Below are 57,671 nucleotides of genomic sequence, written 5' to 3' on the forward strand. Positions count from 1 at the left end.
GCCGTTGGCCACCATGTTCGGCCACTGTTCCGGCTTGATTTCCACGTTGATATTGAGCGGCTTCAGGCTGTCGAGCAGCACGAGGCCGATGCGGCGTGCCTCTTCGAGACCGGCGACATGGACGTAGGGCAGGGTAAGGCCGCCGTTCGGATAGGCGGATTTCGCCAGATATTCCTTGGCCTTGGCAAGATCCTTGCGCGGCATCTCCGGGACGTCGATATGTCCCTTCATACCGCCTGGGATCGGGCTGGTCTCGAGCGTCGCTGCGCCATTGTAGACCTGGATCAGCGCGTCGTAGTCGAGCGCATAGGCGATTGCCTTGCGAAGGTTGATATCGGAGGTCGGACCCTTCTGCGTGTTGAACTTGATGCCGAAGGTCGTCATGCCCTTGTGGTCTTCGATGGCGATGCCGGGCACGCGCTTGATCTGCATGTAATCATCCGGCGTCAGTCCTTCGACGAGATCGGCTTCACCGCGCTGCAGTGCAGCCTTCTGGGCGGCAGGTTCGCGGATGATCTTGTAGATCACGCCGGCGGGGCGGTTTTCCTTGCCCTGCGGCCAGCCCTTCCAATAGTCGTCGACGGCTTCGATTTCATAGAGAACGTTCGGCTCCCAGCGGCCGAGCTTGAACGGACCGGAGCCGGCGGCATGGTCGGTCAGCCACTTCTGGCCGTAGTCACCATCGACCTCGTGCGCCTTCACTTCAGCCGGGTTGACGATGTACCACCAGGGCAGGAAGGAGAGGAACGGCGCGTAGGGCGCCTTGAGGTCGAACTTGACGGTGTAGTTGTCGACGACGCTGATGCCTTCCGGCGCCAGGAAGTCCTTAAGCATCCAGGCCACACCCTTGTTGAGCTTCAGGACACGCTCGAAGGAGTAGCGAACCGCTTCCGCCGTCACCGGATCGCCGTTATGGAACTTGGCATTTTTGGCGAGATGGAAGGTCCAGGTCTTGCCGTCGGCGCTGGTTTCCCACGTCTCGGCAAGCCATGGCTTCAATTCGGCCGGATCGCCTTCATATTTCAGAAGTGCGTCGTAGACCGACTGCTGGATCATACGGGTCGACCAGTCGTAGCGGATATGCGGATCGAGAACCGGGATCGCCTGGCGGCCACCGAAGACGATGACATTGCCCTTGTCGGTGCGCTCGAAGGCGCCAACCGGCGAGACGAGGACCGAAGAGGCCAGCAGCCCTGCGATCGCGACATTCCTGATGATTTTGCCGAACATAGTGTTCCCTCTCGTTTTGAAACGGCGTTGTGATCAGATCATTTGACGGACGACGCCCGCGACGACGCGGCGCGACAGAAGAACGGGGGCATCGACGGCGCGGCGAACCTCGTCGAGCATCTCTGCCGAATACCCCATGCAATGCATGACGATAAGGTCGCAGCCTTGGAGCTGCTTTGCCCGCGCACCGATATTTTCACCGGCGTATGGGGAAGCGGAGACGAGTTTCGGCTCGCCGCTGAAGACATGGCGCTCGCCAAAATCCTTTACCTGCCGTTCGAGCGGCAGGATGACGCCGAGCCTGCGGCAAGATGCGGCCAATGCTTCGACGGTCGAGTCGACGATACGCTGCGCTTCGACAACCAGTGTGTTTTCGAGCGGATCGATCTTCGTACCGGTGCAGAGCAGCACGACGAGATCGAAGCCTTCGGCGTCGATCTGCTTCAGAAGGACGTTGAGCTTTTCTTCCGTGCGGGCCTTGGAGGTGACGATTTCCTCACTGCTCGCAAGCCGCGTCGCGAAGGAATGCTCGCCGTCGCTCGCGCGCATTGCATCGAGTTCGGCCGAGACCATACCGTCGAGCACGCCGAATTCGCGAAATTCGATGCGGCCTTCCGGCAGGCCGAGGCCGATCTCGGCCATCATTTCCGGAACAACGTCCACGCGGGGCGTCTGGCCGATGGTTACGAAGGCGATCTTGGATGTGGAAGGCATGCTTTTTTCAGGTCCCCTGCATGGCTTGATTGACAGGGAGCCTAGCGTCCGGAAGCGCGACTTCACTATAGGGTAATGCCCCTAGAACGACATGAATCTGACATGTTTGAGGCGGTCATTTTTTAGGCAGATACGCGTCTGTGGACAAATTTTCCGCCCATCTTTTTCCACAGCTTCAGGGATGGCCGGCCGCGACCACCATGCGAATAAGGGCGTTGGAAGAGGTGACCTCCATCTTGCTCATGACGTTCGAGCGATGGATTTCCACCGTCTTGGGACTGATGCCGAGCTGGCGGGCGATCGCCTTGTTGGAGAGACCTTCGGCCACCAGCGACAGGACCTGGCGCTCGCGCGGGGTGAGCCGTAGCAACTTTTCCGAAAACTCAGGCGAAACGCCCGGAAGCGTGACGGGATGCGTGCCGTGCAGAAGCAGGCGGATGGCGCTTGCGACGATACGGCGGGCAAGCACGACCGGCTTGCCGCTCGCCTTGGCGACCATCTGCCGGTCGGCCTCCGTGAAGGCCACCGAATTCAGCACGATAATCTCCGCGTCCGCGAGGTCGATCAGGGCACTGGCAAGTAGCTTCTTGTCGCCATCGGCCGCATAGCTGGCGTAGATCTTGTAGGGAGCAAGCGCCGGGATATCGAGCTCCTCGATCTGCTGCTGCAAGGGCTGGATCAGGCCTACGGCCGATCCGTGGGCGGCAAGCGAAATGACGGCCGATTCCATGGCGCGCTGGGCGTTGACCGTCGGGCAGGTGCTCTCGAAATCGCGGAAGAGGCCGGTCGAGAGGATCACCACGAGATCGAACTCGTTTGGCTGAAAGGCGGCGGCGATCTTGGCCATGCGCTCGGCGATCCGCAGCTTGGAAATGACGATATCGCGTCCATCCGCAAGCCGCGTGACGATGCTGAGCTCGCCTGGCCGGACCCTCAGATCATTGATCTCGGCTTCGGACAGCCCGTCCAGGGCGCCGATCTCGCAGGCTTCGATCGGAACGTCGAGGTTCTCCAGCATGTCCCCGATAATGTCGGTGCGCGGCGACTGGCCGACGCTCAGAAACATCACTCTATGGCGGGTTTGCGCTGCTTCCGGTGAGGCCGAAGCCGTGGGATATGGGCTCTTCGTCACTGGCAGGGAATCGGTCCTTTCGATCGTCGCAGCATGATGGCCTCGGGCGTGCCTAAAATCAAGGCAAGCCCATTATAGGGGCAGTCCCCTATAGGCATCCTTCGTCACTCATGGCTAGGTTCTAGCACATTCTTCGGAGGTAAACATGATCCGTGATTTCGAAGCGGGCGAGATCGACCCGCTTGCCGTCGGCGCCTGGATTCTCGGCACCGGCGGTGGCGGCAGCCCCTATTTGGCGCAGCTCAACCTGAAAAAGCTCTACAAGGACGGCAAGCGCGTCAAGCTTATCGATCCGAATGCGCTCGATGATGGCGACGCGGTCGCAGTCGTTTCCAAGATGGGCGCGCCGCTGGTCGGCCAGGAGCGTCTTGTCGACCCGGCACATCTCGCTCGAGCCATGCAGCTCATGGAGGAATATACCGGCCGCAAGTTCCGGGCCGTCATGAGCGTCGAGATCGGCGGCGGCAATGCGCTGTCGCCCTTCCTCGCGGCCGCGATGCTCGACATTCCGGTCGTCGATGCGGATGCCATGGGGCGTGCCTATCCGGAAGCGCAGATGACGAGCTTCGCGATCGGCGACCTGCCGATGTATCCGCTGACGCTGGTCGACTGCCGCGACAACGAAGCAATCGTCGCCAAGGCGGCCTCGTGGAAATGGATGGAACGCATCTCCCGCAAGATCTGCACCGAGGTCGGCTCGACGTCTGCGACATGCAAGGCGCCGCGCACCGGCAAGGAAGTCAAGGAATGGGGCGTGCTCTACACGGTCACCAAGGCGGTCAGCCTCGGTCACGCCGTACTCGATGCCAGGGCGGCCCACACGGACCCGGTCGAGGCGGTGCTTGCCCACGAGGGTGGCAAGGTTCTCTTCAAGGGCAAGATCGCCGATGTCGACCGCACGACAACGGGCGGTTTCCTGCGCGGGTCGGCCATGATCGAAGGTCTTAACGACGATCGCGGCTCGAAGGTCGAGCTCGCCTTCCAGAACGAGTGGGCGGTCGCATTCCGCGACGGCCAGCCGATCGCCATGACGCCGGACCTGATCTGCCTGCTCGACACGGTGTCGGGCGAGGCGATCGGTACCGAGACGGTGCGTTACGGCCAGCGCGTGACCGTGGTGGCCCTGCCGGCGCCCGAAGTGCTCACCAGCCCGAAGGGCCTGGAGCATGTGGGCCCGCGCGCCTTCGGATATGACCTGGATTTCAAATCGGTGTTTGCAGCATGAAGCGGATTGGAATTGACGTCGGCGGCACCAATACGGATGCCGTGCTTATCGATGGCGAGAAGGTGCTCTCGGCCATCAAGTTTCCCACCACCGCCGACGTGATGCAGGGCGTGGTCAACGCGATCGGCCATGTCGTCTCCTCGCAGCCGCCGGGTGCTTCGCCGGTCGATGCGGTGATGATCGGCACGACGCATTTCACCAATGCGGTGGTCGAGCGCGCTCGTCTCGATCGGGTTGCGGCTATCCGCATCGCCATGCCGGCCGGCGCCTCGCTGCCGCCGATGATCGACTGGCCGGACGAACTGCGCGACGCGGTCGATCCGCTCTCCTTCATGGTGCATGGCGGCCACGAATATGACGGCCGTCCGCTCGTGCCGCTCGCCCGCGACGAAGTGCGTGACGCGGCGATGAAGATCCGTGACGCGGGCATCGATTCGATCGGCATCACTGCCCTCTTTTCTCCGCTGACGGCGGAATGCGAGCTGGAAGCCGCCGAAATCGTCCGCTCGGTCATCCCGAACGCGCGGATCACGCTGTCCCATACGCTCGGCCGCATCGGTCTGCTCGAGCGCGAGAACGTCACGCTTCTGAACGCTGCCCTGCAGGGACTTGGCCGCAAGACGATCGATGCCTTCAAGGATGCGTTGCTGCGCGCCGGCGTCAATGCCCCGTTCTACCTGACCCAGAACGACGGCACGGTCGTGCTTGCCGACGTGGCGGCCGCCAATCCCGTCTACAGTTTCGCCTCCGGCCCGACGAACTCGATGCGCGGCGCCGCGTTCCTGACCGGCCTCAAGGAAGCGATGGTGATCGATGTCGGAGGTACGACCTCCGATATCGGCTGCCTGGTCGGAGGTTTTCCACGCGAGGCGAACAATGTCGTCGAAGTCGGCGGCGTTCGCACGCTCTTCCGGATGCCGGACCTGTTGCCGATGGCGCTCGGCGGCGGCACGATCATCGATCCCGAAACCCGCAAGATCGGCCCGCGCTCGGTTGGCTACCGCATCACGGAAAAGGCGCTGGTCTTCGGTGGCGATACACTGACGGCTACGGACGTGGCGGTGGCTGCCGGTCTCGTGGAGATCGGTGACCGGGATCGCGTGAAACACCTCGACAAGGCGATGGTGGCGGATCTTTTGAAACGCATCGAGGCGATGGTGGAAGACGGCGTCGACCGGATGAAGACATCGGCCGAAGGCGTCAAGCTCATCGCCGTTGGCGGCGGCGCCTTCCTGATCCCGGAAAGACTGAAGGGCGCAAGCGACGTGCTGCGCGTCGAGCATGCGGGCGTGGCGAATGCGCTGGGCGCCGCCATGGCACAGGTCTCCGGCGAGGTCGATCAGGTCTTCTCCGGTCTCTCCCGTGACAAGGCGATCGCCGAGGCCGATCGGATTGCTCGCGCCCGGGCGGTGGAAGCCGGCGCGAGCCCCGAGACCATCGTCACGCTCGATACGGAAGATATCCCGATCGCCTACCTGCCGGGCGACGCGCGACGTGTGCGTGTCCGCGTCGTCGGCGATATCGCCTTCATGAAGAACGAAACGAGGCGCGTGGCAGGCGGGCTGAGTTGACCAGGCAAACGAAGGAGATAGGTCGAGCGACCGTCAGGCGACCGACCTTATCTCCGGTGCGGCTTGCTTCAGATAGGCGATCAGATCCTCGATCGTGATCAGGTGAAGATTGTATCGTTCGGCGAAAAGCTTGAGATCGGAAAGGCGCGCCATCGTGCCGTCATCATTGGCGACTTCGCAGATGACGCCCGACGGCACCTTGCCGGCGAGGCGGCAGAGTTCGACTGCCGCTTCGGTATGGCCGGGCCGGGCCAGAACGCCGCCCGGATGGGCACGCAACGGAAATATATGCCCCGGACGGGCAAAATCGCTGGATTGCGATCGTTCGTCGACCAGCGCCCGGACGGTGGCGGCCCGATCCGCGGCAGAGATGCCGGTCGTGGTTCCCGGAATGTAATCGACGGAAACCGTGAACGCGGTTTTATGCGATTCGGTATTTCGGGGAACCATCAGGGGAATGTCGAGCGCGTCGAGATGTTCGCCTTCCATCGCCACGCAGATGAGACCGCGCGCGCGATTCATCATGAAAGCGATCGTCTCTGGCGTCACGGCGTCAGATGCCACTACGATATCGCCCTCGTTCTCCCGATTCTGGTCATCGACCACGACAACCATTTCGCCGCGGGCGATTGCCGTAATCGCATCTTCAATTTTCGAGATCGTCATTTCTTTGCCTTTCAAGGGTTATGCCGACGGTTCGGCATTTTCTTGCGCAACTCAATTCTTTTGAGCGCGCTGACATCCCTTGGGCGAACAAGCACCGGGCGGCTTCACCTGTGAAGGCGCCGACTGCATTGCTCTCTTCCATCCGGACTATACCGTCGGCTCCGGTCTCGCACCGGATCTGCTGACCTCCCGACATGCTGCCGGAAGCGCTCGCGGGCTCCGGGATTTCTCCCAATACCGCCGGTGGGGAATTTCACCCCGCCCTGAGAACAGACTGAACATAAATTCAAGAGGTGCGGAAAAGCAAGAGCACCTGCTTTTCCATCTAATGTGGAGACCGTCGCGTTCTATAAACACAGAGTCTTCAAAAATTGACTGAGGCCTGCCGCGTGGGCGGCCCGCATCAGGACATGATCAGACCGCCATCCACATTGATCGTCTGGCCGGTGATATAGGCCGCATCGTCGCTGGCAAGGAATGTAACGAGACCGGCGACGTCTTCGCCCGAGCCCGCCCGCTTCATCGGGATACCCTCGACCCATTCCTTCATGAGCTCGCCGGGGCCATAATTGCCCAGGAGCTTGCCCCATGCCTGGTCGTTGTAGGCCCACATGTCCGTCTCGATGATGCCGGGGCAGAAGGCGTTGACCGTGATGTTCTCGGTTGCGACTTCCTTTGCGAGGCTTTGCGTGATGCCGACGACGCCCATCTTGGAGGCGGCATAATGGGGAGTATAGATGAAACCGTCGCGGGCCTGGCCGGAGGCGGTGTTGATGATGCGCCCGCCGCGCTTGTGCTTGCGCATCCTCAGGATCGCTTCCTGCGCGCAGAGGAACACGCCTTTCGTGTTGACCGCCATGACCTTGTCCCATTCGCCTTCCGTCAGGTCTTCGACACGGGCGATGGTGATGACGCCTGCATTCTGGATCGAGACATCGACTGAACCGAAAGCCTTTTCGGCGGCATCGTAGAGAGCAACGACGCTTTCCTTATTCGTGACATCGCCCACGAATGAAATCGCCTTGCCGCCGTCGTTGCGGATCTGCTCCGCGACGGCATGAACCGATTCCTCGTTCGCCGAGACAACAAGATTGGCGCCTTCGCGCGCGAAGCGCCTGGCGATCGCGGCCCCGATGCCGCGGCTCGCTCCCGTGATGACGACGGTCTTGTTTTCGAAGCGTTTCATCTTTTTCTCCTAATTCGATGGGCCGACAACGATCGTGTGACCTTAAGTCTGTTTGCGACAGCCTAGTTTCTAGGCGGCTGCAGAGATGATGCCGCCGAAGTCCGACGCCTTTAGGGATGCTCCTCCGACCAGAGCGCCGTTCACATTTCGCACGCCGAAGATTTCGGCCGCGTTGGAGGATTTGACCGAACCGCCATAGAGTATCCTGACCTTTTGCCCGTCTGCGCCCAAACGCTCTTCCAGGATCTGCCTTATCGAGGAATGAACTTCCTCGATCTGCTCCATCGTCGGCACCAGACCGGTTCCGATTGCCCAGACGGGTTCGTAGGCGATCGCCGTATTTGAACTGGTCGTACCTGATGGGAGCGAGCCAAGAAGCTGTTCACGCACGACCTCGAGCGCCTTTCCGTCGTCGCGCTCGCTGCGAGTCTCGCCGACGCATATGATGCTGGTCAGCCCAGCCTTATGAGCCGCCGAGGCCTTGCTGGCCACCAGGGCGTCTGTTTCCCGGTATGCGGCCCGGCGCTCGGAATGACCGAGGATCACGTAACGGGCGCCTGCCTCGACCAACATGCCTGCCGCGACGTCGCCCGTGTAGGCGCCGCACGCTTCCGCGTGGCAGTCTTGCGCGCCTATCGCGATCATTGAACCCTTCGCCATCACGGCGGCCTTCTCAATCAGCGTGAAGGGCGGGCAGACGGCGATATCGCACGCCGCACTGCCCGTTAGTCCCTTCAGCGCCTCGATCTCAGCCAGGGAGGAGGCGAGACCGTTCATTTTCCAGTTGCCTGCGATCAGCTTCCGCATTTGGTCACCAGCAGCAGAAGCCGCCGTCGACAAGCAGGTCGACGCCAGTCACAAAGCTTGCCGCATTCGACAGCAGGAAGACGGCGGGGCCGACCATCTCGTCGACATCAGCCATGCGTTGCATCGGCGTCTGCTCCTCGAACAGCTTCGTCTGATGAACCATCTCCGGACGCGTGTTCATAGGCGTTGCAGTGTATCCGGGCGAGATGCTGTTGACGCGGATCCCGCGGCCGACCCATTCCATCGCCAGGGACTTCGACATGTGGATGACGCCCGCTTTGGAGGCGTTGTAATGGGCCTGGCTGAGCCCGCGGTTGACGATGACCCCTGACATGGAAGCGATGTTCACGATGGATCCGCGGCCATTCTTCAGCATCGCGCGTGCCTGGGCCTGGCAGGACAGGAAGACGCCTTTTAGGTTGATGTCCATCAACGTCTGATACTGATCTTCTTCCATCTCTTCCGCAGGGTTCGCGTTGGCGATACCGGCGGCATTGACCGCGAGGCTCAGCGCTCCGAGTTCGGTCTCGGTGCGCGCGACGGCGTCGGCGAGAGATGACTTGCTGGTGACGTCAGCCGCGATCTGGATGGAGCGACGCCCGGCAGCCTGGATATGCTTGGCCGTATGAGCGAGCCCGTCGTCTGTTCGCCGATCAAGGAGAGCGACATCGGCGCCGCACTGGGCAAGACCGATGGCGATCCGCTGCCCAATTCCGCTGCCAGCGCCGGTAACGATGGCAACTTGACCGGTGAGATCGAAAAGCTCCGGGGCGTTCAGAGTGATGTCGGACACCGCTCTTCCTTTCTGTGTTTATCTAGATTGTCGCCAGTTCCATGACCGAGACGTCGTTTGCCTCGTCACGGTTGAGAATGCCTGCCTGCTTGCCTTGGGCAAGCACGAGAATTCGATTGGATACGCCGAGAACTTCCTCGAGATCGGAACTCACGACGATCACCGCTACGCCCTGCTTGGCAAGGTTGACGATGATGTCGTAGATGCCCGCCCGGGCTCCGACGTCGATGCCTCGCGTCGGCTCGTCGAGCACCACGACCTTGGGATCGCGCATCAGCCACTTTGCGATTACGACCTTCTGCTGATTGCCGCCCGACAGATCCGAGGCATACTGCTCCGCACGGCCCTTCACGCCGAACTTAACGATTGCCCTGTCCGCAAAGGCGCGTTTGACGCCCGATGTGAGCCAGCGTCCTCCGAGCTTGTCGAGATTGGCGTAGACGAGGTTTTCGCTGATGCGATGCGATACCACGATGCCTTGCGCCTTGCGATCTTCGGGGACCATCACGATACCCTTTGCGATCGCGTCGGCGGGATCACGCAGCTTAAGCTCTTCACCTTCGAGCTTGATCGAACCTGCGCTGATCGGATCAGCTCCCGTTATGGCGCGGACAAGTTCGGTCCGGCCGGCGCCGACCAGGCCGGCGATTCCGAGAATTTCCCCGGCTCGAACGTCGAAGGTCACGTCCCGGAAAGAATTCTCCGGCGAGGTCAGGCCGGAAACCTGAAGGACCGGACGGTCGGATGGCTCCGGCAGTGCCGGAAACAATCGGTCAAGAGGCCGTCCTACCATGCTTTCGACAATCGTTCGCACGGGTGTCGCGCTGTCGGCGAATTCCTGTACGCGTTCTCCGTCGCGAAGAACGACGATGCGGTCGGTGATCTGCCTGATCTCCTCCATGCGGTGGGAAATGTAGATGATGCCAACGCCCTCGGAGCGGAGCTTTCTTACCTGTTCGAACAAAGCCTCCGTCTCCGCGCCGCCGAGCGCCGCGGTCGGCTCGTCAAGGATAAGAAGTCTCGCATCGAGCGCCAGGGCCTTGGCGATCTCAATGAGCTGCTGATTGGCGGTCGACAGGCCGGCGACTTTTCGGCTCGCGGGAATATGGAGGTTCAAGCGCGCGAGTTGTTCCTGGGCGCGGCGTATCATCTGAGGACGGTCGACGACCCCGTTCTTCATCGGCCATCTTCCGATGAAGACGTTTTCTGCGATGGAAAGCTGCGGCAGGAGCTGGAGTTCCTGATGAATCAGGACGACGCCCTTGTCGATCGCTTCCCTTGGCGTGGCCGGGGCATAGGGCTGCCCCAGCCACGTCATTGTTCCTTCGGATGGAGTGCGTGACCCGGCGATGATGCCGGAGAGCGTGGACTTGCCCGCTCCGTTCTCGCCGAGAAGTGCCACCACTTCGCCGGAATAAACGTCCAGGCTGACGTTCTTCAGAACCTGAAGCGGTCCGTAGCGCTTGGATATGCCCCTCAGGGAGAGAACCGGCTCGGTCACGACATACCTCCTCGAAACTTAGTGCATTATCACGGATGGTTGGCGATGAAGCCTGCCACGTTATCCTTGGTCGTCAGCGTCGCGTCCATGAGCTGGACCGGAGGCACTTTCTCTCCTGCGACGAGCTTGACGGCGTTCGCGACCGCGTCACGGCCCATCTTTTGCGTCTGCTGGGTCGCCGTCACGTCGAAGACGCCCTTGCTGAGAGCCTCGAGGGCGGCGGTGTCGCCATCGAAGCCACCAACGACGATCGTCTGCGAGGGATTGGCGACCTTGATTGCCTGGGCGGCGCCGAGCGCGAGTGCGTCCGCCTGAGCGAACACGATCGAAACGTCCGGGTTCGCCTGCAGCATGTTCTGCATGATCTGGAAGCCCTCGTCCTGGCTCCAGATGTTCGAATACTGCTCGGCGACCACCTTTACATCAGGGTATGCCTTGAGGGACTCGGCGCATCCCTTCGAGCGGTCGACTTCAGGCGTCGTCCCCTTCTGACCATGAATGATTACCATTTTGCCCTTGCCGCCGGCTTTCTGAAGGATGTGGTCGCAAACGGCCTTGGCGGACGCGACCGAGTCTGTCGCCAGGAAGGTATCGCCCGGTGCGCCGTCGGCATTGCGGTCCACATTGACGACAGGGATACCTGCGCTCTTTGCGAGCTTGACCGGAACGCTCGCGGCTGCCGCGCCGGCCGGGATGTAGATCAGAGCATCGATATTTTGCGTGAGAAGATCCTGGATCTGGTTGACCTGGGTCGGCCCATCGCCCTTGGCGTCGACGGTGACGACTTCGATGCCGCGTTTCTTGGCTTCGTCTTCGACCGACTGCTTGATCTGGTTGAAGAAGTTCGCCTGCAGGTTGGCGACGGCAAGACCGAGCTTCTTCACCTCGGCGGCATGCACGGGCCCGAGAGTAAGTCCGAGCAGAGCCGCCGAAGCCAGCAGAGTGCGCGCGAATTTCATTTTTATTTCCTCCGTTGTTGATGGCACCCTTGGGTAGGTCCTCCCCCTTGGGCTATTGATCCGCTCCAAACCTTTCGGAGAGGAATTCTTGGAGGTCCGCGTCGCCGCGGACCTGGATATCAAGCCCGCCGCCGACGGATGGTCTCTGCTCCGACCGCAAGGACGATGACGATGCCGATGATGACCTGCTGAAGGAACGGCGAGACGTTGAGCAGGTTAAGGCCATTGCGCAGCACGCCGATGATCAGGACGCCGATAAGAGTTCCGCCTATGCCGCCGGATCCTCCCGAGAGAGAGGTTCCTCCGATAACGACGGCAGCGATCGTGTCGAGCTCATAGCCAAAGCCGCTGGAGGGCTGAACCGAGTCGAGACGGGCTGCCAGTACGATGCCGGCGAGGCCTGCAAGGACCGCACTTACGACGTAGACCAGGATCGTCACGGCTTGGACGTTGATACCGGCGAGACGAGCGACCTCGGGATTGCCGCCCACGGCATAGAGCATGCGGCCCTCGGACCGGAAATGCAGGAACACCCAGGCCGCGAGTACGACGACAAGCATGAGGAACACCGTAGCAGTAAGGACGCCGAAGTGCCTGTCGATGGCGAGCATCATGAACCAGTCGGGAAATCCTACGATCTGCTGGCCGTCGGTGATCATGTTTGCGACGCCGCGCGCAGCGGACATCATCGCGAGCGTGGCAATGAATGCGGGAACCCTGAAAAACGTCACCAGGAGGCCGACGATCAAGCCGCTCACCGCAGATGCTAAGAGTGCGAAGACGATGCCGACCGGCAGCGGCAGACCTGCGACATTTGCCGTCCAGCCCATGACCATCATCGAAAGAGCGAGCACCGAACCGACCGAAAGATCGATGCCTCCGATCAGGATGACAAAGGTCATTCCGACGGCCATGATCCCGAGAACGGTGATCTGGTCGAGAATGTTGAGACCGTTACGAAGCGAGAGAAAAGCGTCGGTGCTGACGCTCAGGAATACGCAGAGGGCAAGCAGCCCCACCAGTGGGCCCGTCGCTCCGCTCAGCTTGTGAAGCCAAGTGCCGGACGGACGGCTCTGTTCATTAACGTCGATCGCCACCATCGATCCTCCCTGGATTAAGGCCGGCGGCCAATATTTCTTCAGGCTGGAATAATTATTCACTCCTGCTGGAAAATTCATTAACAACTTGCTTTAATGCTGTCAACCGCCTTTGTGGAGATGCTTGGTTTGGCGGCATGCATCAAAGGGCTTGACTAACCTCAACTCTGTGCAAAAATATAAGACAGTGAATATTTATGCACAAGAGGAAATCATGGAGCCTTCAGAACTTGAACGTATCGCTCGCCAGATCCGCCTGCGCGATCTTCAGGCGGTGTACGAAGCGGGCGCCGGCCACATTGGCGGCGAAATGTCAGTAATCGATATCCTCACTGCACTTTATTTCCGCGTGCTGCGCGTATGGCCGGACCAGCCCAGACATCCCGATCGGGACAGGTTCGTGCTCTCCAAGGGGCATACCGCCTGTGCCCTCTATGTCACCTTGGCCAAGCGCGGCTTCATTCCGAAGGAGGAAATCTCGACGTTCCTGCAGCCGCATTCCAGGCTGAACGGCCATCCGAACTGCAACAAGGTGCCAGGCGTCGAAACGAACACTGGCCCCCTGGGACATGGCCTGCCGGTCGCGGTAGGAATGGCGAAGGCGGCAAAGCTCTCGGGAGCCAAGTACCATACTTACGTCGTCACCGGCGATGGCGAGATGCAGGAAGGCTCCAACTGGGAGGCGATCATGGCCGCTGCCCAGTTCCGTCTGGACAATCTGACCCTGATCATCGACCACAACCGTTTCCAGCAGGGTGCGGCGCTTTCGGAAACCAACGATGTCGCGCCTCTTTCGCCGAAACTCGAAGCATTCGGTTGGGAGGTCACCGAGATCAACGGCAATGACATGCGCGAGATCGTTCCCGCTCTGGAGCATCGGGGCGCCCGTCCGCATTGCATCGTCGCGCACACGAATAAGGGACATGGAATCTCGTTCATGCAGGACCGCGTCGAATGGCACCACAAGGTCCCGAGCAAGGAACAGTACGAAACCGCATTGGCAGAATTGTCGGAGGCACTCTAATGAACGCGCCCGTGAATACACCCAAGCTCTACGACTGCCGCGATGCGTTTGCGGCCACGCTCGAGCGGCTGGCTGCCAATGACGAGACGATCGTGGCCGTTTGCAACGATTCCGTCGGGTCATCGAAGCTTGGCGGTTTCAAGTCGAAATTCCCGGACCGCCTCGTCAACGTGGGTATCGCGGAGCAGAACATGGTCGGCGTTGGCGCAGGTCTTGCCAATGGCGGCCGGCTTCCATACGTCTGCGGCGCCTCCCCGTTTCTGACCGGCAGGTCGCTCGAGCAGATCAAGGCCGATATCTCCTATTCGAATGCGAACGTTAAGCTCGTGGGCATCTCTTCGGGAATGGCTTACGGCGAGCTCGGCCCCACCCACCATTCGATCGAAGACTTTGCCTGGACACGCGTCCTGCCAAATCTTCCGGTAATCGCCCCTTGCGATCGGATCGAAACCGCGGCCGCCGTCGAATGGGCTGCCAGCTACAGCGGTCCCTGTTTCCTGCGACTTTCGCGCGTGGGCGTTCCTGATCTCCTGCCCGAAAATCATAAGTTCGAACTCGGTAAGGCGAACTTGCTTCGCGAAGGTTCCGACGTCACCCTCATCGCAAACGGAACATTGACCCATCGCATCGTGAAGGCGGCAGAGATCCTTGCGGAGCGGGGCATCAATGCCAGGGTGCTCAACCTCGCTACGGTTCGCCCGATTGACGAGGATGCCATCATCGCCGCGGCCAAGGAAACCGGAGCCATCGTAACGGCGGAAGAGCACTCGATCTTTGGCGGGCTCGGTTCGGCCGTGGCGGAAGTGGTCGTCGACAATGCTCCCGTTCCGATGAAGCGTCTCGGCGTACCCGGCATCTACGCTCCAACCGGTTCGGCCGAGTTCCTCCTTGACGAATTCGGCATGGCTCCGTCGGCGATCGCGGACGCCGCGGAGGCGCTCATCAAGCGGAAATAATGTACTGACGGCTTGATCAAGCCGGGGCGCTTGCTGCCCTGGCCAGTTCATTGGGGAGATTACGATGCGGGCTATTCTGGCGATCGACCAGGGCACGACCAATTCCAAGGCGGTTCTGGTCTCCGACAAAGGAGAAGTCATCGCCAGAGGCTCTGCCGCCGTTGGTATTTCCTATCCGAAGCCGGGTTGGGTCGAACAAGATCCGCGCCGCCTCTTCGCATCGGTTTGCGAAGCTGTGGAAGCGTGCTTCAAGAACCGGCCGGATGTGACCATCGAAGCGGTGGCGGTTTCCAATCAGCGCGAGTCAGTGACTGTTTGGGATGCCGAGACCGGGGAAGCACTGGGACCGGTCCTGAGTTGGCAATGCAGGCGAACGGCGCCCGATTGCGAACGTCTCATTACTGAAGGACATCTCGATCGCGTGCAGGCGCTCACAGGCCTTCCCCTCGACCCGATGTTTCCAGGTCCGAAGTTCCGCTGGTTGCTCGATCGCATCCCGAATGGACGCGCTGTCCGTCTGGGTACCATCGACAGTTGGCTTATCCATTGTTTGACTGGCGGCCGCAGACATGTGTGCGACGCCTCCAACGCGGCCCGAAGCCAGTTGTTCGACCTTCAGGCTCAGGCATGGAGCGAAGAGCTTGGCGCAATTTTCGGCGTCGATACGGCATTTCTACCTGACGTGCTCGACAGCTCCGCGGACTTCGGAGCCACGCAGGGGCTGCCTGGCGTACCGGATGGCACTCCGATCAGGTCCGCTATCGGTGACAGTCATGCGGCCTTGTTTGGCCATGGAGCGTTCAGTCCGGGCGATGGCAAGATAACATTTGGAACGGGCTCCTCCGTGATGACCACGCTCCCACGGTTCATCGCGCCTCGCAACGGGATCACCACCACCGTGGCATGGCGCATTGGCGGCCTTCCGACTTTTGCGTTCGAGGGCAACATTCTCGTTTCCGCCGCCAGCCTCCCCTGGATGACCGGCATTCTAGGCCTTCCGGACGTTGCCGCGCTTGTTGATCTCGCGTCAACGGCTGAGCCGGGCGGTCCGGGATTCGTGCCCGCGTTCGTAGGTCTAGGTGCGCCCTACTGGAATTCCGACGCCCGCGCCCTGTTTTCGCAAATCAATTTCAATACGACGCGCGCGCAGATGGCGCGCTCGGTGACAGACTCGATCGCGCTGCAGGTCCACGACGTCATCGCGGCCATGCGAACGCAGAGCGGCGGCGATCTCGGCGCCCTCTATGTGGATGGCGGACCGAGCCAAAACCGCTTCCTGATGCAGTGTGTTGCGGATCTTGTCGAGCATGCCGTCATCCAGTGCGAGGCGCCCGAAGCGTCGGCGCTCGGAGCCGCCTATCTGGCGGGGCTCTCACTGGGCATGTGGAAGGACCTCGACGTTATTAAAGAACTTCCGCGAAGCACGCAGGTTATTACATCCGGGCCGATCGATCGTGCATCATTGTTGACCACATGGAATGATGCGCTCGCCCGCTCGACGTCGCAGGCGACACCAGTTAAAGGTGAATAAAAATTCACGCTGGAACCGAACATGGGTCGCTTAAACGAACTTCGCCTCATCTCAAGAGTCGCCCAGATGTATCACATCGAGAGGCGACGACAGGCGGAGATTGCCCAGCATCTTCGCCTCTCGCAAGCGACCGTTTCCAGGATGCTGAAGCGGGCCGAGGCTGAGGATATCGTCCGCACGAGCGTCATCCCGCCCGTCGGCACCTACAGCGAGCTTGAGGGCGCCCTCAGAGAGAAGTTCAATCTTCCCGAAGCGGTCGTGGTGGAGTGCACCGAAGACCGGGACGGCGCGATCATGGCCCGAATCGGCGAAGCTGCGGCTCATCTGCTGGAGGTCACGCTTTCGCCCGGTGAGATCATCGGCGTGTCGAGCTGGAGCCAGACCATCTTCAAAATGGTGGAAAACATCCATCCCCAGAAAAGCGCCCAGGCGAAATACGTCGTCCAGACGCTGGGAGGGATGGGAGATCCTTCGGTCCAGACCCATGCAACTCAGCTTACCACGCGACTTGCGCGGCTGACCGGGGCCGAGCCAAAGCTCCTTCCGGTTCAGGGCGTGACATCATCAAGGGAGGCCAAGCTTTTGATGCAGGCCGATCCGTTCGTTCGCGAAACGATGGACCTTTTTGGCAGCATCACCCTGGCGATCGTGGGCATTGGAGCGGTCGAACCCTCGGAGTTGCTCGCCCGGTCCGGCAACATCTTCTCGTCGCGTGAGCTTGCCGACCTGGCTGACGCGGGCGCGGTCGGCGATATATCGCTCCGCTTCTTCGACAAGGATGGCAAAGCCGTGAAGACGCCCTTGGACGAACGAGTCATCGGCCTCCCGATCGAGGATCTCGCACGCGTTGATCGCGTGATAGCGTTGGCAGGAGGCGCGAAGAAAACTGCTGCGATTGCCGGGGCGCTCAGGGTGGGCGTGATTGACATGCTCGTAACCGACAAGTTCACAGCTCAAAGATTGATCGATCTATAGAGCGGCAGCCGGACCGTAGACTGCAGTCGGAACGTAGACTGTAGTGAGGTCAGCGCCGCATCTTGGCCGCAGATGCCGAATTCAGGATCTCTTGCGATGAGGTCGATCTCTCATTGCTCTAACGGCTAGGCGCATAGAACTTCCTAGCCATCTCGATGAATCTCAACACGGTCGTGGTCCGATCGTCGGAGCGTCTGGCGATGAGCAGTTCCGCCATCGGCGTTTCGTCCGGATGCAACGGCTTATATAGCACGCCTTCGAGATGGAGCTTGATGATCGAACGCGGGAAGAGGGCGACCCCCAATCCTCCTGCCACGAGGCCAAGGATCGCGTGAAGCTCGTTGACCTCCTGGACAATGCGAGGCTGAATGCCTGCGCGCTTGAAAGGGTTTCGGAAATTCCTCTCCAGATACAAGGCTTTTACTGGCCGCGTCGTAATCAATCCTTCATCGGCGAGCTCCGCCAATCGGATCACGTCATTGGCGGCCAAACGGTGATTTGATGAGACCGCAACAACATAGGGTTCCCGCATCAGGAGGGCTGTCTCAAAATCCTCGTTATCGAAGATCGGCCGCAGCAGACCGATCTGAATGCGCCCCGCACGCAGCGCTTCGACCTGTTCGCTCGACATCATCTCATGCAGGATCAGGTTTACGCCCGGATACCGCCGGGCGAACTCGGAGGTCAAAGTCGGCAGGACATTGAGAGCTGCGGCATCGGCAAAGCCGATGGTCAGTCGTCCGGAGCGGCCCTCGGCGGCTCGTTTCGCCATGTCAACGGCAAGATTGAGCTGCCGTAGCGCGATACGCCCTTCCTCCAGAAAACTCTGGCCGGCATCGGTCAACGTGACGCGCCGGCGCGTCCTGCTGAACAACTGAAGACCCAGTTCCTGCTCGAGCTTGGCGATCTGCTGGCTGAGCGCCGATTGCGTGATGCGCAGCCGTTCGGCGGCGCGCACGAAATGCAGCTCTTCGGCCAGTGTAACGAAGGAGGTGAGCAGCCGCTGATCCATGGTTTCTTATTAGAATCTCTAATTTCTATATCAGTACGTATTACGATAGCTTCTATCCGCCAGTTGAGAAAGTCAAAAGGCCGGCCTTGAGGAGGCTGTAGGAACAGGAAAAGGGAGGGACCCCCATGAGAGGGCTATTTGCCGTTGCTGCTGCCACCGCTGTCGCCTTGAGTCTGCAAGCGTCGTGCGTGTTCGCTCAGGATAGCTGGCCAACCAAGCCGATCACGCTCGTCGTTCCGTTCGCCCCCGGCGGCAACACCGATCTGATCGCGAGAACGATCGCTCCGGGCCTGCAGGAAAGGCTCGGTCAGCCTGTTATCGTCGAGAATAAGCCAGGCGCTGGCGGGACGATTGCCACTGCCGAAGTCGCCGCAGCCGCACCCGATGGCTATACCATGCAGATCGGCGACATCAGCACGCACGCAATTGCGCCGAACATCTATAAGAATCTGACCTATGATCCGCGCCTGAATTTCGCGCCGGTGGTGCAGATCACGTCCGTATCGCTCGTTTTCGTCGCCAACCCTGAGCTCGGTGTCAACACCGTCGCAGACCTTGTGGCGCTGGCGAAGAAGGATCCGGATGCGTTGTCCTATGCCTCTTCCGGAATCGGTTCGCCGCAGCATCTCGCCTTTGAATACTTCAAGTCAAAGACGGGAATTACGCCCGTCCACATTCCCTATAACGGCTCTGCGCCGGCATTGACGGACGTCATCGCGGGTCATGTTTCCATGATGATCGATGGAACGGCAGTTCCGCATGTAAAAAACGGCGCCCTCAAAGCTCTTGCCGTTACGAGCGACAAGCGCTCGAAAGCTCTTCCCGATGTGCCGACGATGAAGGAGGCCGGGGTACCCGACTATGTCTTCACCTCCTGGCACGGCGTGTTCTTTCCTGCCGGCGTGCCGGAGGAAATCGTCACGAAAGTCAACGAGGCTATCAACGAGATCCTCCAGGAGGAGGCGGTCCAGAAGCGGTTTGCGGATCTGAACATCGGCATTACCGGCGGAACGCCCGCCGATTTCAGCCGCTTCGTCGGCGCCGAGGGCGACAAGATGAAACCGCTTGTCGCGATCTCCGGTGCCTCTCAAAATCAGTAGTGGAGCATTCGAATGCAGCAGATGCCAAACCCGGGCAAGGGCCAGCCAAGGCCGAATGTCCTGTTCATCACGGTGGACCAATGGCCGGGTAGTCTGCTCGGATGTGCCGGCCACGAGGTCATTGAAACGCCGACGCTGGATCATCTGGCCAGCATCGGCACCCGTTTCTCGAGGGCCTACTCGGAATGCCCCATATGCATTCCCGCCAGACGGTCGATCATGACCGGGACCAGCCCCCGCACGCATGGCGACAGGACATTCCAGCCTTCGCTGACGATGCCATCCCACCTTCCGACGATGGCGGAAACCTTCAGAGAGGCGGGCTATCAGACGCAGGCAGTCGGGAAGCTGCATGTCTATCCCCAGAGAAACCGGATCGGCTTTGAGGAGGCCCTGCTTGCGGAAGAAGGGAGAGGGCCTCTCGGTGGCCCGGATGACTATGAACTCTTCCTGGCGGACCAGGGTTATCCAGGCCGGCAGTTTCTCCATGGAATGAGCAACAACGACTATGGTTGGCGGACCTGGCACCTGCCGGAAGAACTTCACGTCTCCAATTGGACAACCTGGGCTGCGGCGCGAACCATAAAACGGCGCGATCCTACGCGGCCCGCGATATGGCACATATCCTACACGCATCCGCATCCGCCGCTCGTACCGCTGAACAGCTATATGGAGCGCTATCGCTGCCGGGATATCGACGCTCCTTACATTGCGGAATGGGCAAAGGATGAGAATGAGCTTCCTCATCCCCTTCGCCTCACCCGCGACTATTGGCAGAAACTATCTCCCGTGCAACTGGCCGATACGCGTCGGGCATTCTATGCGCTTTGCACGCATATCGATCATCAGCTGCGGGTGCTCATCGGAACACTTCGGGAAGAGAATCTGCTCGATGATACCGTGATCATGATCACCAGCGATCATGGCGACATGCTCGGCAATCATGGCTTCTATGCAAAGCGCCTGATGTATGAAGGCTCGGCGAATGTCCCGATGATCCTCGTCGGACCGGCGTTGGACGGCCGCGTCAAGATTGGGGCGGTCGATGATCGTCTGGTCGGCATGCAGGATATCATGCCGACGCTGCTTGACATCTGCGGCGTTCCCATTCCCGAAACCTGTGAAGGGCTGTCGGTCGTAGGCAGCAAGAAACGTGAAACGCTCTATTGCGAGGCGCTGGTTGGAGCAAAAGCAATGCGAATGGTCCATGACGGGCGCCACAAGCTGATCTGGTACCCGGCCGGCTCGATCTTCCAACTGTTTGATCTCGAGCGGGATCCGCATGAGATGACCAATGTGGTTGACGATATAGCTTACAGGAGTGTTGTCGGGCACCTGAAAGCCAGGCTGCGCAACGAACTATACGGGGAGGATCTTTTGGCGGTTTCCGGCGAGGAGTTCAAAGGCATCGTCGTGCCAGCAATAAAGGTGGAGCCGAACAGGGGATTGTCCGGCCAGCGTGGTCTCCATTTCCCACCACCACCCCTGCAGGATCCTTCTCTTATCGTCGGCGGCGTGTGACGAGCATCTTCTTGGGAGGAAGGACATGTCTGAATTCAACCTTTCAAAGCATCCGGACGTTTTGGCCGGTCTCTTCTTCATGGCCATAGGCGCATTCTTTCTCTGGCTCGGAAGTGACTACGGATTTGGCTCGATGATGCGAATGGGAGCGGGTTTTTTCCCCGTGATCCTCTCCTCGTTGATCATCCTTGTTGGCGTAACTATCGCCGCTCGCGGCTTCGTCGAAGCCGGCCAGGACGGGTTTTCAATCTCGATTGGACCGACGGTGCGTGTTCTTGGAGCGGTTGCGATATTCGCGGCTCTCATCCAGCCTTTGGGGACCTATCTTACAATCCCCCTTGTAGTGATCATCGCCGCCTCGGCGAGCAGCAAGTTCAATATCAAGAGTGCGCTCGCACTTGCGGTCGGAATGGCGGTCTCGGTCGACGTCATCTTTCGCATAGCCCTGGGGCTGCCGTTATCGGCACTCGGAAGCTGGATCGGAGGCTGATATGGAGCTGTTGTCCCATCTCGCCCTCGGCTTTGAAACGGCGCTCACGCCCCTGAACCTCTTCTATTGTTTCCTGGGCGTATTCATTGGCACGCTCATCGGCGTCCTTCCGGGTCTCGGACCTGCGCCAACAGTCGCCATGCTGCTTCCGCTATCCTTCGGACTGCCACCCGTTTCCGGTTTCATCATGCTCGCCGGGATCTTTTATGGCGCGCAATACGGTGGTTCGACGACGGCCATTCTGATCAACACGCCTGGCGAATCCTCCTCCGTCGTGACCGCGCTGGATGGTTACCAGATGGCACGGAAGGGAAGGGCGGGCGAGGCGCTCGCCCTTGCTGCCATCGGGTCGTTTGTTGCGGGCACGATAGCGACGCTGATCATCGCACTGCTCGCGCCACCATTGGCTCGAGTTGCCTTGATGTTCGGACCGGCGGAGTATTTTTCGCTCATGGTTCTCGGCCTGATCGCGGCCATTGCGCTCGCGAGCGGATCAGTCCTGAAGGCAATTGCAATGGCCCTGCTCGGGCTTCTGCTCGGACTTGTCGGAACCGACGTTACGTCCGGCGTCAAACGATACACTTTCGGCATGCTCGACCTCTTCGACGGCATCGAGATCGTTGCGCTTGCTATGGGACTTTTCGCGATCGCAGAGATCCTGCGCAATCTGGAAAATGGAGAACAGCAGGAGTCAGAAATGGCTCAGGTAACAAGCCTTTTTCCGAACTACGGCTCGCTCCGTCGAGGATTTGGCGCAATGCTGCGCGGTACCGCCGTCGGCTCCGTCCTCGGCATTCTGCCGGGCGGTGGCGCCACGCTGTCATCCTTTGCGTCCTATGCGCTGGAGAAGCGGATCTCAAGAACACCGCAGGAATTTGGCCATGGTGCCGTGGCGGGGCTAGCCGGACCGGAATCGGCAAACAATGCGGGCGCACAGACGTCCTTCATCCCAATGCTGACGCTGGGACTTCCGTCAAACCCGGTCATGGCGCTCATGATCGGCGCGCTGATGATCCACGGAATCCAGCCAGGCCCCAATGTCATCACGGAACAGCCTGCGCTCTTCTGGGGCCTCATTGTTTCCATGTGGGTCGGAAACGTCCTGCTGGTCGTTTTGAATCTGCCGCTGATCAATCTCTGGGTTCGGTTGCTTGCCTTCCCATATCACCTGCTGTTTCCGGCCATCGTGGTCATCACCTGCATCGGCGTTTTCAGCATTTCCAATTCGCTATTCGATGTCTGGATGCTGCTGCTCTTCGGATTGGTCGGATATGTTTTGGCGCGCCTGCGCTGCGAACCCGCACCGATGCTCCTGGGTTTCATTCTCGGACCCATGATGGAGGAGAATTTGCGGCGTGCGCTCCTGTTGTCGCGCGGCAGCGGCTGGGTGTTTCTGCAGCATCCGCTGAGCCTTACGATGCTCGTCATCGCGGCAATTCTTATAGCGGGGCCCTTCTTCTCGGGGGTGAGGAAGCGCCGACAGGAGATATTTGCCGAAGCGGAATGAGAATGGGCCGAACCGCAGCCTCGATGGAATCCCATCGAACGGATCCGTCGACATCTGGGCGCCCAGCGTCAACGTTTCGTTTCGCCTCGTTCCGTTGTGAACAGTGAGCCATGACGACTATAACGGAAATAAGCGCCATGTTAGCTTCCATTTCGGAAAATAGGGAAGTTAAACAATGCGCCATGGTGAGGGCGGCCTTCCGCTCGAAACGCTACTGCCGGACATTGTCACGGCGGAGGATCGTCTGGCCCGGCTGGACGAGCGGGTAAACCGGTCGGATGTGAAGGAAGGATTTCGCGAGCGCAGCCATTTTTTTGATGCAGCGGCCGTCCTCTGGGTCATGGGCGAGCTCGTACACGTGGAAGACATTGTTCTTCACGATGCGCATATGGATATCCGCACACCCAGCCATGAGCTGACCATCGCGCATGCGGTGCTCAGAATGCGTCGGAGGCTCTGGAGCGCGGACACGGACTGGGCCTTCACCGCCGGCCTGGCAGCCATTCGGGGGCAGGGGCATGAGCACGACGGCATCGAGCATGCCGTGCGGGAGACGAAGTTGAGCTTCGCGCAGGAGGCCGAAGCCGATATCGAAGCGCCCGACGAGCCACTGGCTGCGGAGCTTGCCGAGATCGACGCATTGCTCGCCCGCTCGCAACGATTGCTCGATGACCACGGGAAGGGAATGATTGGAAGAGAGCCAGCGTCGAAGCGGCCGCAAGGGGAGGCGAAAGACGCGACGTCCACCCAGACCGACCCGCTAGGGCTATTACACGATGAGGACTGGGACGAGGGGGAACGATTTAGCGAATGGCGCTCCGTCCTTTTCGAAGCGGATCAACTTCCCCCCACAATGGGGGCGGTGGTTCTCTACGACGCCTGGAGCAGGATCGAGCCGCTTCGCCGACAACACTGGCTGGGTGGTCTTCTCGCCAGCGCCTATCTGCGGCATCGGGGAAAGGTGAGCTCACATCTGTTCTGTTTCGATACCGGCCTGAAGGCCATTCGTCATGAGCGGCGTCGCTCCACGGATCGCTCGACAAGACTTGCTGCTTTCCTCGAGGCCATGACATTGTCGGCCGAGGCAGGTTTGAAGGAACTGGACCGGTTGGCGCTTGCGAGAATACAGATGGAGCGGCGGCTCAAGGACAGGCGCTCCAGCAGCAGCCTCCCAGCCCTCATAGAGTTCGTGCTTTCCCGTCCGATGGTGTCCGCGGCAATGATCGCCAAACATATCGGGGTCACGCCACGCGGCGCGCTCAACCTCATTGGGGAGTTGGGGATCCGGGAGATGACGGGCAGGGGCCGGTACAGGGCATGGGGCATCCTGTAGACCCGGCATTCAGTTGAACTATCCAAAATGCAATCCGGGGCAGGTGCGCCGTAACCCACCTGCCCCGGATCGGATGGCAAAGCGCCCGAAACCATCCACTCTCGCCATGAATGGATCGGGCGCTGCCGCGCTTCTATACCCCCTGAAGCGCGAACTTTACTCCCGCTCTCCCGTAAAGCTGAGGAGGAGCTGGAAGATGTTTACGAAGTTCAGGTAGAGCGACAGCGCACCGAAAACGGCGAGCTTCTGGTTCGCTTCCTGACCGAAGTTTTCCGAATACTGTTCCTTGATGTTCTGGGTGTCCCATGCCGTCAGGCCGACGAAGACGACGATACCGATGACGGAGATCGCGAACTGCAGCGCGCTGGAGCCCAGGAAGATGTTGACGATGCCGGCGATAATTACGCCAATCAGGCCCATCATCAGGAACGAACCGAACCGCGACAGGTCACGCTTGGTCGCGTAGCCGTAAAGGCTCGTCGCGCCGAACATGGTGGCGGCAATGAAGAAGGTCCGCGCGATGCTCGTGCCGGTGAAGACCAGGAAGACGGAGGCGAGCGACAGGCCCATGACGGCGCAGAAGGCCCAGAAGGTCATCTGTGCGGCGCTTGCCGACATCGTCTGTATGCGGAACGAGAAGAAGAAGACGAAGGCAAGTGGAGCCAGCATCACCACCCACTTCAGCGGTGTGGAGAAGATCGGCACGTAAAGGGCGGGCGTGCTGCCGACGATGAAGGCAACGATGCCGGTGATGACGAGGCCGAGACCCATATAGTTATAGACGCGCAGCATATGCTGGCGCAGGCCTTCGTCGAATTGGGCCTGGGAGACTGCGCCCGAGCCGTAACCGTATTGCGGATTCATATCTATCTCCTCACTTTGAGATCAGTACAGGGTGCGGGCGAGCCTTCCGGCCGCCTCGTCCAGATTTGTCTTGTTTCCGGTGGCAATCAGCGCATAGGCGACGTCACCGATTTGCCAGTAGGCTGCCTCGACACCGCTGACGGCCAAATGATGAACGCTCTGGACCGCAAAGGTGCCCGGGCGTACCGCAAAGAGAGACAGCCGTTCGCCGTTGTCCGCCGAGATCGCCATTTCGACGCTGGGGCCGAAATCCGACGGGTAGATCTGCACATCGGATGCCGTCCAATTCTTCGGCAGCTCGGGCATGACGATGGCGGTCGCGGCGCGGACTTCCTCGGCGCTGTAGGTCGTCGTATGGGCATGCGCCGGAATATGTTCGCGCAGCAAAGTCGTCTGATAGGCCCTGACGGCATCCTCGACAAAGGCCGGCGCCGGCACCGAAGCGGCGACCTCGGTCGCAGTGAAGGCGCCGAACGAGGTGTGTGCGATCCATCCGGCCGTCACCAGAAGTCCGACGGCCGCTACTTTCTGAAAGGAATTCAGCACACGACCATAAGACAGCCCGCGTTCCAGCCGGCGTGCGGCATCACGCGTTTCGGGCCGCCCGGGAACGCTCTCGCCGGCCAGCGCCAGGCGCAGCTCACCCTTCAGGCTGAGATCGGCCATGACCTTTGCCGCAATGGCCGGGTTTTCCGAGAGGTAGGATTCCACCTGGATGCGCCGCGCCACGTCGAGTTCACCATCCACATAGGCGTCGAGATCGGCGTCGATGATCGGATCAACTGTTTTCATTGCCGTTCCCTCCTATGAGCCTCAGATGCGAGACGCGGGGTGTCTTTTCCTCGAACTCCCTAAGCTGGGCGCGGGCCCGTGAAATGCGTGACATCAGGGTTCCGACGGGAATGCCAAGGGCATTCGCCGCTTCCTGATAGGAAAGATCCTCGATTGCGACCAGATGGAGCGCTTCGCGCTGTTCCTCCGGCAAACCGTAAAACGCGTCACGGACCTGCTGCAGGCGAACGACATGGTCCTGTGCAGCGGGCAGGGATTGCTCCGCCTCGACGGCGGCTTCGTCATGCCGCCGGGTCAGCGAGCGCGTCTTGCGCAGCCTGTCGATATGCACATTGTGCAGGATAGAGAGCAGCCAGTTGCGAAGATTGGCGCCGTGCCTGAAGGTCTTCTTGCGCTCATAGGCGCGCAGCAGCGCATCATGCACGAGATCTTCGGCATCGTCGGAATTCTTGACGAGCGAGCGCGCATAACGCCTCAGCGTTGCGAGCTGTCCAATAACATCGAATGGGCGTTCCTTGCGTTCCATACCCGAGTATACGGAAGCTGTGAAATTTTTATTCCCCGCGACCAGAGAATTTTTTCCGAAGGCTAGAAATTGCGTTCATCAAGCCAGTAGCAATTGTGTGTAGACGACACATCTTTACGTCTGCCAGGGACTATCGATCATGCCCCTTAACATCTGAAATGAGCACGTCAACGAGCTGGCGGAAAAAAGCAAAATCAACAAGACCGAGGCGGTCAGGATTGCCCTCGAAAGTGAATTGCGCCGCACCGATGACGTCATTCCGTTGTGGGAGCGTCTGAAAGCGCTTCGCGACCGGATTGCAGCCTATCCCGATGCCGGCGTTGCCGCTGACAAGATGTTTTTCGACGATCTGGGTGGTGGTTACTGATGTTCGTTGATGTGTGGTGATCCGCCATCATCATCATCATCATCATGCAAGCTTTTCAAGAAGTTGCGGCCTTGCCGTCCGAAAGTTCCTCCAGGATGGGGCAATCCGGCCGCTCGTTGCCATGGCAGGCATGGACGAGATGTTCCAGCGTGCGCCGCAGCTCCGTCAATTCACGGATCTTGCGGTCGATTTCGGACAGCTTTATCTGCGCGATTTCCTTGACGTCGGCACTCGCCCGGCTCTTGTCTTCATAGAGCGCGAGCAACTGGCGGCATTCCTCCACGGAAAAGCCGAGTCCTCGAGAACGGTGCAGAAAGCGCAGCTTGTGGACATCGGCGCTGCCATAGTCGCGATAGCCGTTCTCCGTCCGATCGGGACGGATGAGGCCGATATCCTCGTAATAGCGGATGGTCTTAGCCGGCAGGCCGGAGCGATCCGATGCTTCACCGATGTTCATTCTCGTTCTCCTACAATTTCTCCATCCGCAGCCTCAGCGCATTGGCGATGACCGAGACGGAGGACAGGCTCATGGCGGCGGCGGCAATCATCGGCGAGAGCAACCAGCCGAAGACCGGATAGAGAACACCGGCGGCAAGCGGGATGCCGAGGGCGTTGTATCCGAAGGCGAAGGCGAGGTTCTGCTTGATGTTGCGGATCGCCGCCTCCGAAAGGTGCCGGGCGCGGACGATGCCGTTGAGATCGCCTTTCACCAATGTAATACCGGCGCTTTCCATCGCAACATCAGCCCCCGTGCCCATGGCGATGCCGACATCGGCAGCGGCGAGCGCGGGCGCATCATTGACGCCGTCGCCGGCCATGGCGATGACCGCGCCCCTTGCGCGCAGTTCGTCGATAAGCGCCTTCTTTCCCTCCGGCAGGATGTCGGCGCGTATTTCGTCGATGCCGAGGCTGGTAGCGACCGCTTTCGCGGTGCGCGCATTGTCACCGGTCGCCATGATGATCTTGAGGCCGCTGTCATGCAGCGCCTTGATCGCGGCGGCAGTCGTCGGCTTGATGCGATCGGCGACGGCAACGAGGCCAGCGAGCCTTCCATCGACGGCGACGAACATCACGGTCTTGCCTCCGCCGCGCAATTCTTCCGTACGATCCCGCAAGGGCGCCGGGTCGATATTGAGATCGTTCATCATCGCGGCATTACCGAGCGCAACCGCCTTATTTCCGGTGCGGCCCTCAACGCCCTTGCCCGTCCTGGCTTCGAAATGGCTTATGTCGATGAGCCGGATACCGCGCTCCTCGGCGCCTGCGACGATCGCCTCCGCCAAGGGATGCTCCGATCCGCGTTCGAGGCTGGCGGCGAGGGTCAGGAGATCCTTGTCATTTATGTCGCCAATGGTCTCGACGTCGGTCAGGTTGGGCTTGCCTTCGGTCAGCGTGCCGGTCTTGTCGACGATCAGCGTATCGACCTTTGCAAAACGTTCCAGCGCTTCCGCATCCCGGATCAGAACGCCCGCCTGCGCCCCGCGTCCGGTGGCAATCATGATCGACATGGGGGTCGCGAGACCAAGTGCGCAGGGGCAGGCGATGATGAGGACCGCGACAGCCGCCAGCAGGCCGTTGGCCAGCCGTGGTTCGGGACCGACGAAGGCCCAGACGAGAAAGGCGACGATGGCCACGGCGACGACGGCGGGCACGAAGACGGCCGAGACGCGATCCGCCATGCCCTGAATAGGCGCGCGGGAACGCTGGGCCTTCGCAACCATGTCGACGATGCGCGACAGCATGGTGTCGGCGCCGACCTTTTCGGCGGTCATCACAAGGGCACCGTTGCGGTTGATAGTGCCGCCGGTCAGCATATCGCCGGCTATCTTTTCGACCGGAAGCGGCTCGCCGGTGATCATCGATTCATCGACCGTCGATTGCCCTTCCACGACCGATCCGTCCACCGGCACGCGCTCGCCGGGGCGAATGCGCAGCCGGTCGCCGACAACGATATCTTCGACCGGTACGTCGATCTCCTTACCATCCGATGTGATGCGCCTTGCCGTTTTCGGCGCAAGGTCGAGGAGGGCGCGGATGGCCGATCCCGTTCGCTCACGAGCCTTCAGTTCCAGCACCTGGCCGACGAAGACGAGAGCAACAATGACCGCCGCGGCTTCGAAATAGACGGGAACGGCACCGCCATGGCTGCGGAAGCCGTGCGGAAAAAGGTCTGGGGCCAGCGTTGCAACCACGCTGTAGAGATAGGCGGCGCCGACGCCGAGACCGATCAGCGTCCACATGTTTGGGCTGCGATTGGCAATGGAGGCCAAGGCTCGGCGGAAGAAGGGCTGGGCTGCCCAGAGGACGACGGGCGTCGCCAGTGCGAGTTCGATCCAGCTCGCCAGCGGTTCACCGATAGATTCGCGGAAAGGCAGGCCGACCATCGGCCCCATGGCAAGAAGGAGCAAGGGTATCGAAAGACCGGCACTGATCCACAGGCGTCGGGTGAAATCGACAAGCTCCGGGTTCGGGCCTTCGTCACCGGCAGGCACACCCATCTGCTCCAGCGCCATGCCGCATTTCGGGCAATCGCCGGGGTGATCGGAGACGACCTCCGGATGCATCGGGCAGGTGTAGAGCGTGCCTTTGGGCATAGGCTTCGCCGCAGGTCTGTTGCCGTCACGATAGCTTGCCGGGTCGGTTTCGAACTTCGCCTGGCAGCCCGCCGAGCAGAAATAGAATTTCTCACCCTCATGCTTCAGGAAATGCCCTGCGGTTGCGCGGTTGACGCTCATGCCGCAGACGGGATCCTTTGCCGTCAGGAAATCCTCGGGAACTGCCTCGAATTTCTTCCGGCAGCCGTCGCAGCAGAAATGATAGGTGTGGCCATTATATTCGAGCGAGGGCTTGCCCGCATTCGGATCGACCATCATGCCGCAGACCGGATCGCGCACTACCGTACCGACGGGTACATGACCGTGGTCCGGGTGATCATGATGATTGTGTTCGTGATGGTGATGGTCGTGGTTGCTGTTCATAGATGTCTCCACATGCCCGGTTTCGAGCAGTCGGACATGTTTATGAACCTTCCAGCAACTGGAAGGTCAAGCGGAAAATCGCCGGCAGTTCAATGATGTTCGAAAGAGCGGCGGCTGACCATGTAGGTTCGCGGCGATGTCCCGAGCATTCGGCGGAACATCGTCGTGAAGGCAGCGACACTTTCATAGCCGGCTTCGAGCGCGACATGGGTTACGGGCGAGCCTTCGGCGAGCTGCGGCAGGCAGGCAAAGACGCTCGCCTGCTGGCGCCAGGTCACGAAGCTGATACCAGTCTCCTTGCGAAAGAGACGGGTGAAGGTCCTACGGCTCATCGCCAGCCGTTCGGCCCAGTCGTCCAGTCGCGCATTCGGCGACGGGGCCTCCATATAGGCACGACAGAGTGCCGCGAGACGTCTGTCTGCGGGGAAGGGGAGCCCGAGGGGGCGCTCCTCAAGGGTTGCTATCTCCTCGACAAGCAGTGACAGGACAAGCTCGGCCTTGCGGTTCGCAGCCTGCGCCTCCTGCAAACGGATCGCCTCGAGAAGAAGACTGCGGGCGAGTTCGGTTACTTCGAGCACCTTCGGCGTCTCGTCGCGCGCCGAATCGTCACGCGGCATGATGTAGACCGATTTCATGCTGACGTCGCTCAGCATTTCCACCGAGTGTGGCAGGCCATGGGGAATGAGAAGAGCATGTCCTGGAGGGATCATCCACCGCCCTCGCGCGGTCGCGACCAGGACCACGCCGGCAAAGACACAGAGCAGCTGCGTGCGCCGGTGGCTGTGTTCCGGAACGACGTAACCGTGCGGCGGTTCGGCGCTGTGAACCAGGACATCGGCGGGCGACTCCTCCATCCAGCGCATGTTGCGATCATGGTCGCTGTTGAGGGTCGCCAGCAGTTGCTGCGAAAGCTTTTCCATTTTGGCCCGATCGAGAAAGAAGTGGACCAAAACACAAAAGCAGGTCAGCGGCAAGGCGGGTAAAAGCGGATGCAGCAGTGCGGACCGAAAGATTTCCGCGCAGAAGGGAATATCTGATGGTTGCGGCATTTCCGGACACTAAGGCCCGGTTCGAAAAGACGACGTTGTCCATTCTGTTCGCGGTGAGCTTTTGTCACCTGCTGAACGATATCATGCAGTCGCTTCTCGCCTCGCTCTATCCGCTGTTCAAGGCCAATTACAACCTCGACTTCGTCCAGATCGGTCTCCTGACGATGACGTTTCAGGTGACGGCATCTCTGCTGCAGCCGCTCGTCGGCATCGTCACGGATCGGTGGCCGATGCCGTACTCCTTGCCGGTCGGCATGGCGAGCACCTTCTGTGGCCTGATCCTGCTCGGCAATGCCGGCAGTTTCGAGCTGCTCCTCGTTGCCGCGAGCCTGATCGGCTTCGGTTCGGCGGTTTTCCACCCGGAATCCTCGCGGATAGCGCGCCTTGCGTCCGGCGGCCGCCATGGACTGGCGCAGTCGCTGTTCCAGGTCGGCGGCAATGCCGGCCAGGCCATCGGCCCGCTGCTTGCTGCCTTCATTGTCCTGCCCTTTGGGCAGCACAGCGTTGCCTGGTTCGCGGCGATCGCCATGCTGGGCATGGTGGTGCTGAGCTGGGTCGGTAACTGGTATATGAGCCATCGACGCCAAAGTGCAGGGAAACCGGCCGCTAGCCGAGCCTTGCCGTTGCCGCAGAGCAAGATCATCTGGGCTCTGCTCATCCTCGTCCTGCTGACGGCGACGAAGAATGTCTACATGGCGAGCATATCGAGCTACTTCACCTTCTATGTGATCGACAAGTTCCATCTCGCCGTGCGCGACGCGCAGCTGATGCTCTTCCTCTTCCTGGGATCCGTCGCTGCCGGGACATTCCTCGGCGGACCGATCGGCGACCGTTTCGGCGCGCGCTTTGTGATCTGGTTCTCGATCCTCGGCGTCATTCCCTTCGCGCTGATGCTGCCCTATGCCAACCTCTTCTGGACGGGCGTGCTGAGCGTCGTCATCGGCCTTATCTTCGCTTCCGCCTTCTCCGCCATCGTCGTCTTTGCGCAGGAGCTCGTACCCGGCCGGGTCGGGCTGATCGCGGGGATCTTCTTCGGTTTCGCCTTCGGAGCCGGCGGTCTTGGTGCGGCGTTCCTCGGAGACTTCGCCGATACACATGGCATTGCCTTCGTCTACCGGCTCTGCTCGTATCTGCCGCTGCTCGGCCTGTTCACGATCCTGTTGCCGCGCTTGCCCAGATATCGATAAAGCTGGTTTTTAGCGGCGCGCCAGCTTAAAGCTGCAGAGTGCTTCGGCAAAGCAGTGGCGGATCAGCAAGCCATCCCGACGGTCTCGCCGATCCAGGCTCACGACGGTCCCTCAGCCTTTGCTGGTGGCCCTCACGAATGCGGCAAGTTCCTGTCCATACCGAACCGGCTCTTCGTAGAAGGGGCTGTGTCCGCTCTCCGCGTAAAGCGAAAGCCGGCTTTCCGCATGGATCGCCTTGATCCGTTCGGACATCGCGATACCGACGAGCCGGTCATGGACGCCATGACTGAGCAGGATCGGCCCATTGAAATCCCTGAAGACAGGCTCGAGATCGGACGTCTCCGTCTTGACGAAGCCTTCGTTCACGGCGCGAGCCGTCATGCCGTTAACGACCAGCATGCGTTGCAGTTCGATCTCAGTCGGCAGCTTATGGAAGCAGGCGGCGAGGAAGTCGGCCGTTGCCGCGGTCCTCTCGGCCAGATCGTGGGACGTGGTGGTACGGGTGAATGTGGCCGCCTCCTCTGTGAGGAGATCCGGTGATAATTTGGTGACGGCATCGACAAGGTTGATCCCGGCGATTTGCGAGCCTCCATATTTGCGCAGATAGGCGCCGGCCACGAAGCCGCCGAGCGACCATCCTACGAGTACCGGCCGGCGAAGCTTCGCGCCGGCGATCACGGCGGCAACGTCATCGGCCCATCGATCGGCGTCGGAATAGGCATCAGGCGTGGTCGGCTTGTCGGAATCCCCGTGACCGCGCAGATCGAAGCTGACAATCCGGAAGCCTGACAAGCTCTCGTCGGCGAACTGCTTCTCCCAACTCAACCTGCTCTGGCGCAGACCGTGGATGAAGAGGATCTCGGAGGCCTGCGGGTTGCCTTGTGCTTCGCCAGCCAGCGCCGTGCCGTCGGCCGAGTGGACGAAGAACTGCTCACGCGCGGCCCGAGGGGCTGCGGCGCCGGCCGCGTCGGAATTCGTTCCACGGCTGGAGGGCATGCCAGTTTGAGGCGCGGCATAAGCGGTTTGGACGGCAAGGGCTGTGAGGCCGACGGCGCCAGCGAGGAATGAACGTCTTGAGTGATCCATAGAGTACGCTCCATATTGTTTAGCGAGCGCTATTCAACTAACTTGACTTCGTTTGTCAAGGGTTGTTTAGTGCCCGCTATGGAACGAGATACCAAATCACGTGGCGGGCGGCCGTGGAGCTTCGATCGGGACAAAGCGATCGAGACGGCGATGAGGCTGTTCTGGCGACACGGTTACGAAGGTGTGTCGATCGGCGATCTGACGAAGGAGATCGGGATTGCGCCGCCGAGTCTTTACGCTGCGTTCGGCAGCAAGGCCGGGCTCTATCGAGAAGCCCTTGATCGTTACGAGGAAGCCTTTGGTTCGCTTGATATGGCTTCGGTGAGCTCGGCCACCTCACTGGCCGAGGCAGTCCGCGCGCTGCTGGAGGGAGCGGTCCGGGCCGTGACGCATCCTGATCGCGAGCGTGGCTGCATGATCTCCAGCGGCATGATCGCCTGTCACCCCGACCACGCCGCGCTCGCCCGCGACGCAGCCGCGCGACGTGAAGTAATGCGCGATAGGATCGAACGGGCCCTCCGGCCGTTTGCAGGCCCGGATGAGGTCCGGCGGCTGGCGCGCCATCTGTCTGCCGTCATGCAGGGTATTTCGATCCAGGTGCGGGACGGTGCTGCGCCAGCGGAATTGGAGGAAATTGTTGAAGATGTCGTCTTGGGCGTGGCCGGTCGGTACCCCCGAAGAAGACGCGACGAGCACTAACGGCGGCAGGAATCCAAAGGGGCGCCCCCAGACGGATACATTAGGCAAGGACCAGCTCAGGACAGCGGCGCATGGACTGGATCAGTCCTTTCACGATCCTTTCGCCGACCTCTACGAGGCCGAAATCCTTGTTGGAGCGCAGCCATTCGGCAAGCAGGCCGTTCATCGAACATTGAAAGGCGCGGGCGGCAATCTCGGCAGTCCATCCCGGCGCCAGCAAACCCCGTTCCTCGGCAAGGCTCATCTTTTCCATGAGCTTTTCATACATCTCGCGATTTGCGGCGACGATGCGGGAGAGGACGTCAGACGTTTCATCGCTCACCTCGCAACCGAGCGTGATGATGGCGTAAATGCGCTGCTGGTGTTCGTCTTGTGCGAGCAAATTCAGGACGGAGGTCGCTCCGCTTTCGATGATGCTGAGAGGATCGTCCGGGCCATGCTGCTCCAGCGCCTTGCTGATGATGGCCTCCTGGGGAAAACGGATCTGCGCCTGAAGTGCGGTCAGTACCTCGGCCTTATCCTTGAAGTGCCAATAGATCGCTCCGCGGGTGACGCCGGCTCGCCTGGCGATCTCCTCGAGGCTCGATCGGCTGACGCCATTCTCAAAGAACACCTGAGCCGCTGCAGCCAGCACATCTTCGCGGGTTTTTGCCGCCTCTTCCTTTGTTCTGCGCATGCAGTCTCCCGGAATTTTTTACCGGGCCTCACGCCCTTTTGATATTTACAATCATCCATGTATGTTTATATGCTGCAGCGCAACAATGCAATATCGCGGTGAATTTTATGACGTTACATCTATCGCAAATTGTTCGGCGGGGTTTTCTCGTTGCGGCGCTCAGCCTTCCGGCAGGCGCATCCTTAGCACAGCAGGCAGGGCAGACACCGCCGCCCCCGCCGGTGACTGTCATGGATGTCAAGCCTGCGACCGTGCCGCTGACCTATCAATATGCAGCGCGCATCGCCGCCTACCGGCAGGTCGAAGTGCGGGCGCGTGTCGGCGGTATTCTGTTGAAGCGGAACTTCATTGAGGGATCGGAGGTCAAGGCCGGCGACGTGCTCTTCCTGATCGATCCGGCCCCCTATGCGGCCGCCCTTGCCCAGGCGCAGGCCCAGTTGAAGCAGGCGCAGGCGCAACTGAGCCAAGCGCAGCGCGAGGAAAAGCGCAACATCAGTCTCTTCGGCCAGAACGCCAGCAGCGAGAAGACCCGCGACGATGCCATCTCCGCCCGAGAACTCGCGGAAGCCGCGGTTGCGGCCGCGCAGGCGCAGGTACAGACTGCCCAGCTCAACCTCGATTACACGCAGGTCACGGCGCCGATCGGCGGCATCACCAGCCTTGAGCAGGTCTCCGAAGGCAGCCTGATCGGGACCAGCGGTGATGCCGGGCTTCTGACCAGCATCACGCAGCTCGATCCCGTCTATGTCAACTTCTCCTTTTCCGACAGCGAGGCCGCCGAAGTGCGCCATCTGCTCGACGTGAAGAAGGCCAAGGGCGAGGAGCCGAAACTCGGCGTGAAGATCTCTTTTGGCGATGGCAGCACCTACGATCGGGAAGGTCTCGTAGACTTCACCTCCAGCACGATCGATCTCGAAACCGGTACGCTGCAGGCGCGCGCCGTCGTCGACAATCCGACGCGCCGCCTGCTGCCGGGCCAGTTCGTCCGCGCCACGGTGACCGGTGTATCCATGGACAACGCCATCACCATTCCGGAAATATCGCTGATGCAGAGCCCGCAGGGCCAGTTCGTCTATACCGTCGATGACAAGGGCAATGCGCGCGCCAATCCGGTCACACTCGGCCAGAAGGTCGGAGACGACTGGATCGTCCTTTCCGGCCTCAAGGAAGGCGACAAACTGATCACCGAGGGCGTCATCAAGGTGAGGCCCGGCGCGCCGGTTCAGGTCACTGCGGCAACGGCCGAAAATAAGGTGGCGGCGAAATAATGAATCACAGATTCTTCATTGATCGCCCCGTCTTCGCGGCGGTGATTTCCATCGTCATCGTGCTTGCGGGTATCGTGACGCTGCGCATCCTGCCGATCGCGCAATATCCGGAACTGACGCCGCCGCAGGTGGTCGTCTCCGCTACCTATCCCGGCGCCAGCGCCGAGACTGTCGCCCAGACCGTTGCAGCGCCATTGGAGCAGCAGATCAACGGCGTCGAAAACATGCTCTACATGCAGTCGACGAATTCCAACAGCGGCGCGATGCAGATCACCGTCACCTTCGCGCTAGGCACCGACCCGGACCAGGCGGCGATCAACGTCAACAACCGTGTTCAGCGCGCCACCTCGACGCTGCCCGAAGACGTGACACGCCTTGGCGTCGTCGTCACGAAGCGTTCGACGTCCATCCTCGGCTTCGTGGCGATGTACTCGCCCGACAGTCGCTACGACCGCGCCTTCGTCGGCAACTACGCGCTCCTCAACGTTGTCGACGACCTGAAGCGCATTCAGGGTGTCGGCGACGTCAACCTGCTCGGCGATATCGATTATTCGATGCGCATCTGGCTTAGGCCCGACAAGCTGGCGCAATATAATCTGACGCCAAGCGACGTGGCGACGGCGATCCGCGAGCAGAACGCGCAGTTTGCGGCCGGCAGGTTCGGCGACCAACCAGACGAAAAGAAGCTTGCCTTCACCTACACTGTAACGACGCAGGGACGTCTGCCCGACGTCAATGCCTTTGGCGACATCATCCTGCGGTCGGACTCCAATAACGCCGCGACGCTGAGGCTGAAGGATGTCGCGCGCATCGAGCTCGGGACGAAGAGCTACGCTATCCAAAGCAGCCTCAACGGGACGCCGGCCGTTCCGATCGCGGTCTACCTGCAGCCGGGCGCCAATGCGCTGAACACGATGTCGGCGCTGAAAGCCCGCCTCGACGAGCTGCAGAAGTCCTTCCCGGAAGGCATCACCTATCAGATTCCCTACGACACGACGAAATTCATCCAGGTCTCCATCGATGAAGTGATTCACACTTTCATCGAGGCGATCGTCCTCGTGGTGCTCGTCGTCTTCGTCTTCCTGCAGAATTGGCGAGCGACGCTCATTCCCGTCATCGCCGTGCCGATCTCGATCATCGGCTCGTTTGCGGGCATGTACATGCTCGGCTTCTCCATCAATCTGCTGACGCTCTTTGGCCTTGTGCTCGCGATCGGTATCGTCGTCGACGATGCGATCGTCGTGCTCGAGAATGTCGAGCGATTGATGACGACGGAGAAACTGCCGCCGAAGCAGGCGGCCATCAAGGCGATGAGCGAAGTGACCGGGCCGGTCGTTGCCATCGTCCTGGTGCTCTGCGCAGTCTTCATTCCGGTCTCCTTCATGGGCGGGTTGGCCGGGCAGATGTACAAGCAGTTCGCGGTGACGATCGCGATCTCCGTGACGCTGTCGGGCATCGTGGCGCTGACGCTGACGCCGGCGCTCTGCGCCATCATCCTGAAGCCGGGCCATCACGAACCGATCCTGCCCTTCCGCATCTTCAACCGCGCCTTCGAGAAGCTGACGGACGGCTATTCGGCGGGTGTGGCCTTCTTCGTGAAGCGCTTCGTGCTCGGTGTCGTGCTGGTCGCATTGCTGATCGGTGCTACAGGCTATCTTTTCTACATCGTGCCGGGCTCACTCGTTCCCGATGAGGACCAGGGCGTGCTCTTCGAGATCGCTATCCTGCCGCCGGCGGCCTCGCTCACCCGGACCCAGGCTGTCATGGACCAGTCGCTGGAGAATACGAAGAAGCATCCGGCCGTCGACAATGTCTTCGCGGTCTCCGGTTTCGACCTCTTGTCGGGCGGGCTCAAGACCAGCGCCGGCGTCTCCTTCGTCACGCTCAAGGACTGGAGCGAGCGCAAGACGCCGGATCTCGACGCGCGCAATCTTGCGGGTCCGCTGATCGGTATGAACATGGGCATCAAGGACGCCATGGTGCTCGCTTTCAACCCCCCGCCGATCATGGGTCTCAGCACGACCGGCGGCTTCGAAGTCTACGTGCAGGACCGCACAGGTGGCGGCATCGCGGGTCTCGCCGAGCAGACGGCGAAGCTCGTCGAGGCGGCATCCAAGCGGCCGGAGCTGGCTGCGGTACGCACGACCTTCGATACCAGCGTGCCGCAGTTCCGCGCCGATCTCGACCGTGAGAAGGCGAAGGCGCTCGGCGTGCCGATCAACTCGGTCTTCGACGCCATGCAGGCGACGTTCGGCAGCCTCTACGTCAATGATTTCACGCTCTACGGCCGCAACTATCAGGTCAACCTGCAGTCAGAAGCGCCGTTCCGTGAATCGCCCGAGGACCTCAGGCAGGTTTTCGTGCGCGCCGACAGCGGCAAAATGATTCCGCTTGATACGCTGGTGAAGGTCACGCGCGTCATTGGCCCGGATCAGCTCGAGCGCTACAACGCCTTCAACGCGGCCAAGGTCACGGGCAATCCGGCCCCCGGCTATACCTCCGGCGATGCCATCAAGGCGATGCAGGAGGTGGCGCAGCAGACCCTGCCTCCAGGCTTCCAGGTCGCCTGGACCGGCTCGGCCTATCAGGAACTCGAGACCAGCGGCGCAGGCACGCAGGCGATGATTTTCGGCGTCATCATGGTGTTCCTGATCCTCGCTGCCCAATACGAGAAGTGGAGCCTGCCGCTCGCCGTCATTACCGCGATCCCCTTCGCGCTGTTCGGCGCGCTGCTTGCCACGCACCTGCGTGGGCTGACGAACGACGTCTACTTCCAGATCGGCATGGTGACGCTCATCGGCCTTGCGGCCAAGAACGCCATCCTGATCGTGGAATTTGCCGTGTTGAAACGGCATGAGGGCATGAGCGCCGGCGAGGCGGCGATCGAAGCGGCGCGGCTGCGCTTCCGGCCGATCGTCATGACCTCGCTCGCCTTCATCCTGGGTGTCGTGCCGCTGGCAATCAGCACCGGTGCGGGTTCGGCAAGCCGTCACGCCATCGGTACGGGCGTCATCGGCGGCATGCTGGCTGCGACCTTCATCGCCACCTTCTTCATTCCGATGTTCTACCGCCTGATTGCCTGGAAACAGCCCAAGCCGGCCGAAGACGAGGAAGCGCATACGGCAATCGCACAAGAGCCGAAGGAATCGGCCGTGTAACCTGCAAGGTTCAGACTGCCTGCCGCAACAGTCTGCGCAGGCAGCCATGGCTCATTTCACAGTCTGACCTATTCCGGAGCCTGCCGCAACGGCACAAAGCCGATCTCCCTGCGGCGCGGTCCCTCCTGTCTCAGGGTCCGAACCATTTCCTCGTACTCTCGCTCGACTTCCGGCGTGACCGACGGCCGTGTCTCCGAGAGCGCTTTCAGGAAGTGATCCTTGTTGACGATTGCCGCATCCAGGGATTCCCGCAGGGCAATCAGTCCTGCGCGCCGCGTGAGATCTTCAAGGTCTGCTCCGGTGAAGCGCTCCGTTTGCTCTGCCAGCTCATCAAGATCGACATCATCGGCCAATGGCATGTTCCGGGAATGAATGCCCAGGATCTTGCGGCGACCCTTTGCATCGGGAACCGGGACATAGACGAGCTCGTCGAAACGGCCGGGGCGCAGCAGGGCGGGGTCCAGCAGGTTGGGGCGGTTCGTTGCGGCAAGAACGACAATGCCCTGCATTTCCTCCAGACCGTCCATTTCCGCGAGCAGCGTGTTGACCACTCTTTCGGTGACGGCCGGCTCCCCTATACCGACACCGCGTACCGGCGCGAGAGAGTCGATCTCATCGATGAAAATGACTGTCGGCGCGACCTGGCGGGCTCGCTCGAACAGACGTGAGACCTGTTGTTCCGATTCGCCGTACCATTTCGACAGAAGGTCGGATGATTTCGTGGCGACGAAGTTCGCCTCGGCCTCGCGGGCGACGGCTTTGGCGAGCAGCGTCTTTCCGGTTCCCGGGGGACCGAACAAGAGGAAGCCTTTCGCGGGCCGTATTCCCATCCTCTTGAATGACTGCGGCGCTTTGAGCGGCAGTTCGACACCCTCGCGCAGCCGCATCTGCGCGTCGTCGAGACCACCGATGTCGCTCCAGCCGACGTTGGGAGCCTGGATCATGATCTCCCTCAAGGCGGAAGGTTGAATACGCTTCATAGCACTTAGGAAGTCGTCCTGCCCGACATTGAGCTTCTCCAGAATCTCGGGCGGTATGCCTTCGCGCAGGTTGATCTCAGGCAGAACACGACGCAGAGCGTCCATGGCGGCCTCACGAACGAGTGCTCCGAGATCGGCTCCCACAAATCCGTAGGTCGTGCGGGCGATCTCGTCGAGATCCGTGTCCGTGGCAAGCGGCATCCCACGCGTGTGGATCGCAAGAATTTCTCTCCGGCCGGTTTGATCTGGAACGCCGATCACAATTTCCCGATCGAAGCGACCCGGACGCCTCAAGGCTTCGTCTATGGCATCGCGCCGATTGGTGGCACCGATCACAACGATATTCTGTCGGGGCTCGAGGCCGTCCATCAAAGTCAGCAGCTGGGCGACGATACGGCGCTCCACTTCGCCGGTGACCTGCTCCCGCTTTGGCGCAATAGAGTCGATTTCATCGATGAAGATGATGGACGGTGCGTTCTGGGACGCCTCCTGGAAGACCTGACGCAGGCGCTCCTCCGATTCACCGTAGCGGCTTCCCATGATCTCCGGGCCGGCGATGTGGAAGAAATTGGCTTCGGTTTCATTGGCGACCGCACGCGCCAAAAGGGTTTTGCCGGTGCCGGGCGGCCCGTGCAGCAGGACACCCTTCGGCGGATCGATGCCGAGGCGCTGAAAGAGTTCCGGATGCCGCAAGGGCAGCTCGACCATCTCACGGACCTGGTCGACCGATGGGCCCAATCCCCCGATGTCGTCATAGGTTACATCGGCGCGGCGGGCTTCCTTGGGTTCTTCGAATTCAGGACGCAGCTCGACTTCAGTGGTCTCGGTCATCTGGACGATGCCACGCGGCTGCGTCGACACGACCACCAGGCGTATTTCCTGGAGGCCATAGGCCGGCAAATCGAGCATGCCACGCAAGACATCATCTGTCGCCCTGGGATCAGGCCTGTTGACGCGCTGATGCACGGATGTCGAAATGACGTCGCCGGCAAACATGGGGCGCCTCAGAAACGTTCGCTGCAGCGCTTCGCCGGATCCCTGCAGCCGCAGGTTTTTATGCGCCGGCGCAAGCACCACTTTCGTCGCCGGTTTCACTTCAGCTTTTTTGATTTCGATATGGTCTCCACTCGAAACGCCGGCATTCACGCGCTGCAGTCCATCCAATCTGATTATGGATAGTCCTTCATCTTCGTCATAGGCCCTGACCGCCACGGCTGCCGTATGGCGCTTGCCGATGATTTCAATGATCTCGCCCTCCTGGACACCCATACTGGCCATCGCCGACCTTCCAAGACGCGCAAATCCGCCGCCTGAATCCTGCGGACGCATATTGGCGACTTGCAGCTTTGCTACGGCAACATCTTCCGGCATTTTGGAGCACCTCGATAAGAACCACCAACTCGGCCATCTAGGACTTTACGGCGCGATGGAAAGGGGCACTTGAGCCATTGAAACTTCCTGTCAGCTCTCTTAGAAGTTCCAAAGTCATGTTTCTCCTCGGCGCGGAAGGGCTCGGTTTTCTCCGCGAAGCCGCAAAATCTCCCCTTTTAGGCTCCGAACGCCTCCACGGCTACTATATCAAAGTATGGTTTCAGCCTTGGCGTGGTGAACTACCTTGGTCCTGTTTTGAAGGAGGGTTCCAATGACTGTTCCCGCAATCGTTTGTGCCGTGATAACGGCGGTCAACCAACATGATACCGATCGTTTTCTGTCGCTTTTCGAAGAAGATGGCGCTGTCGATGATTGGGGGCGGGTGTTTAGCGGCCGCCAGGAGATCCGCGCGTGGTCGGATGAAGAGCTGATCGGCGTGGATGCAACATTTGAACTGAAGTCGACCGAGGAGAACGGCAATGTCGTCTCCATGGACGTCGTGGTCGACGGAGAAGGCTTCACCGGACCCAGCACCTTTTCCTTCGAGATGAATGGTCCGCTTATTTCAAATTTGAAGATCAGAGCCTAGGACAGAATGGTCTTGTCGGCGCCATGCCGGCTCGAAGAATATGGGCTGAAGCGCACCTTCGGCCTCGGGCGCCACATCGTCCCTTTCCGGCACTACCCTGAACATACGGTGCCGCGACTTGAACAATCAAACGGCAAGGCTGTATCCCTTCATCATTTCCTTTCCGGAGGTGATTCATGCCAGGCCCCAGCGTTGTTCCCGTTCGAGGCGATGAAGAGAAGCCCACTGACGCCGATGTGGTCGTTATCGGCGGGGGAATTATTGGAGCGGCAACGGCTCTGGAGCTGGCAGAGCGAGGCGTCAGGGTCGTCCTGTGCGAGAAGGGCGTAATCGGCGGAGAGCAGTCGAGCCGTAACTGGGGCTGGGTGCGGATCGCCATGCGTGATCCGCGCGAGGTTCCGCTGATGGCTGAGTCCTTGCGAATTTGGGACAACCTCGACAGGCGGACCGGGCGCGATACCGGCTTTGTTCGCGCGGGCATCATTTTCACCTGCGCGAGCGCCAAGGAGCTGGAGGAGCATGACCGATGGCGGCGCCATCTCGAGCCGCTCCAGATCGAGGCTCGCATGTTGACGCCGGCCGAGTTCCGCAACATGAATCCCGGTTCTCGCCTCGACTTGCATGGCGCACTCTATACCCCGGCCGATGGCCGAGCCGAGCCGCAGCGTGCAGCGCCGGCGATCGCAGAAGCAGCCCGCGACAAAGGGGCGACGATACTCACAGAATGCGCGGTCCGTGGCATCGAGCTTTCCGCCGGGGCTATATCGGGAGTGATCACCGAACGTGGTCCCATTTCCTGCCGCGCCGCTGTTCTTGCGGGCGGTGCATGGTCGAATTTGTTTTCGGGCCGTTTTGGCATTCATTTCCCGCAATTGAAGGTCATGAACACAGTACTGCGCACCCACCCTGTCGAGGGTGGACCCGAACAGACGATGTGGGCAAAGGACTTTGCTTTCCGAAAGCGCCAGGACGGCGGATATACGATCGCCTCCGGCTACGACAATATCGTCGATATCGTCCCCGCATCGTTTCGGTACGGTCGCCAATTCCTGCCGGCTTTCCGGTCGGAATGGCGCTCGCTGCGCTTTCGCCTCGGCGCACGATTCATTGACGAGGCCCGCATCCCCAGGCAGTGGTCGATGGATGAGGCAAGCCCGTTCGAGTACAACCGGATTCTCGATCCCGTCCCCTCAAAGGATTTCTCGAACAGAGCTTTTGCCGAACTGAGGAAGGCATTCCCTGCTTTCGAGCAGGCCCGAATCGCCCAACGCTGGGCCGGTTACATCGACGTAACGCCAGATGCCATACCGGTGATCTCTGAGGTTGAGAGCACTCCCGGTTTCTTCATTGCCACAGGATTTTCAGGACATGGCTTCGGCATCGGACCTGCGGCCGGCCGATTGATGGCCGACCTCGTAACCGGCCGTATGCCGGTCGTTGATCCTACCGCGTTTCGGCTGTCCCGATTTTCGGATGGCTCCAAAATTAGCCTGATGACTGGGCATTGAGAGCTAAATCAGGCGGTCGCGATTCGAGGCTCGCGCACGTTGAGCGACCGCATCTGCGAGTTCGTCATCCCATGCTGGGCCGGAAAGCAGATCGTCGACGAGCGTCGGCCGGCCGGCGCGCAGCGCATCATAATCGCTGGCGGACAGCACGACGGCCGCGCGTTCACCGCGCAGGGTAACGATCTGCGGACCTTCGAGGTGGGCTTTCTGCACCACCTTGGAAAACCGGTTCAACGCTTCTTCCACTGCCATTCCATAAATGGAAGCTCCCTAGTAGACTGTCTAGCTGATAGTGCCAACTACCGACGGGTCAAGGCCAGAATTCCCGCGATCGAGGGCGCACGATAGAGATGATCCCTATGTTTGGCGATGATGCCTCGAAGCCGTTCGCGTGCCCGGCAGCTAAGACATAGGCGCCATCCGCCTTGATCGCCAATCCGATGGCGCCTGTTAGCATCCCACTTCGCCTGAAATGAGCTTGAACCTATAGCAGCTTACGCCTTGCAAGATTAGTCATCAGCGCCGAAATGCCGAAGGTCCAGGGCGGGCATTCCGTGGAAAGTCGCACCGTGTTGACGAGCGTGCCGAGGCCGGCCGATGCGATCTCGACGCGGTCGCCGATCTTATGGGTGAAGCCCTGGTTCGGAGCGTCGCGATCCTGGGTCGGCGCGAAAAGCGTGCCGAGGAACAGCATGAAGCCGTCCGGATATTGGTGATGCGCGCCGCAGGTCTGCTTGACGAGATCGGTCGGATCGCGGCTGATCTGAGACATCGAGCTCTTGCCATGGAGCACGAAACCATCGTTGCCGGTCACGGTGAGATCGAGCTCGGCGCGCCTGATATCGTCAAGTCCGTAGCTTGCATCGAAGAGCCGAAGGAACGGGCCGATCGCACAGGAGGCGTTGTTATCCTTCGCCTTGCCGAGCAGCAGGGCCGAGCGCCCCTCGACGTCGCGCAGGTTGACGTCGTTACCGAGCGTTGCTCCCTTGATCTCGCCGCGGCTGTTGACGGCGAGCACGATTTCAGGCTCCGGATTGTTCCAGGTCGAGATCGGGTGCAGGCCGACGGCGGCACCCCAGCCGACCGAGGAGAGGACCGGCGACTTCGAGAAGACTTCCGCATCCGGACCGATGCCGACTTCCAGATATTGCGACCACATGCCTTCCTCGATCAGCGCCTGCTTGACCTTGGCCGCTTCCGGCGAACCGGCTTTGATGTTGTTGAGGCTGCCGCCGATCAGCGTGCCGACGCGCTCGCGTATCCCGGCGGCGCGATCCGGGTTGCCGGCGGCCTTCTCTTCGATGACGCGCTCGATCATGGATTGGGCAAAAGTGACGCCGCAGGCCTTGATTGCCTGCAGGTCGGCGGGAGCAAGAAGGGAAGGCAGGGCCGGGTCCGGCTTGTCGGCGGAACTGTTGGCGGCAATCGCCTCCAGAGAGCCCAGCACCTTGCCGGATGCGGCACGGACAAAACCGGCGGCATCGTCCTTCTCCAGAAGCGCGGAGAGTGTCGGGGCCTGAGGCGAGGTGATATCGACCAGCTGGCCGTCGCGCAGCGCGACGAGACTTGGCCCGGATACGTCCGGATTCCAGACACGGCCAACAAACAGGCCACCGGCGGAAGTGGAATCGAGAATAGGAAACGACATCTGCAAGAACCTCCCAATATGCTGCACGGCGGAATATCAGTCCTGCGCCGCGTTGAAAATGTGCAGACCACACCAGCCTGCAGAATTTGAACGTCCGGCTATTCGATCAGGATCGCGCGAAAGTCGTTGACATTCGTGCCCGTCGGTCCGGTCTCGAAGAGATCACCGATGGCGGCAAAACCGCTATAGCTGTCATTGTTGTCGAGAAGCCGGCGCGGATCGAGGTCGGCGGCGCGAAGGCGCCTGACGGTGCTGCCGTCGGCATAGGCACCGGCATTGTCTTCCGAGCCATCGATCCCGTCCGTATCGGCGGCGAGCAGATGCAGGGCGCGGCCGTCGCTCGCAAGCGCGAAGGCGAGCGCGAATTCGCCATTGCGTCCGCCGCGACCGCCCTTGGCGCGCAATGTCACGGTGGTCTCGCCGCCGGAGAGCAGCACGGCCGGCTTCTGGAAAGGGCGGTTGCGTTCGAGGATCTCGCGGGCCAGCGCGGCATGCACCAGGGCGACATCGCGCGATTCGCCCTCGATCGAATCGGATAAAATAGCAGGGGTGATCCCGTTCGAACGAGCGACCGCCGCGGCTGCCTCCAGCGAAACGCCCGCCGAAGCGATTATATGGTGTTCGTGCCGGCCAAAGACGGGATCGTCCGGCCGCGGAGCGTCGGCAGCGGGCGAATTGAGATGGGCAATTGCGGCCTCCGGCAGCTTCAGCCCGTACTGCGCCACGATTTCGAGCGCCTGATGGCGGGTCGAGCGGTCCGGGATCGTCGGACCGGAGGCGACATGGGCAGGATTGTCGCCCGGAATGTCGGAAACGATCAGGCTCACGACGCGCGCCTTCGTCGCGGCTGCGAGCCGTCCCCCCTTGATGGTGGAGAGATGCTTGCGAACGACATTCATGGCCGAAATCGGAGCGCCGGAAGCAAGAAGCGCCTCGTTGACCGCGATTTCGTCTTCGAGCGTCATGCCCTTCGGCGGCGCCGGCAACAGCGCCGATCCACCGCCGCAGATGAGCGCGACGACGAGATCGTCCGCGCTAAGATCGGAGACCGTCTCTATGAGACGCTGCGAGGCGACCAGTCCTGCTGCGTCTGGAACAGGATGCGCCGCCTCGATGATTTCGATCGCGCGGGTTTTGCAGCCATAACCGTAGCGGGTCACGACGCAGCCGCTCAACGGTCCTTCCCAGACGGTCTCGAGAGCCTGCGCCATTTGTGCCGCGCCCTTGCCGGCACCGATCACGACCGTTCTGCCTTGCGGCTTTTGCGGCAGATGCGCCTTGATGCCTGTCAGGGGATCAGCGGCGCGAACGGCCGCTTGAAACAAGGAGGCGAGGAAGGCACGGGGATCGGATATCGTCATAAGCAGCCTGGCTCTCTTGCGGAAGAAATGATGTGCTGACAACTGCCTAGGCGTAGCGTCAATGAATGACAAGCGCAACATCGCGACATGGCGTTTTAGCTTTAGCTACTGTTTTCACGCATGTCGTTGGCGCAAGACCGCTGCACACTTTTGCGCGACATGCATTAGCCAACCGACTCGTGCCCGGATGTTGCGAGGCGGATATCCCTCCGGAAGTCGGAGGGTGACATGCCGGCGATGTGGCGGAAGCATTTGTTAAAAGCACTGATGGATCCGAAGCCGCTGTCCATCGCCACCTGAAGGACATTCGCGCCTTCCCTCATCAGCAGCGCCTGGGCGCGGGACAGACGCAGCAGGTTGACATATTTGCTCAGCGTCATCCCCGTCGATTTCTTGAAAACACTCATTGCATATTTCGGATGCAGATCCGCTGCACGGGCGATATCGACGGAGCCGATGTCCTCCATGTAATGGGCAGCTATGAAGTCACACATCCGGGCTAGGCTGCGCGATGATTGCCCGTGAGGCTGCTCGACCTCGAGCCCGCCGACTCCACCCCCCGCCATCGTATAGGGTTCGAATGCAATACGCTCGATGCGCAGCAGCAACTCGTCCACGGCATGCTGCGCCCTTACCGGATCGCCGGAGCGGACATAGCGGAACCAGCGGGCGAAGTTTTCCTCGTCTGCGGCATCGGTGCCGGATGTCAAAAGTGTGGAGCCCTTCATCAGCCGATTTGAGATTTCATCAGGCAGACGAAGTCGGAAGAAATAGACAAGCGGCAGATGCGCTCCCGCGTAAAGCGAATCCTCCGAGGATTCGTCCATCTGATGAGGCTGGCCACCCCAGAAAAGACACATGTCACCGGCCTTGAGCGTGATCTCGTGACCGTTCATGCGGTAATGAACGGTGCCCCTCATGATATAATTCACCTCCACCTGTGCGTGCCAGTGGGGCATGACCATCACGGGAGGATGGTTATGAAACATCTCGAGCGCCGTCGGCAGGCCCTCGATGCTGCTCGCACCCGGTTGGTAGATGGCTCTGCTGGCAACCTTACTTTCCGCCAAATCCATGTTCCCTTTTTAGGAGACAGCAGCTCCCTTGCGGATAACTTACCCATGTTCGCTAAGGGACGGCAATTGAAAAGGGAGGATTTTCAATGCGCTTCAAACTTATCGGTGCGACCGCTGCGGTCGCTCTGCTGGCGTCCGGCTCCGCATTTGCGCAATCGGGCAATCTTACCATCTGGAGCTGGAACGTCGCGGCATCGGCGCTAAAGTCCACACTTGAGGGTTTCAACAAGCAATATCCCGATATCAAGGTGACGGTAGAGGATCTCGGCAACAATCAGGTCTTCGACAAGACGCTTGCGGGCTGCGCGGCCGGTGGCGACGGCCTGCCGGACATCGTGACGATCGAGAATTTCGAGGCGGAAGTCTTTTGGAACCGCTTCCCGGATTGCTTCGCCAATCTCAAGGAGCTCGGCTACACGCCGGAAATCCAGGCGAAGTTTCCTGACTTCAAACGCACCGAACTGGAGGTCGGTGATGTCGCCTATGCGATGCCGTGGGATTCCGGTCCCGTCGCCGTTTTCTATCGCCGGGACTTCTATGAAAAGGCGGGCGTCGATCCGGCTACGATCAAGAATTGGGACGACTTCATTGCCGCCGGCAAGAAGATTTCGCAAGCCAATCCCGGTGTCGTCATGGCGCAGGCCGATTTCAACGGCGACAGCGAATGGTTCCGGATGATCTCCAACGAGCAGGGATGTGGCTACTTCTCCACGGATGGCCAGACGATCACGATCAACCAGCCCGCCTGCGTTGCGACCTTGGAGAAGGTCAAGCAGATGAAGGATGCCGGTACGCTCACGGCTGCCATCTGGGATCAAAAGATCCAGGCCAATACTGCGGGCAAAGTCGCAAGCCAGATGTATGGCGGCTGGTACGAGGGAACCATACGTACCGGCTCGCCCGATCTTTCCGGCAAATGGGGCGTCTACATGATGCCGAGCCTTACGGCCGACGGGCCGCATGCGGCAAATCTTGGCGGTTCGTCGCTGGCGATCAACGCCAATTCCGAAAACAAGGAAGCCGCATGGGCCTATCTGAACTATGCACTGGCCACCAACGAAGGGCAGGTCACGATGCTGAAGTCCTTCGGCCTCGTCCCCTCGCTATTGTCAGCCGTTGAGGACCCATTCGTCAACGAGCCCCAGCCCTATTGGGGCGGACAGAAGGTCTGGGCCGATATTCTTTCGACCCTGCCGAAGATCGTGCCGAGCCGCGGAACCGCGTTCCAGAGCGATGCGGACGCGATCTACAAGGCAGCGCAGACGAAGTATTTCGCCGGCGGTTATCCGGATGCGAAGGCGGCACTTGACGATGCAGCCAGCCAGATCGCTTCGGCGACGGGCCTTCCGATCGCAGAATGAGTGATCGGCCGGGCGATTTCTCGCCCGGCTTCACCGCCTCTAAATTAAAAAGTGACAGCGGGATGTCGCCCGAAAGCCGCACACTTTTCGGCATCCCGCTCTAGCGAGGAGGATATTGATGTCGTCCAGGACCCGGAGCGCCTATGCGTTCCTTGCTCCCTATCTGCTGGTCTTCGCCACCTTCTGGGTCTGGCCGATCATCAACTCGTTCCTGATCTCGTTTCAGAACACGCGCGTAAATCCCTGGAAGTTCAGTCTCTCGGCCAATTGGGGGCGCCTCTTCGGCGATCCGGCTTTCTACAACGCGCTCTACAATACGCTCATCATCCTGGTCGTTCAGGTGCCGGTGATGATCGCGCTCGCCACCATCATGGCCGTGTTGCTGAATTCGCCGCTTTTGAAGGTGCGGCCCTTGTTTCGCTTCGCCTTCTTCGCGCCTGTCGTCGTCGGCGAAGTCGCCTATGCCGCCGTCTTCCGCCTGATGTTCAGCATCGATTTCGGCATCATCAACAAGCTGATCGGTTCGGTCGGTATGCCACCCGTTTCCTGGTTCGATAACGCGAACGCGGCGATGGCGCTCCTCATCATCGCCGTCACTTGGCGCTGGGCAGGCTACAATGCCATCATCATATTGGCCGGACTGCAGTCCATCCCCGAGGACGTCTATGAGGCCGCGACGCTCGACCGCGTCAGCAAGGTGCAGCAGTTTTTCCACATCACCTTGCCGCTCCTGAAGCCGATCATCCTCTTCTGCGTCGTGCTGTCGGTGATAGGTACGATGCAGCTGTTCACCGAACCCTTCCTCATCACCAATCGCGGCGGCCCCGGCGGCGGCACCGAAACGCTTGGTCTGCTTCTCTACCGGCAGGGATTCACATCGCTGAATTTCGGCTACGCTTCGGCGATTGCCTACACCATAGCCGCCCTGGCGATTGCGATCTCGCTTTTCAATCTCTGGGTTGGGAGGGAGGCCAAATGAGGTCCAAGTCGCAATCCCTCCTGATGCGCAAGATTGCGCTTCACGCAGTCCTGACGCCGCTCGCCGTCATCTGGCTCTTTCCGCTCTGGATGATGTTCGTCTTCTCGACCATGCCGGATCAGGGGATCTTCAGCCCCGAGATCGTATTGTGGCCGTCGACGAATTTCATAGAGAACTTCAGGAACCTCGAGGCCGACACCGGTTTTCTGCGCGCGATGTTCATCTCGATCACGGTGGCGGTGATCTATACGGTCCTGTCGGTGATGCTGACATCGATGGCAGGCTGGGCGCTTGCCCGCTATCGATTTGCCGGGCGCTCGGTCGTCGTGGCAATCATTCTCGGCACCATCACCTTACCCTTTGCCGTTGTCGTGATTCCGCAATTCATCATGGTGGCGCGCGAATTCAAGCTGGCCAATACCTGGGTGGCGCTTATCGTGCCGCCGCTCTTCAATTCGCTGGGCGTGCTCTTCATGCGCCAGTCCTTCTCAATGATGCCGAACGAGCTCTTCGACGCCGCCCGTGTCGAAGGCGTCAAGGAATGGCAGATATTTCTGCGCATAGCCCTGCCGCTTGCACGGCCAACGATGGCGGCGTTGTCGATCATTCTCTTCCTGACATCCTGGAACAACTATCTCTGGCCGCTGCTCATCAACTCCAAGCCCGGGATGATGACGGCGCCGGTGGCGCTCGGAACGCTGATCGGCCTCACCAAGGTTTCCTGGGGCGGCATCATGGCCGGCGCGGTGCTTCTGACCGCACCGATCCTCGTCGTCTTCGTGCTGCTGCAGCGTCATTTCATCGCCGGCATCGCGGCCGGCGCAATCAAGTAACCAGGGAAAACCGAATGGCCGAACTTTCATTGAAGAACGTCGTCAAACGCTATGGGGCGTTCGAAGTCATTCACGGTGCAAATCTCCAGGTAAACGACGGCGAATTCGTCGTCTTCGTCGGTCCGTCCGGCTGCGGCAAATCCACGCTGCTGCGCATGATCGCCGGCCTTGAAGACATTTCGGGCGGCGAAATCAATATCGGCGGAAAAATCGTCAACGATATCGAGCCCGCCGACCGCGGCATCGCCATGGTGTTCCAGTCCTATGCGCTCTATCCGCATATGACGGTGGCGGAAAACCTGTCCTTCGGCCTGCGCATGAACGGCAATCCCAAAGAGGACACCGAAAAGCGCGTGCGCCACGCGGCCGAGATCCTTCAGATCAAGGACTTGATGCAGCGCCGCCCGAGACAGCTCTCCGGCGGTCAGCGCCAGCGCGTCGCGATCGGCCGCGCCATCGTTCGAGAACCGCAGGTCTTCCTTTTCGACGAACCGCTCTCGAATCTCGATGCCGAACTCAGGGTGCAGATGCGGGTGGAAATCTCCAGGCTGCACAAGCAGCTCGGAACCACCATGATCTATGTGACGCACGATCAGACGGAAGCAATGACGCTTGCCGACAAGATCGTCGTTCTCAGGGCTGGCAACATCGAGCAGATCGGCGCGCCGCTCGACCTCTATGATGATCCCGCAAACCAGTTCGTCGCCGGCTTCGTCGGTTCGCCCAGGATGAATTTCCTGAGGGCGAACGTGACAAGCAAGGAGGCTTCCGGCGTAACGGTCTCGCTGGTGAGTGACCCTAACGTGAGATTGAGGCTGCCGCTCGCAGGACCTGTGGAGGAAGGCGCGCCGGTGGTGCTCGGGATCCGCCCGGAACACTTTGCCGATGCCGGCATGGGCGACACTGACCTCCATGTCACCGTCGACGTCGCGGAGCATCTCGGAAATACCAGCTACATCTACGCGACCGTTGCGGGCGGCGAGCAGCTCATTATCGAGCGCCCGGAATCCCGCTCCACGGCCAATCGCGACCATCTGACGGTCGCGCTCTCCGCAAAACGCGCATTCCTGTTCGACAGCGCGGGCAATCGCCTGCGGTGACGACATCCACACGTAACACCAAGATTTGAAAGAGGAATGGTTATGAATTCAGAGCAACCGATCCGCTGGGGCATCATTGGCCCCGGCACCATCGCTCGTACTTTTGCGGATGGCATCGCGCATTCGCGGACGGGCAAGCTGGTGGCAATCGCCACTCGCAATCCGGAGAAGCCCGGCCTCGGCGAAAGCTTTCCCGGCGCTCGTATCGTCAAGGGTTATGATGCGCTGCTGACCGATCCAGAAATTGACGCGGTCTATATCGCAACGCCCCATACCGGCCATGCCGAATGGGCGATCAAGGCGATCCGCGCCGGCAAGCATGTACTGGTGGAAAAGCCGATCGCGCTTTCAGCTTTCGATGCGGATGCCATTTACTACGAAGCCAGGAAGGCAGGGGTCTTTGCCGGCGAAGCCTTCATGTACCGCCTGCACCCGCAGACGGCAAAAATCGTCGAACTCGTGAAAGGCGGCGCGATCGGTACGGTACGCATCATTCGTTCCAGTTTCGGTTTCAACATGGGCAGCTTCAAGCCCGAGCATCGGCTCTTTGCCAATGAGACCGCGGGCGGAGGCATTCTCGACGTGGGCGGTTATCCGGTCTCGATGGCTCGGCTGATCGCGGGGGCTGCGGAAGATAAACCCTTTCTGGAGCCGGAAAAGGTGTCGGGCGTCGCGCATCTCGGCCTGTCCGGTGTTGATGAATGGGCGTCGGCAGTTCTGAAGTTCCCCAACTCGATCATCGCGGAAGTATCGTGCTCGATCATGGCCCAGCAGGACAATACGCTGCGCATCATCGGGTCTGAGGGCCGCATCGAGGTCAAGGATTTCTGGTTCGCCTCTGGTCACAAAGGGGGTGTCGGCAAGATCGACATCATCAGGGGAACCGAGCAGCAAACGCTCGACGTGAAGGAGGACTGCTGGCTCTATTCCTTTGAGGTCGATGCGGCCGGAGATGCCATCCGGGCAGGGAAGATGGAGTTTGCCTCGCCAGGAATGACCTGGGCCGATTCCATCGGCAATCTTCGCGTCCTTGACAAGTGGCGCGCTTCGGTCGGGCTCGAATATAGGGTGGAAACGGCTGCAAAGCGCACGACAAATATCGCGGGCGGAACGGTCCGGCGGGGGAGCAGCGTCCCGCTACGCGAGATACCGGGCATTCCAAAGCCGGCCTCCGTCGTGAGCCTCGGTTTTGAATTCTTCCCGAATTTCGCGGCCGCTTCACTCACGCTCGACGCCTTCTACGAGGCAGGCGGCAACATCTTCGATACTGCCTATGTCTATGGAAACGGCAAGACAGAGAGCATTTTCGGCGATTGGCACACGAGCCGCAACGTTCCGCGTGACGAGATCGTGCTGATCGGCAAAGGAGCCCATTCACCCCTCTGCTACCCGGATATGATCGCCAAGCAGCTCGACCAGTCGCTCGACCGGCTGAAGACGGACTATGTCGATATCTACTTCATGCATCGCGACAACACGGACGTGCCCGTCGGCGAATTCGTCGATGCGATGGATGCCGAAGTTGAACGGGGCCGCATCCGCGGCATCTTCGGCGGATCGAACTGGACCCGCGACCGCATGAACGAGGCGATCGCCTACGCGGCAAAGAACGGCAAACGTGCGCCCGCCGCGCTTTCCAACAACTTTTCGCTTGCCGAAATGCTCGAGCCGATCTGGGCGGGCTGCGTTGCTGCCTCGGACGACGAATGGAAGACGTGGTTGAACGAGAAGCAGATCCCGAACTTCGCATGGTCGAGCCAGGGCCGCGGCTTCTTCACCGATCGCGCGGGACGCGACAAGACCGACGATGAGGAAATCGTCCGCTGCTGGTATTCGGACCGCAATTTCGGACGCCGTGACCGAGCGATCGAGCTCGCGAAAGAGCTTGGCCGCAGTCCGATCCACATCGCGCTCGCCTATGTGATTGCCCAGCCGTTCCCGGTCATTCCGCTGATCGGGCCGCGCACTGTCGGCGAGCTGGAGGATAGCCTTTCAGCACTCGATATCGGGCTGACGCCTGAGCAAGTGAAATGGCTGGAGGGCTAACTGAATTCGGACAGGCGGAAAGCGCTGCGACAATATTGTGGCGCTACCGCACCGCGGCATAAAGAGGGATAAGCACTTTATTTTTTCGGCATTTCTGTTCAGTACCAGCCGTCGGCCATGGATTCCTTGCGTCTGTCCATGAAGTCGCATAGGGCCTCGTCGACGGCCACGTCGAGCGGCGGTGCTTCGTACTCTTCAAGAGTTCTTTTCCATTGGCGATTGGCGCGGGTCGCAATGTCCGTCGACCCTCCTTCCTCGCTCCATTTCTCGAAGGGTTCGTTGTTCGAAAGCGTCGAATCCCAGAAGGCGGTCTGATAGTTCCGCATCGTATGCGCCGAGCCGAGGAAGTGGCTGCCGGGGCCAACCTCCTCGAAGGCATCGAACGCCAGGGTATTGTCATCCACCGTGACTCCGGCAAGATAGGAGCGAAGTGCCCCACACAGATCCGTATCCATAACGAATTTCTCGTAGGACATTGCGAGCAACCCATCCAGGAAACCGGCCGAGTGGAGGATGAAGTTTGCCCCGCAATGGATGGCCGACAGCATAGACATCAACCCTTCCTGCATGGCCTGACCGTCCGGCAGCTTGGAATTGGAAAAGTTGCCGGCACACCGCAGGGGCAGCTTCAGTCGCCTTGCGAGCTGGCCGACAACCATGGAGCCGATGGCCGGTTCGGGGGTTCCGAAGGTCGGCGATCCCGACCGCAGCGACATGGAAGAGAGGAAGTTGCCGAAGATCACCGGCGCGCCCTTCCGTTCCAGTTGGGTCAGGGCGCAGCCTGCGAGCGTCTCGGCGTAGGACTGGGCGATGGCCCCCGCGTTGGTCACCGGTCCCATGGCACCGCCAAGGATGAAAGGTACGATGACGGCGGCCTGATTGGCACGGGCGTAGGCGCGCAACGACTTCGTCATGGTGCCGTCCCAGACGAGCGGAGAGTTGACATTGACGTTGCCCAGGATGACGCAGTTCATGTCGACGAAATCGGCGCCGAAAAGGATGCGCGCCATCTCGATCGAGTCTTCGGCGCGCTCCTCAGCCGTCACCGAGCCCATGAACGCCCGATCGGAATATTTGATGTGGCTGTACACCATGTCGAGGTGGCGCTTGTTCACTGGCACGTCGACCGGTTCGCAGATCGTGCCGCCGGAATGGTGGAGCCACGGACTCGCCTGGGCGAGCTTGATGAAGTTGCGAAAGTCCTCAATGGTGCCGTACCGGCGGCCTTTGTCGAGGTCCATGACGAAGGGCGAGCCGTAGGCGGGCGAGAAGACCACCTTGTCGCTCCCGATCCGAACGCTGTTCGCGGGATTGCGGGCGTGCTGGGTGAACTCGCTCGGCGCCGAGGAGACAATCTCGCGAAGCATTCCAGGCTCGAAGCGGACACGGACTCCGTCCACCTTGGCTCCGGCCCGCTTCCAGTGGTCGACCGCAGCCGGATCGTCGCGGAATTCGATGCCGATCTCGGCCAAGATGCGGTCTGCCGTGCGCTCGATCCTTTCCAGGTTCTCTTCCGACATGATGTCGTAGGTTGGAATGTTGCGGACAATGTAAGGAACACCGTGCGGCTTCGCCGCGCCATCGCGTCGCGCAGCCCGCGCACTTCGCCCGCGTCTGCCAGACCTTTCTTCCGAAATCGCCTCAGTCATTGTCGCCTCGAAGCTTACGCCGAGCGAAAATGTCGCACTTCGTGTCGCAATGTCAAACTCTGTGTCGCGTTATAGTTATGTCTGTGCCTCTGGTTCGTTACTTAGTTCCTCATCCGGGATGTCGTCGAAGGAGGCATAGTTGAGATTATAGAGCTTCGAATAGAGTTTGCCGTTCGCCATAAGCTGCTGATGATTGCCGCTTTCGATGAGCTGGCCGTTCTGCAGCACAATGATGCGATCCGCCTCGCGGATCGTTGCCAGGCGGTGGGCGATGACGAGGCCGGTGCGGTTTTCCAGGAGCTTCACCAGCGCCTTCTGGATCAGCATTTCCGTATAGCTGTCGATGTTCGCGGTCGCTTCGTCGAGCACGAGGATCTTCGCGTCGGCAACAAGCGCACGGGCGAAGCTCAAAAGCTGGCGTTGGCCGAGCGAGAGGCCGCCGCCACGTTCGCCGAGCATGGTGTCGTAGCCATCAGCAAGTCGCATGATGAAGTCGTGAGCACCCACGGCCTTGGCCGCCTCGATCACCTGTTCGCGTGTCGCTTCGCTCTTGTGGTAGCGGATGTTCTCGAAGACCGTACCGGTGAAGAGGAACGGCTCCTGCAGCACCATCGCGATCTGCTGACCAAGCGAATCCTGCGTGAGCTCGCGCACGTCATGGCCGCCGACCAGGACCTGGCCTTCCTGCACATCGTAGAAACGATGGATCAGCGACATGCAGCTCGATTTGCCGGAACCCGTCGGACCGACGAGTGCGACCGTTTCTCCGGGATTGACCTTGAAGCTCACGTTCTTCAGGACCGGATGTTTCGGATTGTAGCCGAAAACCACATTGCGGAATTCGACGGAGCCGTCCATATCAGGCGAAAGTGCAACGGCGTTCGGGGCATCTCGGATGTCCACCGGCACGTCGAGGACTTCCGTCAGCCGGTGTCCTGACGCCATGGCGCGCTGCATCACCGAATATTGCAGGGTGAGCGAACGGATCGGGTCGAAGAAACGCTGGATATAGAAGAGAAAAGCAACCATGACACCGACGTCAAGCGTCTGGTTCAGCACCCGTGATCCGCCGACGACGATGACGAGCGCCATTGCGATACCCGTCAGACTATCAACGATCGGCACCATGACCTGTGCATATTTCGCGGCGGTCAGGTGGGTGAGCAGGTTCGCATGCGCCTTGTCGTCATAAAGCGTGAAGTTGACGCCCTGCCGGTCCATGCTCTGGACGGCGCGAACGCCGTGGATCGCTTCGGCGAGCGCGCCGTTTGCGACCGAGTTGGTTTCATGGGCAGCCATGAAGGAGGCCCGTGCGCGCGGCAGCCAGAAGATACGGACAATGAAGAGCACCGGCAGCGCGGACAGGGTCAAAAGGCCGAGCCAGAAATCCAGATAGAGCATCACGAAGACGATGCCGAAGAGCAGCATGATGTCGCCGACGGAAAGCACCGATGTTTCCAGGAACTCCTGCATGGAATTGACGTCGCCCTGGAGGCGCGACATCAGCCGGCCGACTTCGGTCTTGTCCATGAAGGAGAGTGAGACACGCTGCAGATGCGTAAACATCGCCTTACGGATATTAAACAGCACCTCTTCTGCGACGCCGCCGACAAGCGTTTCCTGCGCATAGCTGGCGGCATAGTTGATGAGGATTGCGATCGCAAAGGCGATAATGGAATAGGTGAGCGCCGATCTGTCCACGACGCCCTGCGCCATGCCATGGTCGATCGCGTAGCGGATGATGAGCGGAATCAGGAGCTGCATCGCCGTGAATGTCAGCACCGCGGCGACGGAAAGCAGGATCTCAGTGCGATAGGGCCGGACGAAGGCCCAGATTCGCTTGATGACATTGCCGTCGAAGGCCTTGCCGAACATCTCCTCTTCGATGCGGTGCGAGCCGACCACCGCGCGCGGCGGCCGTCTGCCGTCTTCGCGCACGTCGGAACGTTCGGTTTCCTGTTCCTCCGCCATTATCTTCTCCTTTGGACGCCGCTCAAGCGCTCATCGCGTCGTCGCCCGGCCGCACCTGCAGATCATAAAGCGCCTTGTAGCGTCCGCCGGCAGCAAGCAGGGATTCATGCGTTCCCCGCTCGACGATTTGCCCGTTCTCGACGAACAGGATCTGGTCGGCATGCATCAGCGAACTCAGCCGGTGTGCGACGATGATCGTGACGCGGTCGGCGGCGTAGC

General features: G+C 60.5%; 49 protein-coding genes, 1 pseudogene and 1 riboswitch (2 of these 51 cut by a window edge). Of the genes and pseudogenes, 23 read left to right on the top strand and 27 right to left on the bottom strand.

Translation table 11 applies throughout. The features are described 5' to 3' along the window. The 3 genes from AAE029_RS01355 to AAE029_RS01365 form a co-directional block, all read right to left on the bottom strand. A protein-coding gene (locus tag AAE029_RS01355) for an ABC transporter substrate-binding protein (RefSeq protein WP_371070985.1) crosses the window boundary here: on the bottom strand, positions 1–1,230 show its 5' portion. It extends 363 nt beyond the left edge of the window; 1,230 of the gene's 1,593 nt are visible here — the first part of the coding sequence; the start codon lies at positions 1,228–1,230; its stop codon lies beyond the left edge, outside the window. A gap of 33 nt (positions 1,231–1,263) precedes the next feature. Continuing rightward, positions 1,264–1,944 (bottom strand): AroM family protein, encoded by a 681-nt coding sequence (locus AAE029_RS01360; protein ID WP_371070986.1) that lies wholly within the window; start codon positions 1,942–1,944, stop codon positions 1,264–1,266. 175 nt (positions 1,945–2,119) lie between these two features. Next, complete coding sequence (locus AAE029_RS01365; RefSeq protein ID WP_371070987.1) at positions 2,120–3,076, bottom strand: AroM family protein; 957 nt, start codon at positions 3,074–3,076, stop codon at positions 2,120–2,122. Positions 3,077–3,221: 145 nt separating this feature from the next. Between AAE029_RS01365 and AAE029_RS01370 the strand changes: the two genes are divergently transcribed. After that, on the top strand, positions 3,222–4,301 hold the full coding sequence (locus AAE029_RS01370) for a DUF917 domain-containing protein (protein ID WP_371070988.1): 1,080 nt from the start codon (positions 3,222–3,224) through the stop codon (positions 4,299–4,301). Next, positions 4,298–5,872 carry a hydantoinase/oxoprolinase N-terminal domain-containing protein gene (locus AAE029_RS01375; protein WP_371070989.1) on the top strand — a complete coding sequence of 525 codons (1,575 nt, stop codon included), beginning with the start codon at positions 4,298–4,300 and terminating at the stop codon, positions 5,870–5,872. Before AAE029_RS01370 ends, AAE029_RS01375 begins: the two co-directional genes overlap by 4 nt. A 33-nt stretch (positions 5,873–5,905) precedes the next feature. Here the strand turns inward: AAE029_RS01375 and ribB are convergent, their stop codons facing one another. The 7 genes from ribB to AAE029_RS01410 all read right to left on the bottom strand — a co-directional run bounded on the left by ribB (position 5,906) and on the right by AAE029_RS01410 (position 12,884). Next, positions 5,906–6,538: a 3,4-dihydroxy-2-butanone-4-phosphate synthase gene (ribB, locus tag AAE029_RS01380; RefSeq protein WP_371070990.1), complete on the bottom strand. Its 633-nt coding sequence runs from the start codon at positions 6,536–6,538 to the stop codon at positions 5,906–5,908. A 126-nt stretch (positions 6,539–6,664) separates the two neighbouring features. Continuing rightward, a riboswitch (FMN riboswitch) is annotated at positions 6,665–6,813 on the bottom strand. A gap of 128 nt (positions 6,814–6,941) precedes the next feature. Continuing rightward, complete coding sequence (locus AAE029_RS01385) at positions 6,942–7,724, bottom strand: glucose 1-dehydrogenase (protein ID WP_371070991.1); 783 nt, start codon at positions 7,722–7,724, stop codon at positions 6,942–6,944. A gap of 69 nt (positions 7,725–7,793) precedes the next feature. Then, positions 7,794–8,531 (bottom strand): triose-phosphate isomerase, encoded by a 738-nt coding sequence (gene tpiA / locus AAE029_RS01390; protein WP_371070992.1) that lies wholly within the window; start codon positions 8,529–8,531, stop codon positions 7,794–7,796. Positions 8,532–8,535: 4 nt separating this feature from the next. After that, positions 8,536–9,324 carry an SDR family oxidoreductase gene (locus AAE029_RS01395; protein WP_371070993.1) on the bottom strand — a complete coding sequence of 263 codons (789 nt, stop codon included), beginning with the start codon at positions 9,322–9,324 and terminating at the stop codon, positions 8,536–8,538. A gap of 22 nt (positions 9,325–9,346) precedes the next feature. Then, positions 9,347–10,825, bottom strand: a complete 1,479-nt coding sequence (locus AAE029_RS01400; protein ID WP_371070994.1) for a sugar ABC transporter ATP-binding protein — start codon at positions 10,823–10,825, stop codon at positions 9,347–9,349. 29 nt (positions 10,826–10,854) lie between these two features. Next, entirely contained in the window at positions 10,855–11,784 is a 930-nt protein-coding gene (locus AAE029_RS01405) for a sugar ABC transporter substrate-binding protein (protein ID WP_371070995.1), read from the bottom strand. Positions 11,785–11,903: 119 nt separating this feature from the next. After that, positions 11,904–12,884, bottom strand: a complete 981-nt coding sequence (locus tag AAE029_RS01410; protein ID WP_371070996.1) for an ABC transporter permease — start codon at positions 12,882–12,884, stop codon at positions 11,904–11,906. 211 nt (positions 12,885–13,095) lie between these two features. Between AAE029_RS01410 and AAE029_RS01415 the strand changes: the two genes are divergently transcribed. From AAE029_RS01415 to AAE029_RS01430, 4 genes are all read left to right on the top strand, one after another. Further along, positions 13,096–13,905, top strand: coding sequence for a transketolase (locus tag AAE029_RS01415; protein WP_371070997.1), 810 nt, complete (start codon positions 13,096–13,098; stop codon positions 13,903–13,905). After that, positions 13,905–14,861, top strand: a complete 957-nt coding sequence (locus AAE029_RS01420) for a transketolase family protein (RefSeq protein ID WP_371070998.1) — start codon at positions 13,905–13,907, stop codon at positions 14,859–14,861. The genes AAE029_RS01415 and AAE029_RS01420 overlap by 1 nt, the downstream gene beginning before the upstream one ends. Positions 14,862–14,925: 64 nt before the next feature. After that, positions 14,926–16,392, top strand: a complete 1,467-nt coding sequence (locus AAE029_RS01425) for an FGGY family carbohydrate kinase (RefSeq protein ID WP_371070999.1) — start codon at positions 14,926–14,928, stop codon at positions 16,390–16,392. Between the two features lie 21 nt (positions 16,393–16,413). Further along, on the top strand, positions 16,414–17,367 hold the full coding sequence (locus tag AAE029_RS01430) for a sugar-binding transcriptional regulator (protein WP_371071000.1): 954 nt from the start codon (positions 16,414–16,416) through the stop codon (positions 17,365–17,367). 118 nt (positions 17,368–17,485) lie between these two features. On the opposite strand, the gene AAE029_RS01435 is transcribed toward AAE029_RS01430, so the two are convergent. Beyond that, positions 17,486–18,379, bottom strand: a complete 894-nt coding sequence (locus AAE029_RS01435) for a LysR family transcriptional regulator (protein WP_371071001.1) — start codon at positions 18,377–18,379, stop codon at positions 17,486–17,488. A 125-nt stretch (positions 18,380–18,504) separates the two neighbouring features. Between AAE029_RS01435 and AAE029_RS01440 the strand changes: the two genes are divergently transcribed. From AAE029_RS01440 to AAE029_RS01460, 5 genes are all read left to right on the top strand, one after another. Continuing rightward, entirely contained in the window at positions 18,505–19,479 is a 975-nt protein-coding gene (locus tag AAE029_RS01440) for a Bug family tripartite tricarboxylate transporter substrate binding protein (RefSeq protein WP_371071002.1), read from the top strand. Between the two features lie 12 nt (positions 19,480–19,491). After that, positions 19,492–21,000 carry a sulfatase-like hydrolase/transferase gene (locus AAE029_RS01445; protein WP_371071003.1) on the top strand — a complete coding sequence of 503 codons (1,509 nt, stop codon included), beginning with the start codon at positions 19,492–19,494 and terminating at the stop codon, positions 20,998–21,000. A 25-nt stretch (positions 21,001–21,025) separates the two neighbouring features. Beyond that, positions 21,026–21,490, top strand: a complete 465-nt coding sequence (locus tag AAE029_RS01450) for a tripartite tricarboxylate transporter TctB family protein (RefSeq protein WP_371071004.1) — start codon at positions 21,026–21,028, stop codon at positions 21,488–21,490. Position 21,491: 1 nt separating this feature from the next. Beyond that, positions 21,492–22,997 (top strand): tripartite tricarboxylate transporter permease, encoded by a 1,506-nt coding sequence (locus tag AAE029_RS01455; protein ID WP_371071005.1) that lies wholly within the window; start codon positions 21,492–21,494, stop codon positions 22,995–22,997. Between the two features lie 175 nt (positions 22,998–23,172). After that, positions 23,173–24,330: an RHE_PE00001 family protein gene (locus tag AAE029_RS01460; RefSeq protein WP_371071006.1), complete on the top strand. Its 1,158-nt coding sequence runs from the start codon at positions 23,173–23,175 to the stop codon at positions 24,328–24,330. 156 nt (positions 24,331–24,486) lie between these two features. Here AAE029_RS01460 and AAE029_RS01465 read toward each other — a convergent pair whose 3' ends face one another. Genes AAE029_RS01465 through AAE029_RS01475 form a run of 3 tightly spaced genes read right to left on the bottom strand, consistent with a single transcriptional unit; the run spans position 24,487 to position 26,512 of the window. Continuing rightward, positions 24,487–25,194 carry a Bax inhibitor-1/YccA family protein gene (locus tag AAE029_RS01465; protein WP_371071007.1) on the bottom strand — a complete coding sequence of 236 codons (708 nt, stop codon included), beginning with the start codon at positions 25,192–25,194 and terminating at the stop codon, positions 24,487–24,489. Between the two features lie 21 nt (positions 25,195–25,215). Beyond that, entirely contained in the window at positions 25,216–25,986 is a 771-nt protein-coding gene (locus tag AAE029_RS01470) for an anti-sigma factor (protein ID WP_371071008.1), read from the bottom strand. Further along, positions 25,973–26,512: a sigma-70 family RNA polymerase sigma factor gene (locus AAE029_RS01475; protein WP_371071009.1), complete on the bottom strand. Its 540-nt coding sequence runs from the start codon at positions 26,510–26,512 to the stop codon at positions 25,973–25,975. Before AAE029_RS01475 ends, AAE029_RS01470 begins: the two co-directional genes overlap by 14 nt. A 175-nt stretch (positions 26,513–26,687) precedes the next feature. Between AAE029_RS01475 and AAE029_RS01480 the strand changes: the two genes are divergently transcribed. Continuing rightward, positions 26,688–26,879 carry a type II toxin-antitoxin system VapB family antitoxin gene (locus tag AAE029_RS01480; RefSeq protein ID WP_371071523.1) on the top strand — a complete coding sequence of 64 codons (192 nt, stop codon included), beginning with the start codon at positions 26,688–26,690 and terminating at the stop codon, positions 26,877–26,879. 55 nt (positions 26,880–26,934) lie between these two features. Here AAE029_RS01480 and cueR read toward each other — a convergent pair whose 3' ends face one another. From cueR to AAE029_RS01495, 3 genes are all read right to left on the bottom strand, one after another. Then, positions 26,935–27,336, bottom strand: coding sequence for a Cu(I)-responsive transcriptional regulator (cueR, locus tag AAE029_RS01485; protein WP_371071010.1), 402 nt, complete (start codon positions 27,334–27,336; stop codon positions 26,935–26,937). Positions 27,337–27,346: 10 nt separating this feature from the next. Then, a complete protein-coding gene (locus tag AAE029_RS01490; RefSeq protein ID WP_371071011.1) occupies positions 27,347–29,857 on the bottom strand; it encodes a heavy metal translocating P-type ATPase in 2,511 nt (836 codons plus the stop codon). An 89-nt stretch (positions 29,858–29,946) separates the two neighbouring features. Further along, positions 29,947–30,777 (bottom strand): helix-turn-helix transcriptional regulator, encoded by an 831-nt coding sequence (locus AAE029_RS01495; protein WP_371071012.1) that lies wholly within the window; start codon positions 30,775–30,777, stop codon positions 29,947–29,949. Between the two features lie 116 nt (positions 30,778–30,893). Between AAE029_RS01495 and AAE029_RS01500 the strand changes: the two genes are divergently transcribed. Then, complete coding sequence (locus AAE029_RS01500) at positions 30,894–32,093, top strand: MFS transporter (protein ID WP_371071013.1); 1,200 nt, start codon at positions 30,894–30,896, stop codon at positions 32,091–32,093. Between the two features lie 111 nt (positions 32,094–32,204). Here the strand turns inward: AAE029_RS01500 and AAE029_RS01505 are convergent, their stop codons facing one another. Continuing rightward, positions 32,205–33,179 carry an alpha/beta fold hydrolase gene (locus AAE029_RS01505; RefSeq protein ID WP_371071014.1) on the bottom strand — a complete coding sequence of 325 codons (975 nt, stop codon included), beginning with the start codon at positions 33,177–33,179 and terminating at the stop codon, positions 32,205–32,207. 78 nt (positions 33,180–33,257) lie between these two features. Between AAE029_RS01505 and AAE029_RS01510 the strand changes: the two genes are divergently transcribed. Continuing rightward, positions 33,258–33,878, top strand: coding sequence for a TetR/AcrR family transcriptional regulator (locus AAE029_RS01510; RefSeq protein ID WP_371071015.1), 621 nt, complete (start codon positions 33,258–33,260; stop codon positions 33,876–33,878). Between the two features lie 40 nt (positions 33,879–33,918). Here the strand turns inward: AAE029_RS01510 and AAE029_RS01515 are convergent, their stop codons facing one another. After that, complete coding sequence (locus AAE029_RS01515; protein ID WP_371071016.1) at positions 33,919–34,554, bottom strand: TetR family transcriptional regulator; 636 nt, start codon at positions 34,552–34,554, stop codon at positions 33,919–33,921. Between the two features lie 107 nt (positions 34,555–34,661). On the opposite strand from AAE029_RS01515, the gene AAE029_RS01520 reads away from it, so the two are divergent. Together AAE029_RS01520 and AAE029_RS01525 are read left to right on the top strand one after the other, a co-directional pair. Further along, positions 34,662–35,822, top strand: a complete 1,161-nt coding sequence (locus tag AAE029_RS01520) for an efflux RND transporter periplasmic adaptor subunit (RefSeq protein WP_371071017.1) — start codon at positions 34,662–34,664, stop codon at positions 35,820–35,822. Further along, a complete protein-coding gene (locus AAE029_RS01525) occupies positions 35,822–38,980 on the top strand; it encodes an efflux RND transporter permease subunit (RefSeq protein ID WP_371071018.1) in 3,159 nt (1,052 codons plus the stop codon). The genes AAE029_RS01520 and AAE029_RS01525 overlap by 1 nt, the downstream gene beginning before the upstream one ends. 68 nt (positions 38,981–39,048) lie before the next feature. Here the strand turns inward: AAE029_RS01525 and AAE029_RS01530 are convergent, their stop codons facing one another. Beyond that, complete coding sequence (locus AAE029_RS01530; protein ID WP_371071019.1) at positions 39,049–41,331, bottom strand: CDC48 family AAA ATPase; 2,283 nt, start codon at positions 41,329–41,331, stop codon at positions 39,049–39,051. Between the two features lie 271 nt (positions 41,332–41,602). Between AAE029_RS01530 and AAE029_RS01535 the strand changes: the two genes are divergently transcribed. Together AAE029_RS01535 and AAE029_RS01540 are read left to right on the top strand one after the other, a co-directional pair. Next, positions 41,603–41,920 carry a nuclear transport factor 2 family protein gene (locus AAE029_RS01535; protein ID WP_371071020.1) on the top strand — a complete coding sequence of 106 codons (318 nt, stop codon included), beginning with the start codon at positions 41,603–41,605 and terminating at the stop codon, positions 41,918–41,920. Between the two features lie 176 nt (positions 41,921–42,096). Then, complete coding sequence (locus AAE029_RS01540; RefSeq protein WP_371071021.1) at positions 42,097–43,428, top strand: NAD(P)/FAD-dependent oxidoreductase; 1,332 nt, start codon at positions 42,097–42,099, stop codon at positions 43,426–43,428. A gap of 3 nt (positions 43,429–43,431) precedes the next feature. Here AAE029_RS01540 and AAE029_RS01545 read toward each other — a convergent pair. The 4 genes and pseudogenes from AAE029_RS01545 to AAE029_RS01560 form a co-directional block, all read right to left on the bottom strand. Next, positions 43,432–43,685, bottom strand: a pseudogene (locus tag AAE029_RS01545) (type II toxin-antitoxin system prevent-host-death family antitoxin). A 227-nt stretch (positions 43,686–43,912) separates the two neighbouring features. Beyond that, on the bottom strand, positions 43,913–45,076 hold the full coding sequence (locus AAE029_RS01550) for a fumarylacetoacetate hydrolase family protein (protein ID WP_371071022.1): 1,164 nt from the start codon (positions 45,074–45,076) through the stop codon (positions 43,913–43,915). Between the two features lie 98 nt (positions 45,077–45,174). Beyond that, the gene (locus AAE029_RS01555; protein WP_371071023.1) at positions 45,175–46,437 is read right to left on the bottom strand and encodes a glycerate kinase; all 1,263 of its coding nucleotides are present in this window, start codon (positions 46,435–46,437) and stop codon (positions 45,175–45,177) included. A 164-nt stretch (positions 46,438–46,601) separates the two neighbouring features. Further along, positions 46,602–47,513: a helix-turn-helix domain-containing protein gene (locus tag AAE029_RS01560; RefSeq protein ID WP_371071024.1), complete on the bottom strand. Its 912-nt coding sequence runs from the start codon at positions 47,511–47,513 to the stop codon at positions 46,602–46,604. Between the two features lie 86 nt (positions 47,514–47,599). On the opposite strand from AAE029_RS01560, the gene AAE029_RS01565 reads away from it, so the two are divergent. The 5 genes from AAE029_RS01565 (at position 47,600) to AAE029_RS01585 (ending at position 53,832) form a co-directional block, all read left to right on the top strand. After that, positions 47,600–48,874: an ABC transporter substrate-binding protein gene (locus AAE029_RS01565; protein ID WP_371071025.1), complete on the top strand. Its 1,275-nt coding sequence runs from the start codon at positions 47,600–47,602 to the stop codon at positions 48,872–48,874. A gap of 118 nt (positions 48,875–48,992) precedes the next feature. Then, entirely contained in the window at positions 48,993–49,853 is an 861-nt protein-coding gene (locus tag AAE029_RS01570) for a carbohydrate ABC transporter permease (protein WP_371071026.1), read from the top strand. Further along, positions 49,850–50,686 carry a carbohydrate ABC transporter permease gene (locus AAE029_RS01575; protein ID WP_371071027.1) on the top strand — a complete coding sequence of 279 codons (837 nt, stop codon included), beginning with the start codon at positions 49,850–49,852 and terminating at the stop codon, positions 50,684–50,686. Before AAE029_RS01570 ends, AAE029_RS01575 begins: the two co-directional genes overlap by 4 nt. Positions 50,687–50,700: 14 nt before the next feature. After that, positions 50,701–51,786 carry an ABC transporter ATP-binding protein gene (locus tag AAE029_RS01580; RefSeq protein WP_371071028.1) on the top strand — a complete coding sequence of 362 codons (1,086 nt, stop codon included), beginning with the start codon at positions 50,701–50,703 and terminating at the stop codon, positions 51,784–51,786. Between the two features lie 42 nt (positions 51,787–51,828). Continuing rightward, the gene (locus AAE029_RS01585; protein ID WP_371071029.1) at positions 51,829–53,832 is read left to right on the top strand and encodes an aldo/keto reductase; all 2,004 of its coding nucleotides are present in this window, start codon (positions 51,829–51,831) and stop codon (positions 53,830–53,832) included. A gap of 98 nt (positions 53,833–53,930) precedes the next feature. On the opposite strand, the gene AAE029_RS01590 is transcribed toward AAE029_RS01585, so the two are convergent. The 3 genes from AAE029_RS01590 to AAE029_RS01600 form a co-directional block, all read right to left on the bottom strand. Beyond that, positions 53,931–55,481, bottom strand: coding sequence for a trimethylamine methyltransferase family protein (locus AAE029_RS01590; protein WP_371071030.1), 1,551 nt, complete (start codon positions 55,479–55,481; stop codon positions 53,931–53,933). A 75-nt stretch (positions 55,482–55,556) separates the two neighbouring features. Beyond that, entirely contained in the window at positions 55,557–57,452 is a 1,896-nt protein-coding gene (locus AAE029_RS01595; protein WP_371071031.1) for an ABC transporter ATP-binding protein, read from the bottom strand. A 22-nt stretch (positions 57,453–57,474) separates the two neighbouring features. After that, positions 57,475–57,671, bottom strand: partial view of an ABC transporter ATP-binding protein gene (locus tag AAE029_RS01600; protein ID WP_371071032.1) — the end only. Its footprint extends 1,657 nt past the window's final position; the window shows 197 of its 1,854 coding nt (coding positions 1,658–1,854); its start codon lies off the right edge, out of view — the gene reads right to left on this strand; its stop codon occupies positions 57,475–57,477.

Origin of the sequence: Sinorhizobium sp. CB7 (assembly GCF_041357635.1) — a bacterium.
Classification (GTDB): Bacteria; Pseudomonadota; Alphaproteobacteria; order Rhizobiales; family Rhizobiaceae; genus Rhizobium.

What these genes read in the sequence shown, in the direction of transcription:
- AAE029_RS01360 (WP_371070986.1), bottom strand. Translation starts at nt 1,944, where the DNA reads ATGCCTTCCACATCCAAGATCGCCTTCGTAACCATCGGCCAGACGCCC.
- AAE029_RS01370 (WP_371070988.1), top strand. Translation starts at nt 3,222, where the DNA reads ATGATCCGTGATTTCGAAGCGGGCGAGATCGACCCGCTTGCCGTCGGC.
- AAE029_RS01375 (WP_371070989.1), top strand. Translation starts at nt 4,298, where the DNA reads ATGAAGCGGATTGGAATTGACGTCGGCGGCACCAATACGGATGCCGTG.
- ribB (WP_371070990.1), bottom strand. Translation starts at nt 6,538, where the DNA reads ATGACGATCTCGAAAATTGAAGATGCGATTACGGCAATCGCCCGCGGC.
- AAE029_RS01385 (WP_371070991.1), bottom strand. Translation starts at nt 7,724, where the DNA reads ATGAAACGCTTCGAAAACAAGACCGTCGTCATCACGGGAGCGAGCCGC.
- tpiA (WP_371070992.1), bottom strand. Translation starts at nt 8,531, where the DNA reads ATGCGGAAGCTGATCGCAGGCAACTGGAAAATGAACGGTCTCGCCTCC.
- AAE029_RS01405 (WP_371070995.1), bottom strand. Translation starts at nt 11,784, where the DNA reads ATGAAATTCGCGCGCACTCTGCTGGCTTCGGCGGCTCTGCTCGGACTT.
- AAE029_RS01410 (WP_371070996.1), bottom strand. Translation starts at nt 12,884, where the DNA reads ATGGTGGCGATCGACGTTAATGAACAGAGCCGTCCGTCCGGCACTTGG.
- AAE029_RS01415 (WP_371070997.1), top strand. Translation starts at nt 13,096, where the DNA reads ATGGAGCCTTCAGAACTTGAACGTATCGCTCGCCAGATCCGCCTGCGC.
- AAE029_RS01420 (WP_371070998.1), top strand. Translation starts at nt 13,905, where the DNA reads ATGAACGCGCCCGTGAATACACCCAAGCTCTACGACTGCCGCGATGCG.
- AAE029_RS01425 (WP_371070999.1), top strand. Translation starts at nt 14,926, where the DNA reads ATGCGGGCTATTCTGGCGATCGACCAGGGCACGACCAATTCCAAGGCG.
- AAE029_RS01430 (WP_371071000.1), top strand. Translation starts at nt 16,414, where the DNA reads ATGGGTCGCTTAAACGAACTTCGCCTCATCTCAAGAGTCGCCCAGATG.
- AAE029_RS01435 (WP_371071001.1), bottom strand. Translation starts at nt 18,379, where the DNA reads ATGGATCAGCGGCTGCTCACCTCCTTCGTTACACTGGCCGAAGAGCTG.
- AAE029_RS01440 (WP_371071002.1), top strand. Translation starts at nt 18,505, where the DNA reads ATGAGAGGGCTATTTGCCGTTGCTGCTGCCACCGCTGTCGCCTTGAGT.
- AAE029_RS01445 (WP_371071003.1), top strand. Translation starts at nt 19,492, where the DNA reads ATGCAGCAGATGCCAAACCCGGGCAAGGGCCAGCCAAGGCCGAATGTC.
- AAE029_RS01450 (WP_371071004.1), top strand. Translation starts at nt 21,026, where the DNA reads ATGTCTGAATTCAACCTTTCAAAGCATCCGGACGTTTTGGCCGGTCTC.
- AAE029_RS01455 (WP_371071005.1), top strand. Translation starts at nt 21,492, where the DNA reads ATGGAGCTGTTGTCCCATCTCGCCCTCGGCTTTGAAACGGCGCTCACG.
- AAE029_RS01460 (WP_371071006.1), top strand. Translation starts at nt 23,173, where the DNA reads ATGCGCCATGGTGAGGGCGGCCTTCCGCTCGAAACGCTACTGCCGGAC.
- AAE029_RS01465 (WP_371071007.1), bottom strand. Translation starts at nt 25,194, where the DNA reads ATGAATCCGCAATACGGTTACGGCTCGGGCGCAGTCTCCCAGGCCCAA.
- AAE029_RS01470 (WP_371071008.1), bottom strand. Translation starts at nt 25,986, where the DNA reads ATGAAAACAGTTGATCCGATCATCGACGCCGATCTCGACGCCTATGTG.
- AAE029_RS01475 (WP_371071009.1), bottom strand. Translation starts at nt 26,512, where the DNA reads ATGGAACGCAAGGAACGCCCATTCGATGTTATTGGACAGCTCGCAACG.
- cueR (WP_371071010.1), bottom strand. Translation starts at nt 27,336, where the DNA reads ATGAACATCGGTGAAGCATCGGATCGCTCCGGCCTGCCGGCTAAGACC.
- AAE029_RS01490 (WP_371071011.1), bottom strand. Translation starts at nt 29,857, where the DNA reads ATGAACAGCAACCACGACCATCACCATCACGAACACAATCATCATGAT.
- AAE029_RS01495 (WP_371071012.1), bottom strand. Translation starts at nt 30,777, where the DNA reads ATGGAAAAGCTTTCGCAGCAACTGCTGGCGACCCTCAACAGCGACCAT.
- AAE029_RS01500 (WP_371071013.1), top strand. Translation starts at nt 30,894, where the DNA reads ATGGTTGCGGCATTTCCGGACACTAAGGCCCGGTTCGAAAAGACGACG.
- AAE029_RS01505 (WP_371071014.1), bottom strand. Translation starts at nt 33,179, where the DNA reads ATGGATCACTCAAGACGTTCATTCCTCGCTGGCGCCGTCGGCCTCACA.
- AAE029_RS01510 (WP_371071015.1), top strand. Translation starts at nt 33,258, where the DNA reads ATGGAACGAGATACCAAATCACGTGGCGGGCGGCCGTGGAGCTTCGAT.
- AAE029_RS01515 (WP_371071016.1), bottom strand. Translation starts at nt 34,554, where the DNA reads ATGCGCAGAACAAAGGAAGAGGCGGCAAAAACCCGCGAAGATGTGCTG.
- AAE029_RS01520 (WP_371071017.1), top strand. Translation starts at nt 34,662, where the DNA reads ATGACGTTACATCTATCGCAAATTGTTCGGCGGGGTTTTCTCGTTGCG.
- AAE029_RS01525 (WP_371071018.1), top strand. Translation starts at nt 35,822, where the DNA reads ATGAATCACAGATTCTTCATTGATCGCCCCGTCTTCGCGGCGGTGATT.
- AAE029_RS01530 (WP_371071019.1), bottom strand. Translation starts at nt 41,331, where the DNA reads ATGCCGGAAGATGTTGCCGTAGCAAAGCTGCAAGTCGCCAATATGCGT.
- AAE029_RS01535 (WP_371071020.1), top strand. Translation starts at nt 41,603, where the DNA reads ATGACTGTTCCCGCAATCGTTTGTGCCGTGATAACGGCGGTCAACCAA.
- AAE029_RS01540 (WP_371071021.1), top strand. Translation starts at nt 42,097, where the DNA reads ATGCCAGGCCCCAGCGTTGTTCCCGTTCGAGGCGATGAAGAGAAGCCC.
- AAE029_RS01550 (WP_371071022.1), bottom strand. Translation starts at nt 45,076, where the DNA reads ATGTCGTTTCCTATTCTCGATTCCACTTCCGCCGGTGGCCTGTTTGTT.
- AAE029_RS01555 (WP_371071023.1), bottom strand. Translation starts at nt 46,437, where the DNA reads ATGACGATATCCGATCCCCGTGCCTTCCTCGCCTCCTTGTTTCAAGCG.
- AAE029_RS01560 (WP_371071024.1), bottom strand. Translation starts at nt 47,513, where the DNA reads ATGGATTTGGCGGAAAGTAAGGTTGCCAGCAGAGCCATCTACCAACCG.
- AAE029_RS01565 (WP_371071025.1), top strand. Translation starts at nt 47,600, where the DNA reads ATGCGCTTCAAACTTATCGGTGCGACCGCTGCGGTCGCTCTGCTGGCG.
- AAE029_RS01570 (WP_371071026.1), top strand. Translation starts at nt 48,993, where the DNA reads ATGTCGTCCAGGACCCGGAGCGCCTATGCGTTCCTTGCTCCCTATCTG.
- AAE029_RS01575 (WP_371071027.1), top strand. Translation starts at nt 49,850, where the DNA reads ATGAGGTCCAAGTCGCAATCCCTCCTGATGCGCAAGATTGCGCTTCAC.
- AAE029_RS01580 (WP_371071028.1), top strand. Translation starts at nt 50,701, where the DNA reads ATGGCCGAACTTTCATTGAAGAACGTCGTCAAACGCTATGGGGCGTTC.
- AAE029_RS01585 (WP_371071029.1), top strand. Translation starts at nt 51,829, where the DNA reads ATGAATTCAGAGCAACCGATCCGCTGGGGCATCATTGGCCCCGGCACC.
- AAE029_RS01590 (WP_371071030.1), bottom strand. Translation starts at nt 55,481, where the DNA reads ATGACTGAGGCGATTTCGGAAGAAAGGTCTGGCAGACGCGGGCGAAGT.
- AAE029_RS01595 (WP_371071031.1), bottom strand. Translation starts at nt 57,452, where the DNA reads ATGGCGGAGGAACAGGAAACCGAACGTTCCGACGTGCGCGAAGACGGC.